Genomic DNA, 55623 nt, shown 5'->3' on the forward strand with positions numbered 1-55623 from the left:
GGCCCAGCCCGGAGCTCTTCGACCAGGCGCGCCAGCTCTACAGCGATGAGCAGGTCAGCGTCCTGTGCATGGCGGCGATCGGGATCAACGCCTTCAACCGGCTGTCCATTCTGAGCGAGCACCCGGTCCGCGCTGCCAAGAAGTAAGTCCAACCGCTGAAAGGGCGTGCGGCAGCCACCTGCTTTGGCGGCGGGAGCTCGTCGACACACCCCGTGGCTGGCGTGTCGGGGAGGTTTGGACATCAAAGTGGGTGGTGGAGGCTCGCCTGGCGTGGGCTCCTGACCCTGTTTGAGACGAGATCAGCCCCTGGGCAACCGGGAAAGGTTGCACAAGGGCTGATCTGCATCCACAGAAGGTCAGGAAGCCGCAGAGCCACTCACTGCTTTCTTGAGCGAACGCCGTCGCCCGTATTTGAAGTAGAAGATGGCGTAGCAAGCCCCCACGAACGGGACGCCAAACAAGAGTGCCGCCACCTGGTTGGGATCGAACGCGATGCCGATCAGCGACACCACACAGAGTGCGAACGCGAAGATGGGCACCAACGGGAACAATGGGGCCTTGTAGGGGAGCGTTGAGAGGTCTCCACCGTTTTTGATGAAGGTCCGGCGGTAGATGAAGTGTGAAGCCACAATGGACATCCACACACCAACAGTGGCGAAACCGGCCACGGAGACCAGCACCAGGTAGACGGTGGCCGGGGCAACGACGCTGCTGATCAGCGAAGCCAGTCCACCCAGCATGCTGACGCAGAGGGCCACCATGGGAATCCCGCGTTTGGTCAACTTACGGAAGGCCTTGGGTGCGTGGCCTTCGTCGGCCAGCGAGAAGAGCATGCGGGCGCAGGAGAAGAGCCCGCAGTTGCCGGCCGAAAGAAGTGCTGTGATGATCACGAAGTTCATGATGTCCGCGGCGAACGGGATGCCGAGCATGGAGAAGACCGTGACGAACGGGCTCTCGTCCACGCTGACCTGCTCATAGGGAATGGTGGCTGCGATGACCACGATCGCACCAACAAAAAAGATCATCAGCCGGATGACCGTGGTCCGCATGGCTTTGGGGATGTTTGCCCCGGGGTTGGCGGTCTCGCCAGCGGCAACGCCGATCAGTTCGGAGCCGGAGAAAGCATAGAACACTGCCAGGCAGGTGACGAAGACGCCGGTGAAGCCGTTCGGGAAGAGCCCGTCCGGTGTGCTGAAGTTCTCGCCAAAGGAGGGGAAATCGCCAGCTGCGAGGGGGTGGAACCCGGCCAGCGCGGCCCCGCCCAGGATGATCAGGCCGACGACGGCGGCGACCTTGATGAGCGCGAACCAGAACTCTGACTCACCAAAGACGCGCGATGAAATGGCGTTCAGTGTGAACAGGACGGTGGCGAAGACGAAGCACCAGATCCAGACGTCCACACCCGGGAACCAGCGTTGCATGAGTAGGCCCGCTGCCGTGAACTCGGAACCTAGAGCCACAGCCCAGCAGAGCCAGTACAGCCATGCGGTGGCAAAACCAGTTGCCGGGCCGATGGTGCGGGCAGCGTAAATGTGGAAGGCGCCGGAGACGGGGAACGCGACAGCGAGCTCCCCGAGGCATGCCATCACCAGATAGACCACCACGGCGCCGATGAGGAATGCGATGACCGCGCCCAGGGGCCCGGCCGTGGAGATGGTGTATCCGGAACTTACGAACAGGCCGGAGCCGATGACGCCGCCCATGGCGATCATCACCAGGTGCCGGGCCTCCATGGACCGGCGGAGGCCTGTGGGTGAGGCGTCAGTCCGGGACTGCGCCTCGTGTGCCGATGCTTCGGCTTCTGTGGGGGAGCTGAGTCCCATATTCCCTCCGGGAAGTTAGCCAGCAAAGTCTGAAGTAGTACCAGCCGGACGTGATCCAACTAACACGAGAACAAGATTCATCACATGACGAATGGCCATTTCAAGGAGCCTAAGAAACGCGATTGAACGCGCGGACCACTCACAGTCGAGGGCAAGAAGTTCTAATCATTGAGTCATGCGAGCGATTACTCTACTTGCCATCTGCTAGGTTCCTAGCGGAGCTCCGTCAACGAAAACTCTCGAAGTCCGGGGACTTACTCGATGCCCGCAAACAACGCGTTGAGCTCGGCAGTGAGTTGCTTCCGAACAGCCGGTGTACCGATTTCCTTGCCGTTGATGTGATTCACGGGAGCAATCAGGCGGATGCTCGAGATGAGCCACACGGCGTCGGCGTCGAACAGGTCCTGGGGGACAAGCGGCCCGTAGCCGAGCTCCCATCCGGCGGCCTTCGCGGCGGCAAACAGCGCACCCTGCGAGGTGCCTGGAAGTATGCCACTGTCATGCTGAGGCGTGATGAGCCGGCGAACAGTCCTGACGGAACCGTCGTCGTCGACCGTTTCCACGTGGGCCAACAGAACCGTGGACGTCGGACCCTCCAGGACGCGGCCGTCAGTTGAAGTAAAAATGGCGTCGTCTGCGCCTTGTTTGTGGGCGAAGCGCAGCGCAGCCATGTTGACCGCGTAGGAGAGCGTCTTGGCGCCCAGCAACAGCCACGGCGCACGCTCACCGGCTTCGGTGTCGAAGCCACGGTCCAAAAGTACGACGTCGATGCCCGTCTCACGCTGCCGGCGGCTGCCCGCGGGCGAGGGCGAAGCCTGCACCCAGCAGGTAGGGCTGGCTGCGCCTTCAACACCACGGGTGACGATCAACTTGACCACAACTTCGTCCTCCTCCGGAGTGGGGGCGGGGTGGACATCGCGGAACTCGTTGATGGCGGTATCAATCGCCTTGCGCCAGGCTTCCTGCTCCGGAAGCACCAGGTCCAATGCTGCCGCGGAACTGCTCAAGCGGTTCAGGTGGGCCTGCACCTTGCGGGGACGTCCTTGAACGGCAAGAAGTGATTCGAACACGCCGTCGCCACGCGTGGCGCCAAGGTCCGTGGCCATGATCTGGGGCTGGCTGGAGTCGGCAACACGTCCGTTTTCAAAGGCTGGGTCCAGGAAAACCAGGACCGTGGGAGCAGGTGAAGTCATGGTCCCAGCTTAGTGCGGTGCCGTTGCCTGTGACTTTGCCGGATAGGCTGAGGTCACTGTTGTTCTTGGAGCGTGGGGGTTTGCAGGTGCTCTTTCCTTTTCCTTTTGGCCAGGAGTGGACCTGGTTACTGGGTGCGTGGGCCATCGCGGAAGTGGTCATGCGGATCGTCCTTCTGGGCATCATTCCCGGTAACAGGCGCCCCACCACGGCCATGGCCTGGCTTTTGGCTGTGTTCCTCATCCCATCCGTAGGGTTTGTTCTCTTCCTCCTTTTCGGCAATTTCAAGCTGTCCAAGCGGCGGCGTGAGCAGCAGGAAGAGGTAAATCGGCGCGTCCGGGCCGTCACCTCCGATCTTGCCGATCCTGTGAGCGTCTACTCCGGGCCGGAATGGGTGAAGTCAGCGGGTGAGCTGAACCATCGCCTCGGTTCGCTGCCCATGGTTGACGGCAACAAGGTTGAGCTGATCCCCGGCTACCACGAATCCATCAAAGCCATGGCCGAAGCGGTCAAGGGTGCCAAGAGCTACATCAACGCCGAGTTCTACATCATGAGCAGCGACTCCGTGACGGACGAACTGCTCACCGAGCTTGAGAACGCTGCTGAGCGGGGTGTCACCGTCAGGCTGCTCTTCGACCACATCGGAACGCTGCGGGTCAAGGGATACCGTCGCCTGATCCGCCGGCTCAAAGCAGGCAAGATCCAATGGAAGCGGATGCTTCCGCTCCTTCCCATCCATGGTCAATGGCGGCGTCCCGACCTCCGGAACCACCGCAAGATCATGGTGATCGACGGCGAGATCGCCTTCACCGGCTCCCAGAACCTGATCGAGCCCTCGTACAACAACCCGAAACACCACAAGGTTGGCCGTAAATGGGTCGAGCTCATGTCGCGGCTCGAAGGTCCCATCGTGGCAACCCTCAACGTCGTCTTCGCCACGGACTGGCTCAGCGAAACGGACGAATCCCTTGAGGACCAGCTCCGACTACCCAACCAGCCCTCTCCGGGCCACGTCACAGCGCAAGTAGTGCCGAGTGGTCCCGGCTTCGCCACCGAGAACAACCTCCGCTTGTTCAACACCCTGATCTATTCGGCGCAGCACAGGATCTCCATCTGCAGCCCCTACTTTGTGCCGGATGACTCCCTCCTCTACGCCATCACCACCGCCGCGCAGCGAGGCGTCGATGTGGAGCTCTTCGTGTCCGAAAAGGGCGATCAATTCCTGGTTCACCACGCCCAGCGCTCCTACTATGAAGCGTTGCTGGGTGCTGGCGTGCGCATCTACCTGTACCGGGCGCCATATGTTCTCCACGCCAAGCACTTCACCATCGACGACGAAGTGGCCGTTCTTGGTTCCAGCAACATGGACATGCGCTCCTTCTCCCTGAACATGGAGGTTTCGGTGATGCTTTTGGGCGCCGAAACCGTGGACCTCATGCGCGCCGTTGAATCCACGTATCGCGAGGTGTCCCGTGAGCTTATGCTGGACGACTGGATGGATAGACCCCCGCTGGCCAAGTATGTGGATAACGTGGCCAGATTGACCGCCACGCTCCAGTAGTTTGTGTACAGCTAACGCCCTTTTGAGACGTTCTTGAGGGCATTAGCTGCAAAAAAAACTCAGTCCGGGAAGTCAGCACCCAGCGTGGACAAGACACCGAAAGCCTTGGTCCGGATTTCCTGGTACTCGTCGTCGGCCACGGAATCCGCGGTGATGGCCCCACCCACGCCGAGCGACAGCGTTCGTCCGCCAGCGCCATCCGGGTTCACCACCAGCGTGCGGATCACCACGGCAAGGTCCGTGGCGGCATTCAACGAGAAGTAGCCGATCGCGCCGGAATAGATCCCCCTGGGCCCGGACTCGAGCTGGTCCAGGATGCCCATGGTGCTGATCTTCGGTGCTCCTGTCATGGACCCGGCGGGAAAGGCCGCGGCCAAGGCTTCCGCACGTGGAGCACCCGGCCGAAGGTGAGCGTCTATGGTGCTCACCATTTGGTGGACAGTGGCATAACTCTCGATCGCGCACAACCTGCTGACTGTCACGGAGCCCGGGATGGCGAAGTGGCTGAGGTCGTTGCGCAGCAGGTCCACAATCATGATGTTCTCCGCGCGGTCCTTCAGCGACGTCTCAAGGTCGTGCCGCAAAGCAGCGTCCTCAGAAGCGTCAGCAGACCGGCCGCGGGTGCCCTTGATCGGCTCGGCGCGCATACCGCCGTCGGACATGATGCGCAGGAACCGCTCAGGTGACGTACTCGCCACCACCAGTTCGCCGAACCGAAGGTAACTGGCGAAGGGTGCAGGGTTCCTGCGCCTCAGCGCCAGGTAGCTTGCCCACGGATCCAACGTCCCGGCGGGGGATTCCAACGTGGTGGTCAGGCAGATCTCGTAGGAGTTACCTTCGTTGATTTGATGCTGGGAGTGTGCGATCTTCTGCTTGTACTCCGTGGCTGAGTCCCGGCTAACGAATTCGGGAACCGTCCCGGGGGCACCGGCCATGGGGACGGCAACCCCGGCGGTAGCAGCCTCAACGGCGGCGCGGGCCGCACGCAACCATTCCTCGGCGTCGGGCGCTTCCAAGGCGAGCAGCCAGACAGTCTGCTCGCGATGATCCACCACCACGGCCCGGCCGGCGAAGAGCAAGGCGGCGTCCGGGGTGTGGGAGGGGACGTCATTCCCGCCTGTTTCGCGCTTGAGTTCGTAGCCGAGGTAGCCGAGCCAGCCGAGCGTGAACTGTCCGTCGTAACCTCGGGGCGCGCGGACGGCCCGGCGGCCCCAGACGGAATCGAGCCAGCGGAAGAACGGCCCGGAGGTCCTGACGGAGGCGGAACCGGCAGTCACTTGGGTGGTTCCGGAGCGGTGCAGTACCGACTGGCCGAACGTGCCGCCGTCGTCAGCCAGGATGCTGAAGCGGCTGCGCGCTGCCGCTTGGGAACGGCCGGCGACGGCGGAGGCATTGGAAGAATCCAGCCACACGGCGTTCGTGGACTTGCCGTAGAGGGACTCGAAGAGCAGCGCAGCGTCGGGGGTTGCCTCCAGACGCTCCGAGCGCAATTGCAGTCCCCGCCGCGCACTGATTTCCGGCGACAAAACCGAAGCAACCGAAGGCAGGTACATGAGGGCCTGCAGGACATGGTCCGGCGCACTGCCGTCGGCGAGGTTTTGCACGCGGACGTCGGCGGCGCTGATCACCTGATCGGTGGCAAGCCACTCGTCTTCCTGGGCTGCCCAGCTGTCCCAGTACGGTTCGTAGGTGCTTCCGTCGCGGGTCAAAGCACGACGACGGCGATCGTCGCCGGGGGATTCCACCCACACCACGGCGTCCAGCATGGAACGGGCTGCGTCTGCTGCCGCTCCTACCCCCTCAACAATCACGATCTCGGCGGGCAGCGTGACGTTCAGGCCGCCGTCGTAATGCTTGTCCCAATCCCAGCTGGTCCACTCTGCCGCCAGGCCTTCGCTAAGAGGCTTCAGAACCGTACCGACGTAGCGCTCAATGCCTGGCATGAGGCCGTTCCAGCCGGGGTAGATGTCCTCCAGGTGGAACAGCGAAACCTTGTGGTGTTGCCGCAACCGGGCCGCCAGTTCAACGGCCAGTGTGGTTTTTCCTGCGCCGGACCTGCCGTCAACAGCGATGATCACAGGTGCAGGGGTCATGTCATAGAGGTTACCTGCTGGGGCTCGTGGGTTTTCGCGTCCTGCGACGCGGCGATGGCTGCCCTGACATGCTGCACGATCCCGGGTAGGGCGGCCTTGATGAGCGTCCAGGTGTTGTCGAAGTCGGTGTGGCCGCCGTACCAAGGGTCTTCGATGCCGAGGTCCAAGGAGCTGCGGCCCGCCATGTGGGGATCGAAGCTGCGGAACATCCGGACTTTTTCGAGGGAGGCGTGATTCGGGGCGCCTGCTTGGAGCCAACCGAAATGATCAACGTCAAGAGCGAGGATCAGGTCCCTTTCGGCGTACCATTCAGGCCGCCATTCGCGGGCAACATGGTCTTCGGAAGCCAGGTGATGGGCCGTCAAAACCCGCGCGGCGCGGGGGTCGATTGGATGTCCAACCTCGTACCCCGTGGTGCCCGCGGAGTCCACCACTACGAGCCCGCCGAGCCCTTCCGCGTCGAAGGCTTCGGTCAGCATGAGCGCTGCCATGGGCGAGCGGCAGATGTTTCCGGTGCAGACCGTGATGATGCGGTATGGGCTCGTCGTTGAGTACATGCAGCAAGCATGGTTCATGGCGCCCCCTCTTGGCTAGGGGCAACTTCACAAGTGAGTCACTTTTCCTGTCAAAGCTGTCACGCGGGTGCTTCGGGCCAGCGAGCTGCGGTCAGGCTGAGGCAGGTTCCTGAGCCTCGGCGGCCAGTGCTGCGGCTGCCAGATAGACGGTGCGTACGACGGCGGCGCGTCGCCTTTCGGCGCGGTCCGGACCGCCGCCGGCCATCAGTCCGTCGAGCGCGGGCAGCACGGGGGCGGCGTCGCACAAGCTCACAATGGTGATGAGGAGATCTCCCGCGTCTTCCCGGGAGACGCCGGGCAGGGCTGCGATGGTGCTGTTGACCTTTGAAGCGCAGTTGGCCATCCGCTTGGGCAGCCCAACAACTTCCGTGCCCCGTTCCAGTCCTTCCCAGAAGAGGAGGCGTGGTGCCGTGGCATCCTTCTGGTGGTGGTCGAAAAGCCGCCCGGCGTAGTCCGCCATGGCTTCAGGTCCGCTGCCTTCGATGGGGACTTCGTCCATGAGGGAGCTGAGGGCGGCAACGATCACGGCGTCGAAGAGCGCGTTCTTATTGCCGAAGTACTGGTAGATCCGTTCCTTGTTGACGCCCGCTTCTGCCGCGATGCGGTCGATGCGGGCGCCGGCGAGTCCACGCGTGCAGAACTCGCTGGTGGCAGCCGCGAGAAGCAGCGCCTTGGTTCGTTCTGTGTCCCATGCCATATGGGTCATATTACCAGTTTCCAACTAGGTGGTTGTAATTTCTTGCGGGCTTGGTTATGGTGATTTCAAGCCAAAAGCAACCGTTTAGTTGGAGAATGCCATGACAGCCCAAGCTACGTCTGAAGTCACCGCTGCGTCACCCGCGGCCACTGCTCGTCCGCAAGCGCCGTCCGTCCACATGAGGGCCCTCATTACCTGGCTCGCCATCTTCCCGCTCGTGTCCATTGGGATGCTGCTGCTCGGCCCCATCATGGAGCCGTGGCACCCGGTCCTCCGAGCGCTGGTCCTGACAGCGTTCGTGGTCCCCACGGCGGTCTATTTCGTTGTTCCCCGCCTGTTCGCCGGCCACGGTGCCCTGAGCCGCAAGGCCGTGGAGCGCGCCGCCCAACGCGCAGCCCGCAAGTCCGCTTAACCCAAGTAGGTCGCAGATCAGGCCGTTCTCAACGCTCAGAACGGCCTGATCTGCGACCCAGTTGGGTGCAGCCCTGGGACTAAGCGTCCCGCAGCTTCTCGACGTCGGCGATGGTTGGGTACGCGGCCTGCGTGCCCTTCTTTGTTGCAGCCAACGCAGCCGCTACCGAGGCAAACGCTGCGGCGTCGGCAAGGGATTCCCCGGCGGCAAGCCGCGCAGCCACAGCACCAGTGAATGCATCGCCCGCCCCCGTGGTGTCAACGGCTGAAACCCGGGTTGGGGCAATGCGGGTGATCTGGTCTTCGGTACCGCCGGCCAAGGAATCGAGCACTACGGAACCCTGCGCGCCGAGGGTCACCAGTACACGCTGCAAACCGCGGTCGGCGAACTGGCTCCGGACAGGTTCCCAGGCCTCGGCCTCTGCGTCGGCGTCGGGTACATCCGCTTCCGAGCCCAGGAACAGCGAGGCCTCGTGGGCGTTCACCAGGAGCACATCGCTCAAGTCGGCCAAAATCTCAGGCACCTCCGCGTAAGGCGAGAGGTTCAGCAGGACTGTGGCTCCGGCGTCGTGCCCTGCTTGGGCGGCGGCAATCACGGTATCGGTCTCCACCTCCAGGCAGAGGCACACCACGGCCGCATCCTGGAAGGCGTCGGGCGTAACGTCCGCAGGCCTGAGCGTGCCATTGGCGCCGGCCGAGATGATGATGCTGTTCTCGCCGCTGGAATCCACCGAAATGACTGCGACGCCGGTAGCGACGTCGGAGCGTCGGACGCGGGAAACGTCCACACCGGCGCTGGCCGTCGAGTCCAGGAGCATGGTGCCGTTGGAGTCCTCACCCACCGCGCCGATCAGGCTGACCTGACCGCCGAGCTTGCTCGCAGCCACCGCCTGGTTGGCACTCTTGCCGCCCGGATTGACGGCGAAACCATTGCCATGGACCGTCTCGCCGGGGTGGGGGAGCCGGTCGCAGTAGATGGTGAGGTCTGCGTTGAGGGAGCCTACGACGACGATTCCCGCCTTGGGTGCGCTGGTCATGCGGTCACCTTTTCGGTTTCGGTCACTTCTGCGTCCACCGGTTTGGGGATCAGGAGCGAGGCTGCGAAGGCCGCGAGGGTGATGGCCAGACCAACCACAACCACCGTCAGATAAGAGGCCTTGGCATCATTGAGCGAAGCCGTGGCCACGAGGACTGCCGGAAGAACCAGGAAGCTCAGCCCGGCGCCAAGGTTGAAGGCACCCGCGTTCATGCCGGGGAGGAAGCCCGGGTTGCCTTGGGGCGAGAGAACCACGCCGAGTCCGTTCAGCATGATGTTGACGGTACCGGCGTACATGATGCCCAGCAAGGCCGTGCCCACAATCATCATGGGCAGGTTGTTGAGGCCGAAGAACGCAATGATGGCCAAGGCCACGAGGCTCCCGAGCAGGCCGATGCGCAGCACCTTGGTGTAGCCGAGCACTGGTGCCAGGCGGCCGCTGATGGGACCGAACAGCCAGCCGAGGAGGGCGTACGGGGTGAGGATGATGAGCGACATCTCCGTGGGGCCCACACCGAAGCCGGGATCTGCAGCCTGAACGTACGCGGGGACTATGCCGTTGATGACCGCGAAGATGCCGGTCATGGTCAAGGTGGTGGTCAACAGCGGGGCCCAGGTGGAGCGCTGGCGCAGGTGCACGGTTTCCACCATGGGCTGCTTCGCGCGCTTCTCCACGGTCCAGAACGCAAAGAACGCGACGGCGGCAGCCACCGTGAGCGCGATCGCCAGGGTCAAGGTGCCGGCGTCGAAAGCCGTGGCAAGTTTGGCGCCTTCGTTCAGGGCAGTCAGCAGGGCGCCCACTGCGATGACGATGAAGAACACGCCCAGCCAGTCCATGGTGGTGCCGGCGGCGGGCTTGCTCTCGCCGGCCAGAACAGCGATGAGGACTGTGGCTACGAGGGCAAGCGCGACCATGAGCCAGAAGATGCTGCGGAATCCGAAGTTCTCAGCGAAGTAGCCGCCCACGAAGGAGTCGACGCCGGCCACGCCGCCGTTGACTGCCGTGATGAGGCCCATCAGGGTGCCGTACTTGCGCGGGTTAGTGACCGCTGACCGGAGCATGATCAGGCAGAGCGGAACGGTAGGGCCGCTGACGCCCTGGATGATGCGGCCCACGAAGAGCCACGTGACGTCCGGCGCCATGGCTGCGATGACGGAGCCGACAGCCATGAGGAGCATCATGCCGACGAGGATCTTTTTCCTGCCCACGATGTCGCTCAGGCGGGGGAGGAAGAGGGAGAACAGGGCGGCAGCGGTGAAGAACCAGGTCTGGGACAGGCCGATGGTGGCTTGATCCGTGTTGAGTTCGTTGCCCATGGTCACCAGGGCCGGGCTGAGCATGGAGGCGTTGAGCTGGAAGGCCACGCAGGCTGCCAACAGGGCAACCATGAGGGCGGTGACGTTGCCGCGGGAGGACTTGGTTTCTGGGAGGGCGGACATTACTTTGCCTCTCCAGCCAGGATGGCCTCTGCGGTGGCACTGACTTCAGCCTCAGCAACAGAGGCGGCGTCAGCGCCGCCGTCGAGCGTTGGTTCGCCGATCCTGACGATCGCATCGGTGACCAGATCCCAGAACTTCTTGTGGTCCAGGTCCACAGCCACGGAGGTGTGGCAGTCCTCCGGCGCGGGCGCGCGGAAGTCGGCCACGGTCATGCCGAGAGTGAGCTTGCCCTGGAGTTCAATGTCCACGGGGACCTTGCGGGTGGTCATGACGGTGGGGTCGATGACGTAGGCAACAGCGCAGGGATCGTGCACCGGCGGGAAGTCGAAGCCCTGGGCGTCCTTGTACGTCTTCTGGAAGAAGTCCATGAGTTCCATGACGAACTTGGCCGGCTTGGTGCCGATTTCGGCTATTTTCCGGACGACTTCATCCGTGGCCAGCGCCTGGTGCGTCAGGTCCAGTCCCACCATGACAACGGGCCATTTTTCGTTGAAGACGATGTGCGCTGCTTCGGGGTCAATGATGATGTTGAACTCCGCAACGGCGCTCCAGTTGCCTACGTGGTATCCGCCGCCCATGAGGACAACTTCCTTGACGCGCTCAACGATGCGGGGTTCCTTGCGGGCAGCCATGGCGATGTTGGTGAGGCCCGCTGTGGGGACCAGAGTGACCGTGCCCGGCTCGTGTGCCATGACGGTTTCAATAATGAGGTCGACGGCGTGGCGCGGGTCCAGCTCGATAGCGGACTCGGGCTGCTCCGGGCCGTCCATCCCGGAATCACCGTGGATGCTGGGGGCTGTTTCGATGGTGCGGACCAAGGGGCGATCGCAACCTGCGGCGAAGGGGACGCCGGTGATGCCGGCAATCGTGGCCACTGATAGGGCGTTGCGGGTGACCTTTTCCAGGGTCTGATTACCCACCACAGTGGTCACTGCGAGCAGCTCGATGTCCGGGTTGCCGTGTGCCAGCAGCAACGCCACGGCGTCGTCATGGCCAGGGTCGCAGTCAAGAATGATCTTCTTGCGTGCCGGTGTCATGGTGTTGGGTTCCACGGTTCTCTCCACGTCATTGGGGCCTGCCAGGTACTTGCCCGGGGCAGGGCGCTAAGCATTCAGGGGAATTCTGGCACTGCTTTGTGGGTTACGTCAAACGCTTAACGTCGATCCGGCGCCGCAACTCGAGTCGCAACGTCAAGCGCTTGATGCCTTCTCGCAGGTCAGAGCGGTTCATGAACGCTACGATCGATGCATGGAATCCCTGGATCGGCGCCCTGCCCGCGCGCCACGTTCGCCGCGCGTGACGGCCGCGATGGTGGCCGCGCGAGCAGGAGTCTCGACGGCCACCGTCTCCCTGGTTGCGAACGGCAAAACCCAGGGGCGCGTGTCCGACGACAACATTTCCCGGGTCCGCACAGCCATTTCCGAGCTTGGCTACGTGGTGGACAGCATCGGCAGTTCCCTGGCCCGCGGGGTCAGCTCCATCGTCATTTTGGTAACTCCGGACGTGTCCAACCCGTTCTTCGCCAACGTGATCGCAGGGGTTCGGGAGTCGCTGGGCTCCCAGTACCAGTTGCTGCTGTCAGTGACCGACGCCGGTGAGTCACCGCAGGCTGATGACGTCCGCAAGTTGCTGGCACTCCGGCCCGCCGGCCTCCTGGTGGGCGCCCCCAGTGCGGAATTCCTGGAAGACCTGTCCGCTGCAGGACCCCTGGTGCTGTTGGACGCCCCGGGCCTCGAGTCATACGCGCCGTCCGTGAACCTCGATGTTGCCCAGGGCGCGCGGGAACTTGCCCGGCATTTGGCGTCGTCCGGGCATACCCGCGCCGCTTACGTGGACGGCGTGACAGGTACAACCACCTTCCAGCTGCGCCGCGAAGCCTTCTTGACTGAGGCAGCTGCGTGTGGTCTTTCAGTGGCAGACGGGCACGTCATCAGCACCCCGATCGACGTCGGTGCTGCCGCTGCCGCTTTCGCCGAAGCGTGGCCGGAGTGGCAGCGGCAAGGGGTTACCGCCGTCGTCTGCGGTACCGATACGCATGCCTATGGCGTGCTGCAGGAAGCCCGCGTTGAGGGTGTCCGGATTCCCGAGGAGTTGGCCGTGGCAGGCTTCGATGACCTGCCCTACTCGGCCACCAGCAACCCCAGCCTCACCAGTGTCCACCTGCCAGCAACGCCCCTGGGACGTAAAGCGGGTGAGCAATTGCGGGGACTCATGGAAGGCCTGCCGCTGGATGAACCGCACGTGACCCTCGAGAGCACGCTGGTGGTGCGCGGATCTACGTCGCTCAGTTAGTACTGGGCAATGTTACGGAGGAGCGGGGCTAGGGGAGGAGTGGGCGCAGCTGCTCTTCCGAGACGGGGTTCGGCACCGTGAAATAGATCTGGGGCGCCGTCATGTCGCCCCAATCTTCTTTCTTCACCCGCACCGCCGACGCAGTGACTTCCGCGATCCGCACACGCAGCCACGCGCCGTCGTCGAGCAGTAATTCGTGCGGGTCGGCAAGGTAGCGAAGCCCGAGCTCGTCAAGAGTTTCCTCCGCGCTTAGCCAGTCCACAACATCGGTCCGTGGACGTCCGAGCAGATCAATGGCCACGAATCCATCGTCAACAGGTTTCATCCAGCCCACGTGCTCACGGTCATCCGCTCGTCGGTGTACGATCCAGTCCGGTTCCATGGCTTCGACGGTAGCAGCCGCGTCTTGCTGCTGCGCTGCTGGGGCTAGTGGATGACGGCCAGCAGGATGCCCACGAGGACAAACAAGCAGCCAAAGATGCGGTTGAGGATGGTTTGGCCGCGCTGGTCGTGGGTAAACCGCTGGAAGGACCGGGCGGCAAGGGCGAAGAAGAACCACATCACCATGATGTCGATGAACAAGACCGTGGCTGTCAGCACAGCGTATTGCTGGAGCAGCGGCTGGTCCGGCCTGATGAACTGGGGCATGAACGCGAGGAAGAAGACGATTGCCTTGGGATTCAGCAGGTTCACCCAGATGCCGCGCTGGAACATGGAGAGGGCGGACTCGTTCTTCTTGTCCGCAACGTCTTCCTTGTCCAGGTCCGGCTTGTGCAGAAACTGCCGGATGCCGAGGTACACCAGATACGCCGCGCCGGCATAACGAATAACGTTGAAGATCACTGGCGAGTTGGACACCAGCACGCCGACGCCCAGGGCCACGATGACGATGTGGATGACCAGAGCCACCTGCTGTCCGAGAATGCCCCAGATGGAGCGCCGGAAGCCCGAATTGAGCGAGTTGCTCATGGTGAAGATGGCACCGGCGCCGGGAGTGAAACTGATCAAGGTGCCGGCACCAACCAGGGCCAGCCAAAGTGAAAACTGCACATCTCAGCTTATGCCCGTGAGGTGGGTGGTCCGGACGCGTTGCTTCCCCACCCTCTTTGGCGGCTGAACTGCTGGAATGCACCCGGAATGGGTTGATTATGGCGGCAACCCAGATCAAAGAGGGTCAGGAAGCAACGCCATGGGGCAAACTGGTGCCGTGAGCGGAATCCCGTGGGTCCTGCACGTTGATCTGGACCAGTTCATTGCTGCCGTCGAGGTCCTTCGACGGCCTGAACTTGCGGGCAAGCCGATCATCGTGGGTGGCAGGGGAGATCCCAGGGAAAGGGCCGTGGTGTCCACCGCGTCCTACGAAGCCCGGGCGTTCGGCGTCGGTTCCGGCATGCCCCTGAGGATCGCAGCCCGGAAGGTGCCCGACGCCATCATCCTGCCCGTCGATCAGGAGGCCTACCTTGCGGCCTCGGAGGTGGTGATGGCCACGCTTCGCGCGCAACCCGGGGCCACGGTTCAGGTCCTCGGTTGGGATGAGGCCTTCGTCGGCGTGACCACGGAGGACCCGGAAGCCTATGCCCGGCAGATACAAAAAGCTGTCCTGGAGGAAACCCACTTGCATTGCAGCGTGGGCATCGGCGACACGCTGGTCCGCGCCAAGAACGCGACGGATTTCGGCAAACCTGCCGGCACCTTTCGGCTCACCCAAGAGAACTGGCTGGAGGTTATGGGTGACAAGCCCACCAAGGAATTGTGGGGCGTGGGCCCCAAAGTGTCACAGCGTTTGGCGAAGCATCACATCACCACGGTGGCTGAGCTTGCAGCAATCGACCCGCAGGAACTGGTACCGGAGTTTGGGCCCAAGATGGGGCCCTGGTACGCGCAGCTGGGACGCGGGGAAGGCTCCAGCGAGGTGGATGACACTCCGTGGGTGGCTCGGGCACACGGCCGCGAAACAACCTTTCAACAGGACCTGACAGAACCCGCCCAGATCAGCGACGCCATCAAGGAGTTGACCGCTCGCGTCCTCGAGGACGTGGCGGCCGAGGGCCGGCCGGTGGTCGGGCTGACGCTCAAGGTGCGTTACAAGCCGTTCTTCACAAAAACCTACGCAAGGAAGATCCGCGAGTCATTCGACCGCGAGGAAGTCCTGGCGCAGGCTTTGGATCTCACCGCGAAGATCGAACCGGACCGTCCCATCAGGCTCCTCGGCCTGCGTGCAGAGATGTCCATGCCCGAGGAGGCCCGTAAGGGACACACGCCGACGCGCAGCGGCTGGTGACGCCGTCGAACGCTAACGCCCGACGGCGGCCCTGCAGCTACCAGCGCGGGTGAATCGCTTCGCGGAAGTAGCGGTCGTAGATGTCCCGAACCCCGTCAGCCAAGCCTTCGCCCACAGTCTGCAGCCCACCCGCTTCAACATTTGCCGCTGCTTGGGAAGAGGACCGTGCACCGGGAATAACTGATGTGACACCGTCCTGGGCGATGACCCAGGCGAGGGCCGCTTGCGCGGTGGTGACGCCGTCGGGAACCAACCCGCTGAAATCCTGGGCGGCCTTGATACCGGTGGCAAAATCGACGCCGGAGAACGTCTCACCAACATCGAAGGAAGACCCGTCGCGGTTGTAGTTGCGGTGATCGTTCTCCGGGAACTCGGTATCCGGCGTGTACTTCCCGGACAGCAAACCGGAGGCCAGCGGCACGCGGGCGATGATACCTACGCCAGCTTCCTTGGCCGCGGGCAGAACCTCATCCAAGGGCTTGAGGCGGAAGGCGTTGAGGATGATCTGCACGGATGCAGTGTTCCCGCGTTTGATGGCTTCGAGGGCTTCATCGGTCCGCTCGACGCTGACGCCGTAGTTGCGGATTGCACCCTCGCTGACCAAGGTGTCCAGTGCGTCGTAGACTTCGTCGCTGCTGTAGACGGACGTGGGAGGGCAGTGCAGTTGAACCAGATCCAGGGTGTCCTGTTGCAGGTTTCGGCGTGAGCGCTCGGTCCACGCCCGGAAGTTCTCCAGAGTGTAATTTTCGTGGAGCTGATCCACGCGGCGGCCCATCTTGGTGGCCACCGTAATGTTCAGGTCCGGGTGGGTGCGGAGGAAGCGTCCAATGAACTGTTCGCTGCGGCCGTCCCCGTAGACGTCTGCGGTGTCAAAGAAATTGACGCCGCTTTCCACCGAGGCTTCCAGGACTGCAAGGGCGTCCTCTTCCGTGACGGAACCCCAGTCGGCTCCGAGTTGCCATGTGCCCAGTCCGACGGTGGAGACGGCCCGGCCGGTCTTGCCAAGTATGCGTTGTTCCATGGATTCGACTATATGGGGTCACTGCTCGTCCATCCGCGCTACCTTTCCCATTAAGTACTTTCGTTCCGGCAGGCTTCCGGTTTTTTTGGCGGCGGAAAGGTACGCTGCGCGGGCTTCGGCGTAGGAGCCGGACATTTCCAGTAGATGGCCACGCACCACGTCCAACCGGTGCGTCCGGCCCAGCGCTGCATCCAGTCCTACCAGCAACTCCAGACCCGCGGCCGGTCCATGCACCATGGCCACGGCAACCGCGCGATTCAGCGTGACCACAGGACTGGGTGCCACGGCTTCAAGGACTGTGTACAGCGCGAGAATTTGGGGCCAGTCGGTCTCGGCAGCAGAGGGCGCTTCCGCATGCACGGCAGCGATGGCGGCTTGAAGTTGATACGGCCCAGCCGCCCCACGCCCGAGCACGGAGGACAACAGTGCGATGCCCTCCTCAACCTGCTCCCGATTCCACAGGCTTCGGTCCTGCTCCGCCAACGGCACCGGTGTTCCGTCCGGCAGAGCACGTGCCGCACGCCGGGAATCGGTCAGCAGCATCAATGCCAGTAGTCCGGTGGCCTCAAGCTCACGCGGCGCAACGGCCACCAGCAGGCGCGTCACGCGGATGGCCTCAGTGGTGAGCTCTTCGCGCTGCAGGGATGGACCCGAGCTTGCCGCGTAGCCTTCGTTGAAGATCAGGTACAGGACGTGAAGTACGACGCCGAGCCTCGCCTTGCGCTCGGAAGGCGGCGGCATGGTGAAGGTGGCTCCCGCCTTCTGGATCCCCTGTTTCGCGCGGCTGATTCGCTGCCCCATGGTCGCTTCGGGAACCAGGAAAGCCGAGGCGATTTCCGCCGTCGTGAGTCCTCCAACTGCCCGGAGCGTTAACGCGAGTTGTGATGGCGCGGAGAGCGCCGGATGGCAGCACAGGAACATCAGGGTGAGGGTGTCGTCCGCTTCTGAAACGGAGCTGTAGGAGAAGTCGACGTCCATGGCAGCAACGCGTTCCTCGCGGGCTCGTCGGGCGCTTTCGCTTCGATAAAAGTCCACCAAACGGCGGTTGGCGACGGCCAGCAACCATGCTCGTGGGTTGTCCGGCAACGCGGTTGGCCATCGTTGGGAGGCTTCGAGGAGTGCTTCCTGGACGGCATCCTCGCAAGCATCGAATTGGCCGTGATGGCGCGCCAGCACGCCGAGGACCTGCGGCGCCAAGGTGCGCAGCAGGTCCTCTAAACGTGCGTTAGGCGACGAATCCAGCTAAACCTCCGGAGGCGCTTCCTGAACTGCGCGAAGCTCAACCACCTGCGCGTACTTCACAATGCTGGAACAAATTTCCACCGCGCGTTCCTCACTGGCCACATCAACCACCCAGTAGCCCACCAGTGACTCCTTCGATTCGGCGTAGGGCCCGTCCGTGGTGATGACACCGTCGGGAGTCTGCTTGACCAGCTTCGCGGTGCTGCCGTCGGCCAGGCCTGCGTTGAACACCATTTCCCCGGACTCGGTGAGGTCCTTGTCGATCTGGATCATGAACCCGATCATTTCCTGGATCCATGCGGGGTCAGCGGTCTCCATCATGCCCTCGGCCGATCCGAACATCATGATCATGTATTTCATCTCAAACTCCTTGTGAGGAGCGCCCTTTGTGGGTGCTTTCACTCATGGGTCGGAACTGCGGCGGGCATTTCTACATGGTGGGGCAAACTTTTTTGAAAGAGTTCAGTCGCCCTTTTGGAAAGTTCAGGCCCGGGCGATGACTTCTCCGTTGGGAATGAGGAAATAGCCGTCTTCGGTGACTCCCCAGCGGTGCCAGCCCGCGGCGATCCGGGCGAGGTCGGCCTCGTTGGCGAAGCCGTATTCGAGGGCTTGTTCGGCGAAAGCTGAGTGCAGCACCCGTTCGCTCCAGACCCGGGATTGCCAGGAACGTTGCTGGGCGGTGGCGTAGAGCCAGTTGCTGCTTGTGGGTGCCACCTGGGTGAAACCTGCCTGTTGGGCCCAGGAAACCAGGCGACGGCCGGCGTCGGGTTCTGCTCCATTGCGTCGGGCGATCTTCTGGTAGAGCTCCATCCAGTCGTCCAACTCGGGGACTTCGGGATACCAGCTCATACCGTGGAAGTCAGCGTCGCGCACGGCAACGATCGCCCCGGGTTTCGCTACGCGGCGCATCTCGCGAAGGGCCGCGACGGGGTCGGTCAGGTGCTGGAGGACCTGGTGGGCGTGGACGAGGTCGAAGGTTTCGTCTTCAAAGTCAAGATCGTAGATGTTGCCGGTTTGGAACGTCACGTTGTCCACGCCACGGTCCGTAGCCAGTTCGGTGGCTTGGGCGACGATATCCGCGGACCGGTCCAATCCGATCACTTGCGCCGGCGCAACCAGCCCCGCGAAGTCGCACGTGATGCTGCCTGGTCCACACCCGACGTCCAGCACTGATGTGCCGGGGGTGAGGTGGGGAATCACGAACGCGGCCGAATTCTCCACCGTTCGTGAGGCATGGGCCCGGACAACCGACTCGTGGTGCCCGTGGGTATAGACATCTTCAGGCTGCTGCGCGTTCATAGGGAAACGCTACAACTTGGAAGGTGGAATTAGGTGGAACGCGTCGCGTCAGCTTGGGTCGCTTCTTCGCGTGCGGCGAGAGTGGCCTCCACCATGTCAGTCATGAACCTGGTCACAAGGTCCAGTTCCTCGGCACTGTAAGCGGACATTGCCTTACCCATGCGAATGGCGAGGGGCATGAACATGGCGCTTCCGTCCCGGTAAGCCTTGGGGGTCATCTGCAGCTGGACCTGCCGGCGGTCCGTGCCAAGACGCTCGCGCACCACATGCCCGGAAGCGTGCAGGCGATCAACCAATGCCGTGGTGGCAGGGGAACTGAGCCGGAGTTCAGCGCGCAGGACGCCGGGGGTGACCACCTTGCCCGCGGCGGAGTGGCGCATGATGACGGCAAGAGCGTTCAAGTCGGTCCGGTGCATGTCATTCCGGCCACCCGCTGCATCCACATAGTGGTTGGCTTCGAGGGTGAAGTCCTGAAGGAGCCGCACGAGTTCCTGTGGAGCCGCGTTCTCGGGGCGGCTCGCCTCGCGGCGCGGGACTGCTGGGTCCGACATGTCCGCCCTCCTGCCCGCGTTGTCTCGTGATTACTGCCTTCCGGATATTACTCCCAGGGATGCTGGAATCCGGCATTTCTGGCACTCCGGTATTGGAATAGTTCCATCATAGAGATAATCTATGATGGAATAAAGCCCTCAAGCACCCCCACAGAAGAAGGACACATGAACTCGCGGAAAGTACCGTTCTGGCTTCGCTGGCTGATACCGGTGGTGCTGGTTATCACGTGGCTGGGCATCGCAGGAATCGGCGGCCCAACCTTCGGTCGGTTGGAAGAGGTCTCCTCCAACGACCAAGCCTCCTTCCTTCCCGCCGGCGCTGAAGCCACGGAAGCCGGTGACTGGCAGGCCAAATTCCGGGACTCCGAAGAGATCCCGGCAATAGTCATCGTCAAGAGCGATGCGTCCTTCACCCCGGCTCAACTTGGAGAAGCAGCCCAGCTGAAAGCCGACATCGAGGCACTTAAGCTGGGGAGCGCCGTCGTCGGGCCCATCCCGTCACAGGACGGCAAAGCCGTTCAGTTCGTTGTTCCCATGGCGTCCTCCGATGAGCTGCGCGAGAAAGTCCAGGAGCTGCGAGACGTGGTGCAGCCCGGCGCTCCCGACGGCATGAAGGCGTTCGTTACTGGTCCGGCAGGCTTGACCGCGGACCTTGTCAACGCTTTCGGCGGGATTGACGGCATTCTGTTGCTGGTTGCCCTTGGTGCCGTTTTCGTGATTCTGCTGCTGGTTTACCGTTCAGTGGTGTTGCCTATCGCAGTGCTGTTCACCTCGGTCTTTGCACTGTGCGCCGCGATTCTGCTGGTGTTTGGAATGGCCAAGGCCGACTGGATCCAATTGAACGGCCAAAGCCAAGGCATTCTGTCCATCCTGGTCATTGGCGCTGCCACCGACTACGCGCTGTTGTTCGTGGCGCGGTTCCGGGAGGCCCTGACGCACACCACCAACCGCACGCAGGCCGTGATCACGGCGTGGAAGGCCTCGTTCGAGCCGATCCTCGCCTCTGGTGCCACCGTCATCATCGCCCTGCTCTGCCTGCTGTTCTCCGATCTGAATTCCAACAAGGCGCTGGGACCTGTAGCTGCCGCCGGAATCCTCTGCTCCCTCTTCGCTGCGCTCACGCTCCTGCCCGCGCTCATGGCGTTGCTTGGCCGTGCGGCCTTCTGGCCCTTCCGCCCCAAGCTGCTGCCCGACGACGAACGCGAACCGGAGATCGTCACCGGCCTTGAGGGGCAGAAGGGTCTGTGGCGCGCCACGGGTCGTCTGGTCTCCAAGCGGCCGCGCGTGGTGTGGGTGGCTTCGGTCCTGCTTCTCCTGGTCGCCTCCACCGGGCTCATGCAGTTGAAAGCCAACGGCGTTCCGCAGACGGACGTTATTCTTTCCGCATCCGACGCCGTGGACGGTCAGGAGGCGCTGGCGCGCCACTTCGACGCCGGCAGCGGCAGCCCCGCCGTCGTGGTCGCCTCACAAGCTTCCGCGCAGCAGGTCCTGGACAAGGTCAAAGCGGCCGACGGCGTGGGTGACGCTTACTTGCTGGCTGACGGTTCCGTTCCCATCACCGGTGCCCCCGGCGCTCCCGCTGAGCCCGCAGTACGCGACAGCAGGGTCCTCATCAATGCCACCTTGAACTCTGCGGCAGACTCGATTGAGGCCGAAGAGGCCGTGAAGTCGTTGCGCTCTGCCGTTCGCGAAGTTGATTCCGCAGCGTTGGTGGGCGGCGTGACAGCAACCGCGCTGGACACCAACACCACGGCCCAACGGGACCTGGTGGTCATCATCCCGATCGTGCTGGTGGTCATCCTCTTCATCCTGATGCTCCTGCTGCGCTCCGTGGTGGCACCCGTGCTGCTGGTCCTATCCGTGGTCCTGTCCTACGGTGCCGCGATGGGTGTCTCCGCATGGGTGTTCAACGGCGTCTTCGGATTCTCCGGGGCCGACGCCACGGTGCCTCTGTTCGGCTTCGTGTTCCTGGTGGCCCTCGGGGTGGACTACAACATCTTCCTGATGAGTCGAGTCCGCGAAGAATCGCTGAAGCACGGGACGCGTCCGGGGATCCTACGGGGTCTGGCCGTTACCGGTGGCGTGATCACCTCAGCCGGCGTGGTCCTGGCGGCCACGTTCGCAGCCCTGGGCGTCATCCCCATCATGTTCCTGGTCCAGCTGGCGTTCATCGTGGCGTTCGGTGTGCTGCTGGATACCGTGCTGGTCCGATCCCTGCTGGTTCCCGCGCTGGCGTACGACATCGGCAGCAAGATCTGGTGGCCCGGCAAGCTGGGTAGGGAGTCTTCCGCAGCTTCGGTGACGCCGCGCGAGGAGGAAGAGGCGCCGGTAGGACGGTAGCCGTCAGTCCTGGGTGGATTCCTGTGCCGAAGCGAGGATCTACAATACGGAGGATCTGCGCTCAATCAGGACGGTGTCCCGCCACTGCCCGGCGAGGGGTCCGTGCGGCATGCGGGCGATTCGATGCCGCCGGCCCACAACGCTGAACCCGTGGGCTTCGTGGAGCCTGAGGCTGGCTGCATTCTCGGGGAAATCGCTGGCTTGGATCGTCCAAATACCCCCGTCCTCGGTGGACGCAATGAGTGCCCGGAGGAGGCGCTTCCCGACACCCAGGCCCCGGGCTTCTCCGGCGACGTAGATGGAATGCTCCACAACGCCCGAGTAAGCGGCCCGCGAGGACACTGGGGAAGCGGCGGTCCAGCCCAGAACCTGGCCCTCCCTCTCGGCGACGAGGCGGTGTTCCTTGAGCCGGGTTGCATCGAATTGCTCCCACTCCGGGGCGGCGGCTTCAAAAGTGGCGTGCCCGGACGCGATGCCTGCGGTGAAGATCTCCCTGACGCGTGGCCAGTCATCCGCTGTCATGGGCCGGATGGGGACTTCTTTGGGGCGCAGGCCGGTGGTCGCTTGACTGGTCACAGGCTTTCCAGCAGGCCGGTGGTCCGTTCAATGGACCCGGGGACCAGCGAGTAGTACGCCCACGTCCCACGCTTCTCGCGGTGGAGGAGGCCGGCATCCACCAGAATCTTCAGGTGGTGGGACACTGTGGGCTGCCCCAGGTTCAGGGGCTCCGTGAGATCGCAGACGCACGCCTCGCCGCCCTCTGAACTCTTGACGATGGACAAGAGGCGCAGCCTGTTGGGGTCTGCGAGGGCCTTGAACACTGATGCCCTCAGCTGTGCCTCGTAGTCGTCGATGGACGGGTGCCCTGACGGCTCGCAGCACGCGTCTGCATCCACTGGTGACAGCTCAAGCGTTTCCCCGGGGTTCATGCATCCATTATGCACACACATTGACAATCATCGATATAGGCGGACATACTCATATCGAAGTTCATCAATCTATGGTCTTCGATCACACCACAACACCGTCTGGAGTTCAGTGAGCACCCCAACGCAAACCCCGGCCCGGCAGAGTGCCGCCGGCCCCGACGCCGCTGGTAACCTCTCGGCCATGGACCGGTTACTGCCGGTGTGGATCGTCGCAGCCATGGCGCTGGGCCTTCTGCTGGGGAGCCTGATTCCAGGCTTGAATACCGCGCTGGAGGCCGTGAAGATCGGTGAGGTCTCCTTGCCTATCGCCATAGGCCTCTTGGTGATGATGTACCCGGTCCTTGCCAAGGTGCGCTATGACCAAGCGCACCGTGTGCTGGCTGATCGAAAGCTGCTGGTCACATCCTTGGTGATCAACTGGGTGCTGGCTCCAGCTTTCATGTTTGCCCTTGCCTGGGTGTTCATCCCGGACCTGCCGGAGTACCGGACCGGGTTGATCATTGTCGGTTTGGCCCGCTGCATAGCCATGGTTATGATCTGGAACGACCTCGCCTGTGGGAACCGTGAATCTGCCGCCGTTCTGGTGTTTATTAATTCCGTCTTCCAAGTGATCGCCTTCGGGGCTTTGGGCTGGTTCTACCTCCAGTGGCTCCCCTCCCTCCTGGGACTTCCCACCACGGCCGCCGACTTCTCCTTCTGGGCCATAACGCTCTCCGTGCTGATCTTCCTGGGCATTCCGTTGCTCGCGGGCCTGCTCACCCGCGTCATCGGTGAGAAAGCCAAAGGTCGCCCATGGTACGAGAAGAACTTCCTGCCAAGGATTGGTCCTTGGGCGCTCTACGGACTCCTTTTCACCATCACGCTCCTGTTTGCGCTCCAAGGCGGGACCATCATGTCCAAGCCGATGGACGTTCTTCGCATCGCTTTGCCGTTGTTGGTCTACTTCGTTGTGGTCTTCACTGCCGGAATGGTCATTGGCCGCTTGCTGAATCTGGGGTACGCCAAGACCATCACGCTGGCGTTTACCGCTGCGGGCAACAACTTCGAGCTTGCCATCGCTGTAGCGATCGGAACCTTCGGCGTCACTTCAGGTCAGGCCCTGGCTGGTGTTGTTGGACCCTTGATTGAAGTACCCGTCCTTGTTGCACTTGTGTATGTAGCCCTCTGGGCACGCAAGCGCTATTTCACCCCCACCCATATAGCTGCCTGACCGTCGAGGAAATTCATGACCACCGATTCCGTAAAGAAGCCTTCCGTCCTTTTCGTCTGCGTCCACAACGCAGGGCGCTCGCAAATGGCCGCTGCGTTCCTTACCACTCTCTCCCGGGGATCCATCGAGGTTCGGTCTGCTGGCTCCCAGCCCGCGGACAAGGTCAATCCGGCTGCCGTTGAAGCCATGGCTGAACTGGGTATCGATATGTCGGCCGAGATCCCCAAAGTCCTCACGACAGAGGCCGTCAAGGAGTCGGACGTTGTCATCACCATGGGCTGCGGCGACGAATGCCCCTACTTCCCCGGCAAGCGCTACGAGGACTGGGTCCTTAAAGATCCCGCCGGACAGGGAGTGGACGCTGTCAGGCCCATTCGCGACGACATCAAAGCCCGCATTGAGAAACTGATCACCTCGTTGACCCCAGCGGCAAAATAATCCAACCACCAGGAGCGAGTCCCATGAGCAATGAACAACTGATCATCATCGGGTCCGGCCCTGCCGGCTACACCGCGGCCATCTATGCCGCCCGTGCCGGGCTGAATCCGTTGGTACTGGCCGGTTCTGTTACTGCCGGCGGCGCCCTCATGAACACCACGGAAGTGGAGAACTTTCCCGGGTTCCCTGGCGGGATACAAGGCCCGGAGCTGATGGACGGGCTCCAGGAGCAAGCTGAGAAGTTCGGTGCCCGCATAGTGTTCGACGACGTCACTGAGGTTAATCTGAAGGGTCATCTCAAACGGGTGGTCACCGGAGCGGGGGAGAGTCACGAGGCGCCTGCGGTCATCCTCGCCACGGGCTCCGCGTACAAGGAGCTCGGGCTGCCGGAAGAGAAGAAACTGAGCGGGCACGGGGTGTCATGGTGTGCCACCTGCGACGGCTTCTTCTTCCGCGAGCAGGACATCATTGTGGTGGGCGGCGGCGACTCCGCCATGGAAGAAGCAACGTTCCTGACACGCTTCGGAAAGTCCGTCACCGTGGTGGTCCGGAAGGGTGAGCTGCGCGCGTCACGGATCATGGCGCAGCGTGCCAAGGACAATCCCAAGATCACCTTTGCCTGGAACTCGGCTATTACGGCCATTCATGGGGATACGAAGGTCACTGGCGTGACACTCAAGGACACGCGTACCGGTGAAACCCGAGAGCAGGCTGCCACAGGAATCTTCGTAGCCATCGGTCATCTGCCGCGGACAGAACTGGTGGAAGGACAAGTGGACCTCGATGCCGAGGGCTATATCAAGGTGGCCTCGCCAACCACTTTGACCAACCTCTCCGGTGTCTTCGCGTGCGGCGACGCCGTGGATCACCGCTACCGCCAGGCCATTACAGCGGCGGGCACAGGATGCTCGGCTGCCCTGGACGCCGAGCGGTATCTGGCTGCCTTGGACGATGCAGACAGCATTGCAACCGCATTGGTCGAAGAGCCCACACACTTCTGAGCTAAGCGCACCAACTTCCAGGAATTTTCCCAGCGGAGGAACGACTAACCATGAATGACAACCTTCCCGTGGCCATCATCGGCGCGGGCCCTATCGGATTAGCCGCAGCGGCCCATCTGCTCGAACGCGGGCTGGAGCCGGTGATCTTCGAAGCCGGCCCCACCGCGGGTGCCGCCATGGAGCAGTGGCGCCACATCCGGTTGTTCTCTCCGTGGCGCTTCAACCTCGACGCCGCAGCAGTCCGATTGCTCACGCCGACAGGCTGGGAGTCGCCTCGGCTGACGGCTTTGCCTTACGGCGGGGAAATCATCGATCACTATCTGGCTCCCTTGGCAGCAACACCGGAGCTAGCTTCCCGGCTCCACACGAACGCCCGGGTCCTGGCCGTCACCCGTCAGGGCATGGATAAGACCCATGTGCGCCACAGGGATACAACACCCTTTATTGTTCGCGTTGAGCAATCTACCGGGGAATTGCGCGATTACACGGTGTCAGCAGTCATCGACGCCTCCGGCACGTGGTCTACCCGAAATCCCCTGGGAACGTCCGGTCTGCCGGCAATTGGAGAAGAACAGGCAGCGCGCAGGATCTCCTCACCCTTGCCGGACGTTGCCGGGCGTGACCGCGCTACCTTCGCTGGCCGGCGCGTCTTGGTGGTCGGAGCAGGGCACTCTGCGGCCAACACGTTGATCAGTCTTTCGGAGCTGGCGAAGCAGGAACCGGATACGCGCATCCTCTGGGCTGTGCGGGGAGTTGCTCCGGACAAGGTCTACGGGGGTGGCGATGCGGACGGTCTGCCTGCACGCGGACAGCTCGGATCCAGGCTTCGCCGGCTGGTGGACGCGGGGCGGATAGAACTGCACACGGGTTTCGGTATCAGCAAGCTGACAGACTCCGAGCGAGGCGTCACCGTAACCTCCGGCGACGGCCGCACAGTGGTGACGGACATCGTCGTACCTTGTACGGGCTTCCGTCCTGATCTCACCATGCTCAGGGAGCTCCGGCTTAGTCTTGACTCCGCCGTCGAAGCCCCCACGGAGCTGGCGCCGCTCATTGATCCGGAGTTCCACTCCTGCGGCACTGTCCCGCCCCATGGGGCAAAGGTGCTCGCCCATCCGGAGAAGGATTTCTACATTGTGGGCATGAAGTCCTACGGCCGGGCGCCAACCTTCTTGCTGGCAACGGGGTACGAGCAGGTCCGGTCGGTGGCTGCCGCGCTCGCAGGGGACCATGCGGCCGCGGACATTGTTCATTTGGAGCTTCCGGAAACCGGCGTGTGCTCAGCCGACGCCGGCACCAGCTGTGACGTACCGGCGTTGGCGCCGCCGGCAGCGGAGGCAGCGGACGGGTGCTGCTCAACTCCAGAACCGGTGCTGATCGGGATTCCCACGGGGTTGGCACATGGCCGCTCCGACGAAAATTAGCCCAGGTCAAACAGGCGGCCCAATGCGTCCCTCGTCGGGCTGCCTAAGATCTACTTTTCGGTACGCCTAAATTTCCGCTATCCTCATATCAGAATGCCCCGATGATGAGGATGACCATGGCTGCGCCAACACTCGAAACACGTCGTGAGCCGCGCAAGGCGTGGTCACGGCTCTTGCTGCTGGGCCCGGCATTCGTTGCCGCCATCGCCTATGTGGATCCCGGGAACGTAGCGGCGAACCTGACTGCCGGCGCCAACTACGGGTACCTGCTGGTCTGGGTGTTGGTGGTAGCCAATGCCATGGCTGTCCTGGTGCAGTATCAGTCGGCCAAATTGGGCCTGGCGACGGGAATGAGCCTTCCCGAAATCCTTGGCAAGCGGCTGGGAAACAAGCGCCGGCGCCTTTACTGGGCACAGGCTGAGATCGTCGCCGGTGCCACGGACATGGCCGAGGTTATTGGTGGGGCGGTGGCGTTAAACCTGCTTTTCGGGCTTCCGCTGCTTGCCGGGGGAGTCATCATCGGCGTGGCGTCCATGCTGCTCCTGGCGCTGCAGTCACGCCGGGGACAGCGGTCCTTCGAGTACGCCATCCTGGTGTTGCTGGGTGTCATCGCGGTCGGATTTGTGTCGGGATTGTTCGTCAATCCGCCGGATGCCGGAAGCGCCTTGGCTGGGCTGGTGCCCCGCTTCGAGGGTACGGACACTGTGCTGCTGGCCGCGAGCATGCTCGGAGCCACCGTGATGCCCCATGCGATATACCTCCACTCGGCCCTGGCCCGGGATCGTCATGGTTTTTCGGAGGACCCGGCCGTTCGGACCCGGCTGATCCGCGCAACACGATTCGACGTCGCGGGCGCCCTGTTGTTGGCCGGCGTGGTGAATATTTCGATGCTGTTGCTTGCCGCCTCCAGCCTGCGCGGCATCGAGGGAACGGACACGATCGCGGGTGCACACGCAGCAGTGACGTCGGCGCTGGGACCGGCCATAGGCGTCATCTTCGCCGTCGGGTTGCTTGCCTCCGGCCTGGCCTCAACCTCGGTTGGCTGCTACGCCGGAGCCACCATCATGGGTGGGTTGCTAAAAGTCCGCATCCCGCTGCTCACTCGTCGGGTTATTACGCTCATTCCAGCATTGGTGATCTTGGGCGCAGGCATCGAGCCGACCCTTGCGCTGGTCCTGAGCCAAGTGCTCTTAAGCTTCGGCATCCCCTTCGCCCTGATCCCACTGATCCGTCTCACCGGCAAACGGGAAGTGATGGGTATTCACACAGATTCCAAGGCCCTAAAAATCGCAGGCTGGACCAGCGCCACGTTGATTGTGGGACTCAATATCGTGCTCATTACCCTGACGCTTTCCGGCCAGTCCTGATCTGCCGGGTCGCCGGTTCTATTTAGCGGCTTCGTCCAGCAGCTGGCGGAACTGCTCCTCTGTGTCCAGGGTGAGTTTTTGGCCGTCGAGGAAGAACGTGGGGGTGCCGGTGACGCCCAGAGCGTTGCCGTCACTGGCATCTTTCCGGATTCGCGCTTGGGTTTTTTCGTCCAAGACACTCGCGTCGTATTTCGCCATGTCGAGGCCGAGATCCTCTGCGTAGCTGCGGAACGCAGCGGCCTGAGAGTCCGACTTTTCGCCCCACTGCGGCTGCGTTTCGAACAACTTGGCCACCATCGCCTCGTATTTGCCTTGCTGTGCCGCGGCTTCAACGGCCAACGCAGCAGTTCCGGAGTTTCGGTGTCCGGGGAGGGGGAAATAGCGCTGGACGAACGTGATCCGATCGCCGTATTCCTTTTTCAGTTCCTCGACCAACGGGTAGGCGGCGCGGCAGGATTCGCATTCGAAGTCCAGGAACTCCACCAGTTGCGCCTTCTCAGTGGCAGGATTGGTGATCCGGTGGCTGTCTTCTCGGACCAGCTGCGCCCCGCCCGCCGGCGCAACGGGGGCTGGCTTAGTGGCCATGAAAACGGCGAACCAGATGACCCCCGCCGCAACAACAGCCGCGATCAGGATCCACAGGATGGTGCGAACCCTCTTGGCGGTGTCCGCGGGCTGGGGTTTTGGTGGTGCTTGTGTCATCAGGGCTGGTTACTTTCGTGGTCGCTGTGGGCGGCTGCTTTGAAGTGACGGGATGGGGGATCGATCGACTGGCAGCAGCCGTCGGTTGCCGAATCATGGGGTGTGGTGTCCGCGCCGGGTACGTTGCAGCAAACGTCGCCGCGCCAGGCGTTTACGCCTTCACGGACGGCGATGGCGGCTATCACCAGGGCTGCGCCGGCATCTGCCCACCACCAACCCAGGGTGCTGTTCAGTACCAGGCCGATCAGCAGCACGCCGGAGAGGTACGTGCAGAGTAACGTCTGCTTGGAATCCGCCACTGCGGTTCTGGAGCCTAGTTCCCGCCCGGCCCGGCGCTGGTAGTAGGAAAGGGCCGGCATGATCGCAAGGCTCAAGGCTGCGATCACAATACCTGGAGTGGAATGCTGGGCCTCGCCCCCGCCTGTGAGGGACCGGATGGCGTCCACAGCAACAAACGCCGCGAGAGCGAAAAACGAGACGGCGATGATGCGCAGCGTCAGGTGTTCACGTCGTTCGGGATCCTTGGAGGAGAACTGCCAGGACAAGGCCGCTGCGGAGGCGACTTCCACAACAGAGTCCAGCCCAAAACCAATCAGGGCAGACGAATCGGCAATGCCACCAGCCCAGAGTGCTGCGACGGCTTCCAGGACATTGTAGGTAATGGTCGCGGCGGCAAATAACCGGATTCGGCGCACGAGAACAATCCGGCGATCCGCTGTGAGGAGGAGCAGAGGGGCGCTCATGCCAGGCAGGTCCCGTCCGGCGCGCAGCAGGCAGGATCCACAGCCAGCACCACGCCCAGCAAGTCCTTGATGGCGTGACCCAAACGGGCGTCAGCCAATTCGTAGCGCGTCCGCCGACCGTCAGGAACGGCAACCACCAAACCACAGCCTCGCAGGCAGGTCAGATGATTGGACATGCTTTGGCGGGATACTCCCACCGAGTCCGCCAAGTCGGATGGATACGACGGCGACTCCGCGAGGGCAAGCAGAACTTGAGCCCGGGTGGGGTCTGAGACGGCGTAGCCAAAGCGAGCCAGCACTGGCGCATGCGTGAGTGTCTCCATATATCCAAAGTACAGATTTGGATGTATTCACGCAATCCTGTACTCAGAGACGCGCCACAGGGTGGCGGGAGACTGAAGCGTCAGGCGCTGACGGTGTTCCGCTCGCGATACCCATCCGCGGCGTAAACACCGAGGACCCGCACCGCGGTGGTGAAGAACTCGAGTTCCTCCAGTGCCCGGCGGAGTCGTGCGTCCTCAGGATGGCCTTCGACGTCAGAGAGGAACATCGTGGCGGCAAACTCGTCGCCCACCATGTAGCTCTCCAACCTGGTCATGTTAAGTCCGTTGGTCGCAAAACCCCCGAGGGCCTTGTAGAGGGCGGACGGGACGTTGCGAACCCGGAAGACGAAGCTGGTGATCGCCGGACCCGGAAGTTCTTCCTTTGTGGGAAGCTCACGTTCACGGGCCAGGACAACAAAGCGCGTGGTGTTGGTGGGGTCGTCTTCGACGCCGGAGGCCAGGACATCCAAGCCGTACAGTTGGGCGGCAAGCGGGGGAGCGAGTGATAGCTTGCGGGGATCGTTCCAATCCCGGACTTCACGGGCTGATCCGGCCGTGTCGCCGGCGATGACGGGTTTGAGACCGGCTTCGCGGATGATCCTGCGGCACTGACCCAGTGCGTGGATGTGGCTGTGAACCTCGGCGGCACCCTCAATGGTGCTTCCCGGAATGCCCAGCAGGTCAAAACGGATAGGTAGGAAGTACTCGCCCACGATCTGCAGCTTCGACTGGGGAAGCAGGACGTGGATGTCGGCGACGCGTCCGGCGATGGAGTTCTCGATCGGGATCATGGCCAGATCCACTTCGCCGGTTGATACCAACTCAAACGCGTCCTCAAAGCTCGCGCACGGAACGCTTTCGAGCTCGGGGAACATTTCCTTACACGCGAGATCCGAATTGGCTCCCGGCTCACCTTGGTACGCAATCTTCTGGGACATGCTGCTCATGCTTACACGCGGAGCCCCCGGCAACCCAACCGCGTCCATCCTTTGACTGGACAAGCAGGCACCGCCTTCTCTACGTTCAGGGCAAGGATGGGGGACCGGCGATGACCACCAGTAACGTGCTCGGGGAGCACACGACGGCTTTCAACGAGCAGCGGGTTGCAAGGTTCGTCGGCACAATCATGGGATTGACCACCCTGCTTTGGGCGTTCCTGCTTTCAGGCGCAGTGGGCGACCTCGGGCAGGCGCCGTTGCCATGGCAGATCGCGGTGCATGCGCTGAGCCTGCTGTCAGCCCTGGCCGTCTACGTCTACTGCCGGCAGCTGGCGCACAGGACCAGCGCTGCCGGACTCATGTGCTTTGTGGCCGTAGCGTTCTTCCTCGCAGATGTCTCCTTGGGCTTTCAGTACAGCCCGTACTTCGGCGTCGCTCTCATGGCATGGGCTGCCAGCACGAGGCGACCCCTCCTGGCCGGGGCGGGAGTCCTGGCCATGGGTGCAGCCATTCTCGCCAGGTTTGAGGGTGGTCTCGACGCCGTCGTGATATCCGCATCCGGCGTCATTATCCTCGCAACAGCACTCGCCATACGTCCCGGAGACGCCCGTAAGCCCAAGTAGGTCGCAGTTCAGGTCGTTCTCAGCGCTCAAAACGACCTGAACTGCGACTCAGTTGGGAAGGGGGCTAGCCGTTGATGATCTGCGGGACGCCCAACGCCTTGAGGCCTTCGGCGCCGAACTCGAGGCCGTAGCCGGATTGCTTGGCGCCGCCGAACGGGATGCGTGGATCCACGGCTCCGTGCTTGTTGATCCATACTGTTCCGGCCTGGATGCGGGAGGCGACCTCGCGCGCGGCACTGAGGTCGGAGGACCAGACTGAGGCGCCTAGTCCGACGTCGAGCGCGTTTGCCTTGGCCACTGCCTCGTCAACGGTGCTGTATTTGATGATCGGCAGGGCCGGGCCGAACTGTTCCTCGGCCACCAACGGGTTGTCGTTGTCGATGTCGGCCACCAGCGTGGTGGGGTAGAAGTTGCCGGGCTGATCGGCGTCCGGGTTCCCGCCGATCAGGATCCGGGCGCCGGAATCGCGAGCGGCTTCAACCAGCCGGGCCACGATGTCGTACTGCTGGCGGTTTTGAAGCGGGCCGAGCACGTTGTTCTCATCCAGTCCGTTGCCCATGGGCATGGTTGCAGCGACGGCAGTCAGTTCCGAGATCACGGCCTCGTACTGGGACTCGTGGACGTACAGGCGCTTGAGGGCGGCGCAGGTCTGGCCGGTGTTGATGAACGCGCCCCAGAACAAGCCCTCGGCAATCGCCTTGGGGTCGGAGTCGGGCAGGACAATTCCGGCGTCGTTGCCACCGAGTTCAAGGGTGAGCCGTTTGACGGTGTCCGCCGAGGATCGAATGATCGCCTTGCCCGTGGCGGTGGAGCCGGTGAACATGACCTTGCCAATGGCGTGGTGCGAGGCCAGCGCTTCGCCGACGTCGCGCCCACCGGAGACCACGGACAACAGGCCTTCAGGCAGCTCTTCATTGATGATCGCAGCAAGTGCCAGCACAGACAGCGGGGTGTATTCGGAGGGCTTGACCACCACGGCGTTGCCCATGCGCAGTGCCGGGGCGATCTGCCAGACGGTGATCATCATGGGCCAGTTCCATGGACCAATGGCACCCACCACACCGATGGGCCGGTAATGCAGCTCGGCGCGGGTTTCGCCGTCGTCCACCACGGTTTCAGGATCAAGCGGCGTGGCGGCGGTGGCGCGGAGCCAGGCGGCGCAGGCGCCTACTTCGAAGCGGGCGTTGGGGCCGTTCAGCGGCTTGCCTTGCTCGCGGGAGAGCAGGTGGGCCAGCTCCTCTGCGGAACGTTCGACGGCGTCGGCGGCCTTCATGAGCGCGGCGGACCGGGCGTCGTGGCCCAAGGCAGCCCACGCAGCTTGGGCGGCAGTGGCGGCTGCGATGGCGGACTCGAGGTCTTCGACAGTGTGAACGGGGGCCTGGCCTACAGCCTCGCCGGTGGCGGGGTCGAGGATGGTGCGGCTGTTCTGGCCGTCGGCTGGGGTGATCGAGGCCAGCAGGGCGTCGTAAGTCTCCATTGGTACTCCGCTCGGGTAGTAATTCTTGGCGGCCAGTGAGGCGCGCGGCGATGTTTCCAGTGTGGTCGCCGTCACCCCGGACGGCCTTGTCATTGAACGAACAGCCCTTGACGGGAAGCGAACGCTTTCCGTTCCGGACGTCCTGCCTGATAATCGACCTTGTGACTCTTGCCTCCCTCGCTGCCTTTGCTGGCCTCTGCTTGGTCCTGTCCGTTACGCCCGGCCCGGACACCTTCCTCGTTTTGCGCATCGCCCTGAATCGGCCGAGCGCCGGAATCGCTGCTGCGGCAGGTTCCGCGGCGGGCGCGATTATGTGGGCAGCGCTGGTGGGCGTTGGTTTGGCCGCGATCCTGGAACAGTCTGCCGAGCTGTTCCGATGGGTCAAGATCGCCGGTGGCCTTTACCTGCTGTACTTGGGAGTTTCCTCGTTCATCAAGTCCCGGAAGGCGGCCAAAGCGGGCGCGGACGGTTCCGCCGCGGAAGCGCCCCTCCCGTACAGCCGGCTCTCTGCTTTGGGTGCGGGCGCGCTGTCAACGCTGCTCAACCCCAAGGTGGGACTTTTTTACCTGGCCGTGGTTCCGCAGTTCATCCCGCACGGTGGGGACACCATGGGCACGTCCTTGATTCTGGGCGTGGTCGTGGCTGTCATCGCTTTCGCGTATCTCTCGATGATCGCCGTCGTCGCGTTCAAAGCGATGCGGTGGCTTAAGCGTCCCAAGGTGAGCACCGCCGTCGAACGTGTTAGCAGCGGTGTGATCGCAGGCCTGGGCGTGGGCGTGGTGGCGTCGGGCGCCACGAGTTAGTTAGCCCGCCAGCAGCGCCAGGTAGTTATCCAGCTGCCCCGCGAGGTCCTGTGAGAAATGCTCGGCGGGGGACAATGCCACAACTATCTGCGCACCGAGCATCATGTTCAGCAGGTGATCGGCGACGGCGGCGTCCCCGATGGGGGCTTTGATCTCGCCTGCCGTGCGGGCTGCTGCGCTATGCGCCGCAATGGTGGAGTGCCACTGCCGCATGGACTCACTGTGAAGTGCAGCCATGTGGGCGTCGTTGAGCGCTTTCTGCCAGAACGGAATCACAATCCGCGCCTCATTGACACGTTCCTCATCCAGCGGCAGGACTTCGGCGCAGAACGCGCGGAGGGCCGCGACGCCTGACAGCCCCTCAGTCACCGTGGCGATGCGCTGGTTGGTGCGGTTGAAGACGTGCCCGAACGCCGAGGTCAGCAGTAGATCCTTGGTGGGGAAGTATGGCTTGAGGGCACCGTTGGCGAAGCCGGCTTCTTCGGCGATTTCCCGCATGGTGGCGCCCTCCATGCCGAGCTTCGCGATGATCCGCCAGGTTGCGTCCACCAGTTCGAGGCGTCGTTGATCGTGGTCCACAATCTTTGGCACTGGATGGGCTCCCGAAAAAATAAATGGCGGACAGGTCTTGTGACCCATCTTACGTTTTGGTTATTCTCTACACCTATAGAAAATAAATTCCTGACCCATCATAGGTCCCGGACAAGAGGCAGCCATGACGCCCACAGCAACTGAGACAGCAACCGACGCCACCGCCATTGAGGAAGCACAGTACGCCCTGGCAACGGGCGCCGAAATCTCCCAGGTGCAGGGAATCCTGCAGGCCGCCGGCCACCTTGGCGCCGAGAAACGCATCGCCTACTTGGGGCTGGTGGACCCGGCCCGTGGCCAGTCAGAGCAGGACCGCCGTTTCCGAGTCTTCCTCCACGACATCTCCGGCGGCGCACCCACCGATGTCCTTGTCTCGGTGACCCGCGGCGAGATCCTCTCCGCAACAGAACTGGACACCAAAGTCTCCGGTGAACTCCCGGTGTTGGAAGAAGAATTCGAGGTTGTGGAGACACTCCTTGCCACCGATGAGCGTTGGCTCGCCGCGCTCGCGGCCCGGGAGTTGGACGTCACCAAAGTCCGCGTTGCTCCGCTGTCCGCCGGCGTCTTTGAATATGAAGAAGAAAGGGGCCGGCGCATCCTCCGTGGGCTCGCGTTTGTGCAGGATTTCCCCGAGGACAGCGCCTGGGCGCACCCCGTGGATGGACTCGTAGCCTACGTGGACGTGGTCAACAAGGAAGTCACCCAGGTCATCGACCTGGGCGTCATGCCGATTCCGGCTGAGCACGGAAACTACACGGACGCTGAACTCACCGGCCCGCTCCGCACCACCCAGAAGCCCATCAGCATCACGCAGCCAGAAGGCCCCAGCTTCACCGTCACGGGTGGCAACCACGTCGAGTGGGAAAAGTGGAGTGTAGACGTGGGCTTCGACGTCCGCGAAGGAGTTGTCCTCCACAACCTGGCCTTCCAGGACGGCGACCGGCTCAGGCCCATCATCAACCGCGCCTCCATCGCCGAAATGGTGGTGCCCTACGGTGACCCTTCGCCCATCCGGTCCTGGCAGAACTACTTCGACACCGGCGAATACTTGGTGGGTCAGTACGCCAACTCACTGGAACTGGGCTGCGACTGCCTGGGTGACATCACCTACCTCAGCCCGGTCATCAGCGACGCTTTCGGCAACCCCCGCGAAATCCGCAACGGCATCTGCATGCACGAGGAAGACTGGGGCATCCTGTCCAAGCACTCCGACCTCTGGACCGGCATCACCTACACCCGCCGCAACCGCCGCCTGGTGATCTCCTTCTTCACCACCATCGGCAACTACGATTACGGCTTTTACTGGTACCTCTACCTGGACGGCACCATCGAATTCGAAGCAAAGGCAACCGGCGTCGTGTTCACCAGTGCGTTCCCGGAAGGCGGCTCGGACAACATCTCCCAGCTCGCCCCGGGCCTCGGCGCGCCCTTCCACCAGCACCTCTTCAGTGCTCGCCTGGACATGGCCATTGACGGCTTCGCCAACCGCGTGGAGGAAGAAGACGTGGTCCGCCAGGCCATGGGCGAAGGCAACGAGCGCGGCAATGCGTTCTCCCGCAAGCGCACACTCCTGTCCAAGGAGTCGGAGGCAGTCCGTGAGGCAGACGCCCGCGCGGGCAGGACGTGGATCATTTCCAACCCGCAATCGAAGAACCGTCTCGGCGAGCCCGTTGGCTACAAACTCCATTCCGAGAACCAGCCCACGCTGCTGGCCGATCCCGGCTCGTCCATCGCGAAGCGCGCGGCTTTCGCCACCAAGGACGTCTGGGTCACCCGCTACGCCGACGAGGAGCGCTACCCCACGGGCGACTTCGTGAACCAACACTCCGGCGGTGCCGGGCTGCCCGCCTACATTGCCCAAGACCGCGACATTGACGGCCAGGACATCGTCCTCTGGCACACCTTCGGCCTCACGCACTTCCCGCGCGTGGAGGACTGGCCGATCATGCCCGTAGACACCGTTGGCTTCAAGCTCCGCCCCGAAGGCTTCTTCGATCGCAGCCCGGTTCTGGATGTGCCGGCCAATGCCTCGGGTTCGAGCTGCCACAGCGCCGCTGCCGGTGAACACGGTGAGCACGGCGAGCACGGCGAACCCGCCGGGCACTGCCACTAGAACCGCTCCGGGACACACCATGACCACCACGGCGGGACGGGGCCGGTTGGCCGGGCCCGTCCTCCATCCCCGGATCTGCGCGGCCCTCACCGCAGTCTCTTGCCTGGTGCACCTGTGGCTCGCCGCTTCAGGACACCACGACGCCTGGCTTGGAATCCTCATGATCGCCTTGGCCGCCGTCTGCGTCCCCTGCACGGTCCACATTTGGCGCCACAGTCGCGTGGGCGCACTCCATCAGGTGACTATCTCAGCCCTGGCAATGGTGGGACTTCATGCCGTCCTGCTGCTGGGAGCAGGCGGTTCCGGACACGCCCACGGCGGGGGACCGGCGTCGAGCGCTGTTGATACGTCCGGGGCAGCGCAACTGCTGCTGGTGATCGGACTGGAAATCACGACGGCGTTACTCGCCGCCACGCTGGTGGCCCGCCTCCGGCGTGGGCGGCCTGGGCGAGTTCGCGGGAATCCTTCCACGTCGTAGGGAAATATCCAGCGACTTGGCAGGTTTCCCGCTACTTCGCGCCGGCGGATAACGAAACCCGTGTCAGTTTGTCCGGGTTGGACACTTGGCGCAGTTCCCGGATGCTCCCATCCGGGCCGGTGTTGATCACCAGGATGTCGGAGCGGCCATGATGCCTGAGCACCATGGCCGCCTCGCCATTGACCCCGATGACCCCAACGCTCACCGGCTGCACAGGATCGAAAACCACCGCTTTGCCGAGGATGCCCGCGAAGAAGCGCGCAATCCTGGCTGCCCCGAACAAGGGGTTCATGGCGCTCTTGACCTTGCCGCCGCCATCGGCCCACAGAACAGCATCGCGGTCCAGCATGGCTACAACCGTGTCAATGTCTCCCTGTTCGATGGCCCGCACCAGCTTCTCCAAAGCCGCGCGGTCCTTGGCCCGGGGTGCGGGCGCGTCCGGGTCGATCTCCAAACGACGCTCGGCCCGTGAAATCATCTGGCGCACGGCAGCGGGGGTCTTTTCCAGGATTTCCGCTATTTCCGGGGCGGACATCGCAAAGGCGCGGTGCAACACGAGCGCTGCCCTGGCTTCTGGAGCCAGTTGCTCGGCCAAGTGCAGAAGCGTCAAGGACAGGAGCTCGCGGTTGGCCAGTGTTTCTTCCGGGAGCGTGGCCGCATCCACTGGTTCGGGCAGCCATGGACCGGTGTAGTCCTCGCGCACGGCGGCGAGCTGGCGTACCCGGTCAACGGAGCGGCGGACGCAAACCGTTGTCAGCCACGCGGGCCAGGAATCCACGCCGCCCACGTCGGGTTTCCGTTCCCGCTGCACAGCATCGATCGCAACCTCAGAGACCACATCCTCGGCATGCCCAAAGTCGCCCAACATTCTGTAAGCGATGCCCAAGAGGCGATTCCGTTCGCTCTGCCACGCCGAAGTGGCCGACACCGCAAGACTCATGCTGCCAACGCTACCTTTCAGACGATCGGGTTCTTCTCATCCACGGGCGGTTCCATTTGCGTGCTGATGGCGATCCTGTTCCACACGTTGATGGTGGAGATGGCCATGATGAGTCCACCCATTTGGCTGTCATCGAAATGGGTGGCTGCAGCGTTCCAGATTTCGTCCGTGACAGTCTCCGGACCGAGCTGGGTTATGGCATCCGTCAGGGCGAGCACTGCCTGCTCGCGGGCATCGAAGAACACCTTCGAGTGCTGCCACGCCGCTACCGCGTGGAGCTTCCTCTCCGGAATGCCGCGCTTCCGGCCGTCAGTGGCGTGCATGTCGACGCAAAATCCGCAGCCGTTGAGGATGGAAGCCCGGAGTTTGATGAGTTCATACAGGTCAGGATCCACGGATTTGCGTGCATAACCTTCCAGGCCAATGACGGCGGCGTAGCCCAGTTTGTTGCTGCGGCCGATGTTGATGCGGGGCATGATGTTTTCCCTTCAGTGATGGTGCTTTACATGAGAGATGTCGGATACGACGCCGGAAGTGTGACAGCGGTGGCCAATTGTTAGAGTCAGTCGATGCGCGCAGTAGTTTTTGATGAGGTCCGGACACAGCCCGACGTGAGGGAAGTCGCCAAACCCCAGGCTCCCGCGGGAGGTGTGGTGGTGAAAGTGTTGGCAACAGGCATGTGCCGCAGCGACTGGCATGCCTGGGCAGGCCACGATGACATCACCATGCCCCATGTGCCTGGCCATGAGCTCGCCGGTGTGATCGACGCCGTCGGCGAAGACGTTCAGCGCTGGAAGGTTGGCGACCGCGTCACCGTCCCCTTCGTCTGCGGGTGCGGCACCTGCGAATGGTGCCTGGCCGGAGAAGCGCAGGTCTGCCCGGACCAACAGCAGCCCGGCTTCACCCACTGGGGATCGTTCGCCGAATTCGTGGCCCTGCACGCTGCCGACAGCAACTTGGTGGCCATACCTGACGGTGTTGAATATACGACGGCGGCAAGCCTCGGCTGCCGCTTCGCCACGGCATACCGTGCCTTGGCTGCCCGTGCGCAGGTTAAGGCCGGCGAGTGGGTGACGGTGGTGGGCGCCGGCGGAGTGGGGCTCAGCGCTGTGATGATTGCCAAGGCCATGGGGGCAAAGGTCATTGCCGTGGACCGGAACCCCGAGGCTCTGGCCGTGGCCGCACGATTGGGCGCCGACCATACAGTGCTCGCTGATGGCGCGGACATCCCGGCCGCAGTCAACGCCCTTTCCGGCGGAGGCACCCATGTGGCGGTAGACGCCGTCGGAAGTGAACAGACTTGCGCCGATGCGATCTTGAGCCTTCGACGGCGCGGCAGGCACGTCCAGATCGGTTTGCTGCCGTCCATCGACGGTAACCCGCAGGTACCCATGGCACGTGTAATCGGCTGGGAACTGGACCTCTTGGGCAGTCACGGTATGGCCGCTGTGGACTATCCGGGCATGATGGCGCTCATTGAACAGGGTGCGCTCAAGCCACAGCTGCTGATCGAACGCACCATTGGCTTGGAAGACGCTGCAGCACTCCTGCCCGCCTTCGACCAGGCCAACCCTGCTGGCATGACCATGGTGGACCCTGCGCTATAACTGCCTCCCCCGCCCAACTGGGTAGCAGTTCAGGTCGTTCTCAGCGCTGGGAACGACCTGATCTGCGACTTAGTTGGGTGCGTCCGCCGGGCGGTTCCGGTACGCAGCAAGGTAGGTGGAAATCCGGCGCACCGCTTCCTCAATGTCCTCCACAGCCGGCAGGATCACGAACCGGAAGTGGTCCGGCGTGGGCCAGTTGAACGCCGTCCCGTGCGAGACCAGGATTTTTTGTTCCTGCAGCAGCTGGAGGACAAACTTCTCATCCGAGGCAATGGGGTAGATCTCCGGGTCCAGGCGCGGGAACAGATACATGGCTCCCGCCGCGGGGACACAGCTGACGCCGGGGATAGCTGTCAGCAACTTCCACGCCAAGTCGCGCTGCTCACGGAGGCGGCCGCCGGGGCTGATCAGCGCATCGATGCTTTGGTACCCACCCAGACAGGTCTGGATGGCGTGCTGGGCCGGAACGTTGGCACACAATCGCAGGGAGGCCAGCAGTTCCAAGGATTCCCGGTAGGCAGCGGTTGCGGTCCGGGGTCCGGTGACAGCAACCCAACCCGCCCGGTATCCGGGCATGCGGTACGCCTTGGACAATCCGCTGAACGTCAGCACGCAAACGTCATCGGCCACGGCTGCGGTGTGAATGTGCGGGGCGTCAACGTAGCGGATCTTTTCGTAGATTTCATCCGAGAAGAGGACGAGGTCATGCTTCCTGGCCAACGCTGCGAACTGCTCCAGAATGTGCCGGGGGTAGACGGCGCCGGTGGGGTTGTTCGGGTTGATGATCACAATGCCCTTGGTGCGCGGGGTGATCTTGGCTTCGACGTCGGACATGTCCGGCCACCAGTTCTCCTCCTCATGGCACAGGTAGTGAACGGGGTTGCCGCCCGTCAGGGTCACTGCCGCAGTCCACAACGGGTAATCGGGTGCCGGGATGAGGATTTCGTCGCCGTTTTCCATGAATGCCTGCAGGGTCATGGAGATGAGCTCGCTGACGCCGTTGCCAACAAAGACATCCTCGACGCCGATGGTCATCAGTCCGCGCGTTTGGTAGTACTGCGAGATGGCGGTGCGGGCGGAGAAAATGCCTTTGGAATCGCTGTAGCCCTGCGCGCCGCGAAGGTGATGGATCATGTCCACCACCACGGATTCCGGTGCCTCCAGTCCAAACGGTGCCGTGTCGCCAAGATTCATCTTGAGAATACGGTGCCCTTCGGCCTCCATGGCCTTGGCCGCTTGGAGGATGGGCCCACGGAGTTCGTAGCGGACATTCTGAAGTTTGCTGGAGTGCTGCATCGGACGCATGGTTGATCTTTTCACGGCAGCGGCCCGTGCGAGCAAACTGTTCCGGAATCAGACCCAGCGAATGACCACGGGCAGGCTCTTGGTGCTGGCCGAAACTTCCCGTTCAGTGCCGTCAACCGCAACAGCGAAGTGCTGAACTTCGTCCGCGGACGCGAGGACCTCAAAATGCCCGGTCGCGTCACTGACAACGGCGGTAGCTGATGAATGCGCGTGGATGTAGGCGTCGGAAATGCCTTTGTTGTGCCCATCTACCAGCCGTCCTCGGATCCGGCGGGCGGCAACGGCGGCACCCACGGCAGCTTGGCTAGGCGGATCGGAGGGTTCCTCGAAGCGGAGGGATACAGGGACGCGGACCAAGAACCCCAGCCCCTGCCCGATTGCACCGGAATACTCCTCAGGCCGGAACTCGCCATTGGATACTACGGAGTACTGGCTGTGGCGTTCGACGGCCAAGAGTAATTGCTCCATGTTGTCCAGCTGCCCGGGTCCGTGGCATTCCACGGCAACCCTTAATTCGAGGTCCAAGGTAGGGCCCTCGCTGCGGGACCTTCCAATCCTGGTGAGGGTGGCCGCCCGCACGGTGACCGGAGCGTCCGGTGGAGGAACGACGGCGGTGGGGGACCCGTCGTCGAACCTTACGTGCTGCGGGGCGACGGCGTCCGAAAGTACCCCTAGGAGGTCGGACAGCGACGATTGCACATGGCCCACGGTAGAACCCCAGCCGGACAGAGATCCACTACATCAACTGGAACTAGGCTACTCCCGGAGATGCCCGTAGCGCACGGCGAATGGCCGGGTTTTTGTACAGATAATGCCCCTAAAGCCGCTTCAGGAGGGCATTATCTGTACAAAAACTCAGGCGAGGCCGGGGACGCGATCGTTGATAGTGAACGACTTCTTGGTGCTGACCGGAGCGCCCGGCGTGGTGACGTAGTCCAGCACACGGAAGTCGGCGGTCATGGAGTCCTTGGTGATCCGCGTGTTCACGTAGCCGCGGTTGTCGTTGTAGAACTTCAGGTGCGGGTTCCACGCCATGGTGGGGTCGGTGGTGGAGCCGGTTCCGTCGCCGGTGGAGGTAATGGACGAGCACACCAGTTCCGAACCGACCACAGCCGCCGCCGGGTCTTTGTAGTCCACCTTGAGGTCGGTGGCCCAGTGCCGGTGAACGTCGCCGGTGAGTACGACGGCGTTGCGCACCTTGGCGTCCACCCAACCTTGGGTGATGCGGCGGCGGGAGGAAGCGTAACCGTCCCAGCCGTCCATGGAGACGTCGTCGATGTCCGGCGCCTTGTCACGGTCCCGCTCGGCGAAGAAGACCTGCTGGCCCAGGATGTCCCAGCGCTGCGTGGAGTTCTTGAAGCCGTCCAGCAGCCACTTCTCCTGCTCGGCGCCGGTGATGGTGCGGTTCTCGGCCAAGCGCTCGGCCACATTCTTCCGCCAGCCGTCACCTGCGAGCTGATCGTCCCGGTACTGCCGGGTGTCCATCATGTGGAAGTTGGCCAGCTGGCCCCACTGGATGGTCCGGTAGATCTTCATGTCGAACCCGGCGGGAACGGATGACCGGCGTAGCGGCATGTTCTCGTAGTACGCCTGGAAGGCCGCCGAACGGCGCTGCCGGAAATGCTCCGTGGTGTCGTTGAGCTGAGCGGGATCGTTGTTCTCGGGGATTTCGTCCGCCCAGTTGTTGTCCACCTCGTGGTCATCCCACACCACCAACCACGGTGCGATCGCGTGCGCTGCCTGCAGATCGGCGTCGGCCTTGTACTGGGCGTGCCGTTGACGGTAGCCCGCCAAACTGACGGTTTCCGGTCCTTCGTGGTCGCGGGGGTTGCCGCCGCTGATCACGTAGCTGTCCTTCTTGTATTCGTAGAGGTAGTCGCCCAGGTGCAGCACCAGGTCCGGGTGGTCCTCGGCCAGCCGCTTGTACGCAGTGAAGTAGCCGTGCTCGTACTGGGCGCAGCTGGCGAACGCCATGGCCAAGGCAGCGGGAGTCTCACCAGGGGCCGGGCTCGTCAGCGTGCGGCCAACCTCGCTCAGGTGCCGCCCGGTGCGGAAACGGTAGAAGTATTCGCGGCCAGGCCTGAGCCCTCTCAGTTCGACGTGCACTGAGTGGGCGGTTTCGATCCTGGCATGTTCGACGCCGCGGGCTACTACCCGGCGCATCGCGGGGTCTTCTGCCACTTCCCAGGCGACGGCGACGTTGCGCGAGGGCATGCTGCCCAGGCCATCCTCGGCCACGGGGTTCACGGCCAGCCTGGTCCAGATGACAAAGCCGTCAGGCCATGGTTCGCCCGACGCGATGCCCAGCGTGAACGGATCGGTGCGGAGACCGGCGTCGTCCGCTGTTGAGGTGGCGACGGCGGGACTGGCGACGGCGGTGCCAGGCAACGCGGCGACGAGTCCGGCCCCGATGCCGGCTGAGATGAGGGATCTACGGGAGATGTTTTCCATAGCTTCGACCCTAGGAAGCGCGGGTTGACTGGGCTCAAGGACGGTGTGAATCAGTGGTTAATTGTGTGACAAAAGTTGTTATCTCGCGAGGGGTCGGTGCCGGCCATGAGGAGGGCTCGTCTATGCTCAGTTCATGACGACGGGGGAGAGCCCTAAGCGGCCTGGTGCGGTGACATTCTCAGTGGTGCTGATGTACATCGGTGGCATCGCTCAAATCATTCTGGGAATCCTGACCATTTTCCTGCGCTACACCCCGGAGGCGCAGTCCGGTGGCATCGCCCTGCCCATCACGTTGCTGGGTGCAGGGATGATCCTGTTCGGCCTGATGGTGATCGGGCTGGCCTCCGGGGTTGCACGGGGAAGCGAGGCAGCCCGTCGCGGCGCAACAGCGGTCATGCTGCTGGGCCTGGCCTTTGCCGTGCTGGACCTCATCATTGCCGCCGACGGAGATTGGTCTGCCGTCATTTCCCAGTCCATCGCTACGGTGGCAGTGCTGGTGCCGCTGTGGGTTGGGCGGGGCCGCCGCTATTTCGAGACGCGCTGATGTAGTGCTTCCTGGGCGTCCCGGTACGCCACCCGGCGGTGAACGAAGCGGACTACCTCGATCAGTGCGATGCACGCTACCGACGTTCCCAGGACGAGCAGTGCCGTGGGCAGCGTCGGATCCGTGAACTGCAGGAAGTCCCGGGCAATCGGTACCGAATACACCAGAATCAGCCCCACCATCATTGCCCCGATGACCATTCCCTTGAAACGAGTGACCGGTCGCGAGAGCACCACCAGGATCCAGATGCCGATAATCGTCAGGATCAAGGTGGAGCCGGTCCGAATCTCCGGCTCGGGAATCTGCAGGTTCGCTGCCAGGCGGGCGTAGGCGGCCAGACCCAACGTCACCGAAACACCCGCAGGCACAGCGAAGGTGAGCGACCGCCGCAGGAAACCCGGAATGTAGCGCTGAGCATTGGGCAGCAAGGCCAGGAAGAACGCGGGAATACCGATGGTCAAGCCGTCCGTGACCGAGAGCTGCCGTGGAAGGAACGGGAAGGGCAGCAGGAGGATGCCGAACGAGATGGCAAGGAACGTGGCGTAGGCGGTCTTGGTAAGGAAAAGCATGGAGACGCGCTCGATGTTGGCAATGACCTGCCGGCCTTCTGCCACCACGCTGGGCAGGTGGGAGAACTTCCCGTCCAGGAGCACCAACCTGGCCACAGCCTTGGTAGCGGCCGCACCAGAGTTCATGGCGACGCCGATGTCGGCTTCCTTGATGGCCAGGGCATCGTTAACCCCGTCGCCGGTCATGGCTACTGTGTGGCCCGCCGACTTCAACGCCACCACGATGCGCTTCTTCTGGTCCGGCGTCACCCGGCCAAAAACCACGTTGTTATTGATGGCTTCCAGGAATTCCTGGTCGTCTTCCGGCAGCTCGCGGGCATCAAAACCGTGCGGTGCGTCCAGGCCGACTTCCCGGGCAATGGCAGCCACGGTCTGTGGGTTGTCACCGGAAATGATCCGGACGTCAACATCCTGGGCGGCGAAGTAGGAGAGCGTCTCGGCTGCGTCGGGGCGGATGTTCTCCTTGAACGTCAGGAGTGCAACGGGGACCGCATCTGCCGGAACTGTCTCATCGCCCGTGGGTGTGCCGTGGGCGAGGACCAGCGTACGGCGGCCGGTGGTGGCCAGATCTGCGGCCTGTGTTGCGAGTTGCTGAAGCACGGGGTCCGGGGAGTTCTGAGCAGGGAAGACCATTTCCGGACCGCCGAGGATCCACATTCCATCCTCAAAGACCACCGCGCTCCACTTGCGGGCCGAGGAGAAGGGGACCCGATCGGCAGGAAGATCAGAGGGCTGCTCGTTGAAATGTCCGGCGAGGCTGCGCGCTGTGGCGTTGGCGTCTTTCTGCACGCCGTACCAGGCGAGCACGGACTCCCACCCGGGCCGGACCGTGAGGGGATGGGCGGCGTCGAAAACAATGTCGCCCTGGGTGAGGGTTCCGGTCTTGTCGAGGCAAATAATGTCTACCCGGGCCAGGCCCTCCACCGCCGGAAGCTCCTGCACCAAGACCTGTTGCCTGGCCAGCTTCACCGCACCCACTGCGAAGGTAATGCTGGTCATCAACACCAGACCCAAGGGAACCATGGCGACGACGGAGGCAATAGTCGCGGTCGCTGCCTCGCGCCATGCGCCACTTGCGGAGGCTTCGGCCCACCCGCCTTGGGCAATCATCTGCGCATTCAACACCAACAACGCCACCGGACCCACGAACCAGGTGACCCATTTCAGTACCCGGTCGATCGAGGACCGGAGCTCAGAGGCCACCAAGGAGAATCTCTTGGCCTCCGCCGCGAGCGAGTTCGCGAATGAGTCCGCGCCCACCCGGTCCACTACGGCTGAGCCCTCGCCTGCCACCACCACGGATCCGGAGAGCACGCGGTCGCCGTCGGTCTTTTCCACAGCATCGGATTCGCCGGTGAGCATGGACTCGTCCACTTGGAGGCCCCGTGACCCGGACACCAGACCGTCGGCCGGCACCTGGTCTCCAGCCCTCAGGACAAGGGTGTCGTCCAGCACAACATCGTCCAAGGCGATCTCTGCCTCTGATCCATCACGCATCACCCGTGCATGCGGGGCGTTCAACAGGGCCAGACGGTCCAAAGCCCGCTTTGCCCGGTATTCCTGGACGCTGCCGATGACCGCGTTCGCGATGGCGCTGAAGCCGAAGAGCGCATCCTGCCAGCGGCCGATCGCGAACAGAACAATGAAGCAGGCAAGGATGATGCCGTTGAACAGGGTGAGCACATTGGCGCGGACGATGCTCCACACGCTGCGGCTGGTGTCCTGGACGAAGGCGTTGGTCTGCCCGGCTGCCACCCTCTCGGCAACCTCGGCGGTACTCAGTCCTTGCGTGGAGGCCGTCTTGTGCCGGACGGCTTCCCCTGCTTGATCCTTCTCGAGTTCCACTCATTCCCCCGTTGTTTGGGTCGCTTCAGGGATTGTCATCGGACAGGCCGTGCGATGGGAATGAGTATGCCAGCCGAGCGGCATTAAGTCGCTGTCGTCGTCGGCTGTCACTGTCCGGCTGGCGTGGCCGTTAAGCCGTAAAGGCGAGGTCTTTGGCGTTGAGCCTGTGGAGGAGAAGTTCGCCGCGGGAGATCCGGCGCGCTTCCTCAATGGTGCTGACCGCCATGCGCTCCAGTTCCATGCCCAGTGAACCAGCCAGGTGCGGTGTGAGAAGCACGTTGGGATGGGTATAGAAGCCTGAGTCCGCGGGCAGCACCCACGGCGTAGTGACGTCCAGGACTGCGTAGAGGTCTCCTTGTTCGATGCGCCCGAATAGCGCATCCTGATCAACCAGTTCGCCGCGGGCGGTGTTGATGAAGGTGGCTCCCGGTTTGAAGCTCGCCACCAGCGCCCGGTGGATCAGGTTGTAGGTGGACGGGAGCGACGGCGCGTGGAGGCTGACCACATCGCACGTGGCCACCAGCTCTTCCAGACTAAGACGTTCGACGCCGAGCGCGGCCGCCGCGGCCTGGTCCAGGAAGGGATCGGAGACAAAGACCTTCACGTCGTAGGACTTCAGGAGGCGGATGACGTGCTTGCCGATCCTTGAGGCGCCAATGATGCCCACCCGCTTGCCGAAGTTGCCCATGTCCGGAAACACCTGGTCCGGCTCGATTTCCGCCCTCTCTGTGTGGAGCTTACGGGCGATCTGCAGGACTCTCTTGTTGGCCAGCAGGATCATGGCCACCGTGTATTCGGCAACCGGAATGGAGTTGGCATCGGCAGCCGTGCTGATTTCAATGCCCCTTTCCCAGCATTCCTCGCCCACGTGATGCCTTACTGTGCCTCCGGCATGGAGGACATGGGTCAAGCGCGGGGCCGCGGCCAGGGCAACGGCGTCCAGTTTCGGGCATCCCCAGCCGGTGATCAAAATGTCCGTCTCCGCAAGGAGTTCCAGCGAACGCGGCGCGGTGAAGTCTTCCATGGGCGTCGGGCTGAGCAGCCGAAGCCCCGGACCCAGGGCCTCCAGCCTGCGGGACGGAAAGACCCGGTCTACGACGCCGGGACCCATGGCCAGTGCGACGTTCAGTGATGGTGTGGTCATTTGACGCTCCCTGCAGTGAGGCCGGACTTCCAGAAACGCTGCAGCATGATGAAGGCCACCAGCAGCGGAATGATGGACAACAGAGAACCCGTGATGACCATTGGTGTGAATTCAGGCTGCGGTACCGAGTAGCCCTGCCAGATGGAGATGCCGACGCTGACGGGCAGCAATTGCTGGTCCTGGAGCATCACCAGGGGAAGCATGAAGTTGTTCCACACCCCCACGAACTGGAACAGGGCAATGGTGATGTAGCCCGGCATCATCATGGGCAGGCCCAGGGAGAAGAAGGACCGGATGGGTCCGGCGCCGTCCATGCGTGCGGCTTCAAGGGTTTCGGCAGGAACGTAGCTGGCGGAGTAAACCCGCGCCAGGTACACACCGAAGGGGTTGCACAGAACCGGGATGAGGACAGCCCAGATGGTGTTGGTCATGCCCACCAGGGAGGCCAGAAGGTACATGGGCAGCACCGTGGCCGTGTTGGGAATCAGGACGCCCACCAGGACGAAACCGAAGAGCGAGTCTTTCCACCGGAATTGGAACTTGTCGAACGCATAGCCGGCCATCACCGAAATCAGGCTGCCCAGCACGGCGCCAACACCGGCATACATCACGGAGTTACCCAGCCAGCGGAAGAACAGGCCGCCGTCCTGCTTGGCCACGTTGGCGATGTTCTCGAACAAGGAGAAGTTCCCCAAGGCGTAGGCGCTGGTGCCGTACAGGTCTGCAGCGTTCTTGGTGGAGGCGAACACCAGCCACAGGACCGGTACCACCATGTAAGCGGAGCCGATGATCAGGAGCCCGTTGACGGTGAGCTTGCTGGCGAAGCCACCGCCGCGGTTGGAGCTGGATCCGGTGCGGTTCGAACGGGATCCGGCGCGGCGGGGAGTTGCTGTGTCCGGGGTGGTGCGGGGGCGGGGGAGAGTTGAGGCGCTCATGATTTGTTCATCCTGGAGCTAAGGCGGGTGACGGCCAGGGACAGGACTGCGGCCAGTCCGGCGATGATGATGGAGGCAGCCGCGGCCTGGTTGAGGTTGTGACGGATGAAGGCCGCGTCGTAGGCCCAGAGGTTGGGAACCCAGGTACTGGTGACCGATGCTGTGGCCTTGGAGATGATGGACGGTTCCGTGAACAGTTGCAGGGTGCCGATGATGGTGAAGAGCATGATCACGCTCAGCGCCGGAAGGATCAGCGGAAACTTGATGCTGATGGCCGCGCGGATTTCGCCGGCACCGTCCACGCGGGCGGCTTCCAGGATTTCCTGGGGAACAGCCTGCAAAGCGGTGAACAGAATGATGACGTTGTAACCGGTCCACTCCCAGACGCCGATGTTCACGATGGACGGAAGAACCAAGTGCGCGTCGAGGAAGTTGAGCTGGATCCCGCCGCCTTGGAGAGCCTGGACAAGCGGGCTGATACCCGGGGTGTAGAGGTAGGCCCAAATGAGGGCGGCGATGACGCCGGGTACTGCGTGGGGAAGGAACACCAGGAGCTGGAAGAGCTTGCGCGCCTTGGCCACCGTTGCATCCAGGAGGAGGGCGAAGACCACTGCGCCGCCCACCATGCAGGGAATGTAGATCAGGCAGTACAAGCCAAGGCGGGCGATGCCTTCCACAAACGTTTCGGACTGGAAGACCTGCACATAGTTCTCAAGTCCAACGAAGACCGTTTTGGCTTCCCCGAAGCCCAGCCCGGACTTCTGCTGCGAGTGGAAACTCAGCACCAGGGAGTAGATCACCGGTGCGATCATGGCGATCGCGAAGACCGCGAAGAAGGGAACCAGGAACAGCGCGGCAGTCCTTCCGCCGGTTCCCGCCAGTGCGCGGCCTCGGCGGCGCACTGTGGTGGTGAGGGCCTGGGTGGCCATGGGATTCTCCTAGCTTGGAGGGGGCCTCATCCTGAGGCCCCCTGCCTGTGTGGCTATTCGGTGACGGAGTTACTCTTTGACGGAAAGGCCGGCCTGCTTCAGGCTTGCCACGGTGGCGTCCTGGGCGGTATCCACGGCGTCATGGATGGTGCCGCCGGTGGTCAACTTGCCGTAGGCGTCCTTGAGCGCAGTGTTGGTGATGTCCCAGTTGGGACCCCACTGCCAGCCCGGGGTGATGGTGCAGTACGCCTTGGTGAAGACCTCGTAGATGTCGTTGCCGAAGTAGCTGGCGTCATACGCCTTCTGCGCCACCGGCGTCAGGCCCGGGAAGGCAAGGAAAGCGGAGCCCGTGTTGCCGCGGGCCTTGATGGCTTCCTGGCTGGTGGTGAGGAACTCGACGAACTTGGCGGCCGCGGCCGGATTCTTGCTGCTCTTGGTCACGTTGAAGCTGGATCCGCCATAGAAGGCGCCGGACTCGTTGCCCCACGTCGGCAGTTCCGCAGCGATCCACTGGCCCTTCTGGCCGCTGGCCTCGGTGCGCTTCTGGATGCCCGTGGCGCTCCAGTTGGCACCCAGCACGCCAACTACGTTGCTGTTGGCCAGGTCCAGGCTCCACTCGTCACTGTAGGCCTGGCTGACCTTGACGATCTTCTGGTCAATGAGCTTCTGCCAGTAAGAGGCAACCTTCTGCGTGGCCTCGTCATTGACGCCCACCTTCCAGCTGTCACCCTCGGTACCGAACCACTTGGCACCTGCCTGCCAGGCCAAGCCGGCGCTCGCCGCCACCTCGTTGGGGTTGAAGCTGGCAAGGTAGGAGTCAGGCGCTACGGCCTTGAGCTTTTTGCCGGCCTGTTCAAATTCATCCCAGGTTTTGGGGACCTCGACGCCGGCCTTCGCCAGCATGTCTTGGCGGTACCACATGAGCATGGGGGCTGCGTCGTACGGAAGTGCGTAGGTTTTCTCACCGAACTGGACCAAAGCCTTGGTCTCGTCCGTGAGCTTGTCCACGGTCTCGGCCTTGTTGATCAGGCCATCGAGCGGGATCACCTGGCTGTTGCTGACGAACTGCGGCAGCTGCGGGTATTCGATGGTGGCTACGTCCGGGCCGTTGCCTGCCGTGATGGCGGTGGAGAGTTTTGCGTAGCCACCGTTGGCGCCGTTGGGGATGGTTTCGAAGCTGACCTTGATTTTGTCCTGGCTGGCGTTGAACGCTTCAGCCACTTTGTCCATGCCTGCCAACGAGGACCAGAAGGTGATGGATCCTGTGGGATCCTCCGTGGGGGTGGGCGCTGCCGCTGGAGTGGGGCCAGTACCGCAGGCGGCCAGCAACAGAGTGCTGGCGGCCAAGCCAGCTACTCCGGCAAAGAGATGACGACGCTTCATGGTGTTCTCCTTTGAAGACTTGCGATGCGAAGAAGGTTTGTGTGGTTGGGGCCACATGAGGTGAATCCATGTAACCGCGCTGCTTCGAACATCTACAAGATTTCAAACATTTTCAAACATTGCCGAGTAACTAACACGACGGTCTTTGGGGACTCTACTGTGAAACTTTGCTGCCAGTTCTGTTTGAACGAACAGAAATGCTGGACGCTGTCAGTTCCACGCTGCTATGAATTCTGGACACCCGAAACGGCGACTACTGAAAAGCCATTACCTAAGAACAGGGATTCCAATGGAGAAATCGAACATCAGCAGACGGTCAGTCCTACAAGTTGGCGGAGCAGCGTCGCTCGCCGCGGCCATCGGGCTGGCAGCCGGCCAACCGGCGTCGGCGTCCGCCCTCCTGGGGTCCAAGCCAAAGGCGACGGAAATCCTGGATCTGGGTCCCGCCGTCGTACAGTTCTCCCTGATGAGCGGCCTGCTGGTTGGCGATGTTCTGTACATCGGTTCCCGCAACCTGGAGCCGGTCCGGATCATTGCCTTCCACGTCCCCACGGGCAAGGTCATCGGCCAAACCGAACTCAGCAACGGCCACTCCATCCAGACGCTGGCCGCCGATCCTTCAGGCCGGTACCTGTACGCCGGTGTCCTCCAGAAGTCCACCGGCACACTGCCGAACCTGTTCCGCTGGGACCTCAACAGTCTCGGCACCAAGGCTACGGCGATCGGCTACATCGGAGACCGTGATGTCCGGGACATCAGCGTTGCACCCAATGGCCGGCTTTATGCAGTTGGCGGCGGAAGCAGCACCGCGCCAGCACTCTGGGAATACAACCCCGCCACAGGCCAGGTAGCGAGCCTTGGCATCCCGGACGCGGGAGCAACCTTGGCCCGCGCCGTAGCCGCGACGGACGCCACGGTGTTCTTCGGTGCGGGCAGCACGCTCAACGGCGGAAGTGGCGCCAGCCGGGCCTGCCTCTACGCCTACGACACATCATCCAAGAAGTTCACCAACGTGACTCCGTCCGAAATCCTGCCAGATCCCAGCATCCGCGACCTCGCAGTGGTGGGGGACAAGCTTGTGGTCAGCTCCGCAGGATCGTTGGAGAACGCCAAGATGGCCGCTCTCAGCCTGGCCAACCACTCGTCGTACGCGCTGACGGTCTCGGAAGGCAAGGTGGCCAAGAGTTTCGCGGTGATGGGGGACAACGTCTATTTCGCCAACGAGACCGGACTTCTCGCCTACTCGCTGGCATCGAACACGATCGCTGCCGTGCCGTTTGAGGGCCCCTCCCTCGGGGAAGTCTGGGGCGTCGATTCCAGGGATGGCAAGTTGCTGGTCACCTCTGGTTATGGCTTCATCGCCGAGATCGACCCCGTAAGCGGCGCCACCAAGACCACCGACCTCGGCGAAGCTGGCGCACCCTCTGATCCTCAATCGGTGATGGGGATCGCGGCAGGCGCAGGTTATGTCTATGTGGGAGGCAACGGCGTCATTGCACGCCGCTCGCTGAAGGATGGCCACGTCACGAACATGAGCGCTCCGGGTGAGGCGAAGGACGCGATCGTTGTGGATGGTGCCCTTTATACAGGCCAGTACAGCGGTCAGGGCATCTGGAGCTACGACCCCCGGAACGGAAAGCCGATCACGCAGGTGGCCGACTTTCCCAAGGAGCAAAACCGGCCCCTGGACGTCTGCTGGGACGAAAGCAACAAGCTTGTCCTGGTAGTCACTCAAGCGGACACCGAGGGCGGAGGTTCGCTGTGGACCTATGACCCGCGCACCGGCAAGAAGGGCTTCTTCGTGAACCCGGTGGATGAGACCCAGTTGGTTCGTGCCGTTGCAAGCCGCGACGGCGTGGCCTACTTGGGCGGCGGCCTTCCGGACGTTGGCGGGGCGGGGACCGTGGTTGCCTTCGACCCAGTGAAGGGCAAGGAACTGTGGAGGATCGATCCCGGACAGAATTCCGGAGTCAGTGCCCTGGCAGTGCAGGGAAAGTACCTCTATGGTGTGTCCCGCAAGGGCACTGTGTTCGTTATCGACCTTCCCAAGCGCAAGCTCGTGCACCAAGCCGATATCACCTCGGTGAGCTACGGCTTCGCAGCCCTGGTGACCAACCGCGGCGCGGTGTATGGCGTTTCCAACACCCACGTCTTCCGCTTCGACCCGAAGACCTTCGAGGTTGCCACCGTGGTGGCCGACATCGACGGCGCTTGGTACAGCGGCTCGCACATTAACAACGATGAGGACGGCTACCTCTACACCATGCGGGGCCGGAACCTCGTGCGGATCAACGACCACCCCCGGCGGTAGGTGCCCGGCGTTGCGGGGCCTGTTTTGCGCTCTCTGGCGAGTATTTACCGCGCAGAGCGGGCCCCGCAACGCACGTGCATACGGTCACCTATGCTTGTTTGAACATCTGGACTCCGGAGAGGGTGGGCATGCTTAGCGGCGAACGCCACGAGAAGATTCTGCGCGAGCTTGAAATGCGGGGATCCCTGACCGTCAATGGGTTCGCGGAGAAGACCGGACTGTCCACCATGACCATCCGCCGGGACCTGACACAGCTTGCTGCCCAAGGGCTGCTGCGCCGGGTCCACGGCGGCGCCGTTCCCGTCCCCTCCGAACGGCCAGGCGACACCGTTCACAGGAGATCCCGCCAGCCGCTCGCAACCCTGGGCCTCATTGTCCCGACCACGGGCTACTACTTTCCGGAGGTCATCCGCGGCGCGGAATCAGCCGCCAGGGAACTGAACGCCCGGCTGATTCTGGGGGTCAGCAACTACTCCGCGGAGGACGAACACCGGCAGCTCCAACGCATGGTGGCCAACTCCGTGGACGGGATACTGTTGGCAACCGCCGGATCCCTTGAACCCGGATCTCCAACGTTCGAGCTGCTGTCCGGGCTGCGAATCCCCGTAGTGCTCGTGGAACGTTCAAGCCGCGTGTTCGAATCCGTGATGTCCGATCACAGCTATGGTGCCGAGCTTGCCCTTGAGCACCTCGTATCCTTGGGCCACCGCAGGATAGGGCTTGCCATCGCCACCAGCCCCACAGCGCCGTGGCTCCGTGAAAGCCACGAGCGCATGGTAGCCAAGCTGGGGCTCGAAACTGATGCGCCCATCATGGAATACGTTCGTTCAGTGGTGGGCGCAGGCAACAACCAAAAAGAGTTCGCGAAATTCCTCAGAGACTGCCGTCGCACTGAGACGCACGCGGCCCTGGTGCTCCCGGACGAGGAAGCCATCACGTTGATTAACCTCGCCGAGGAATCAGGGCTGGACGTCCCGGAGGACCTGGCGATCGTGGCCTACGACGACGAGGTGGCGGACCTCGCCCCCGTGCCCCTGACCTCCATCGCCCCACCGAAGCGGGACGTAGGCCACGCCGCCGTCGCCATGTGCATGGAACGTCTTGCCGGAAAGACCGGATCTGCGGTTTCGCCGGCCCTCCGCCGGGTGAGCCTGGCCCCGAAACTGATCATCCGGGAGTCCACCGTGCCTGGGGAGGATGTGGAGTAGGGGGAGCCGCTCCAAATGTCAGTGGCCGCAAATAGGTTTGTGACCATGACTGATTCGAGTGCCCTAGCCTTGCCCGCAGACTACTCTGATCTCTTAGACGCGCTCAAGGAACGGGTGCGCCGCGCTCGCCAGACCGCCCTTCGAACCGTCAACACCCAGTTAATCGAATTGTATTGGTCCATCGGCAAGACAGTGATGGAACGCCAACAGGTGGAGCGATGGGGGAGCGGGGTCATGGGACGCCTGGCCGAGGACCTCCGTGCGGAGTTCCCGGAGATGAAGGGCCTTTCTCGACGGAACCTCTTTTACATGCGGGCCTTTGCCACCGCATGGCCGGACCCAATTGTGCAACAAGCTGTTGCACAATTGCCGTGGGGTCATATCACCGTTCTTTTGGACAAGGCAAACACTCGACAGCATCGGGATTGGTATGCCGGTGCCGCAGTTGAGTACGGATGGTCCCGCAATGTCCTGCTGAACATGATCATGAACCGGACGTTGGAAAGGACAGGCGCGGCGCCATCGAACTTTGTCCAACGGCTTGTTGGACAAGATTCCGAACTGGCCCAGCAGGTGGCCAAGGACCCCTACAGCTTCGAATTTCTCGGCCTGTCGGGGGAAGTCGCCGAACGCGACCTTGAACTGGCCCTTACCAGCCGAATCACTGAAACCCTCAGGGAACTCGGGCCGGGATTCTCGTTCGTTGGCCGGCAGGTCCACTTCGATGTCGACGGCGACGACTACTACGTCGACATGCTGTTCTTCCACATGGACCAGAACCGGTACGTCGTCGTAGAGCTCAAGACAGGAAAGTTCCAGCCTGAGTACGCCGGCAAGCTGAACTTTTACGTTGCCCTTGTGGATGACATACTTCGCCGGGAGCATCACAACGAAACGATTGGCATCCTGATCTGCGGCACCAAGAACGACCGCAGCGTCAGGTACAGCCTCGGGCGGTCAACCTCACCCATGGCAGTCGCCGCCTATACATACGACAAGCTCCCGGCCTCCGAACAGCAAGCCCTGCCCAACGAAGGGCACCTGGTCGCTGCGCTCGAATGGGCAGAACCTGACGAGGGACAGGCCGAGCCCACTTAGGCGGTACGGCAACGAGTGCGATTACCCCCGCCACGGCGTGAACCGCGGCCACCAGCCCGGGACATTGCGTTGGTAGTTCAGGTATTGCTCGCCGTAGGTCTCGGTGAGGGTTGGTTCCTCGTAGCCCTTCACGAACGCGACTACCGCGGCGAGGACAATCACTGCATAGATCACCAGCCCCCAACTTCCGAATAGCAGCGCCTGGCCCAGAATGATGCTCAGCACCGCGAGGTACATCGGATTGCGTACGAAGCGGTAGGCGCCCGTCACCACCAGCGTTTCAGTGGGAGCCACCGGAGCGGGCGTTCCCCGGTGCAGGGCGAACAACGCGAAGGCGTGCA

The 55623-nt window shown here is 62.9% G+C and carries 54 protein-coding genes (2 of these 54 cut by a window edge); 20 read left to right on the top strand and 34 right to left on the bottom strand.

Going from position 1 to position 55623, the window contains the following annotated elements; genetic code table 11:
• A protein-coding gene (locus tag ACIQH5_RS15580) for a carboxymuconolactone decarboxylase family protein (protein ID WP_400404944.1) crosses the window boundary here: on the top strand, window positions 1-146 show its final stretch. 337 nt of this gene lie to the left of the window's left edge; 146 of the gene's 483 nt are visible here — the last part of the coding sequence; the start codon falls outside the window, past its left edge; it ends in the stop codon at window positions 144-146.
• A 210-nt stretch (window positions 147-356) separates the two neighbouring features.
• On the opposite strand, the gene ACIQH5_RS15585 is transcribed toward ACIQH5_RS15580, so the two are convergent.
• Window positions 357-1823: an amino acid permease gene (locus ACIQH5_RS15585; protein WP_400404947.1), complete on the bottom strand. Its 1467-nt coding sequence runs from the start codon at window positions 1821-1823 to the stop codon at window positions 357-359.
• A 254-nt stretch (window positions 1824-2077) separates the two neighbouring features.
• On the bottom strand, window positions 2078-3016 hold the full coding sequence (locus ACIQH5_RS15590; protein ID WP_400404950.1) for an aminodeoxychorismate lyase: 939 nt from the start codon (window positions 3014-3016) through the stop codon (window positions 2078-2080).
• Between the two features lie 86 nt (window positions 3017-3102).
• Here ACIQH5_RS15590 and cls point away from each other — a divergent pair, with 86 nt between their 5' ends.
• Window positions 3103-4575: a cardiolipin synthase gene (gene cls, locus ACIQH5_RS15595; RefSeq protein WP_400404953.1), complete on the top strand. Its 1473-nt coding sequence runs from the start codon at window positions 3103-3105 to the stop codon at window positions 4573-4575.
• A gap of 59 nt (window positions 4576-4634) precedes the next feature.
• Here cls and pabB read toward each other — a convergent pair whose 3' ends face one another.
• From pabB to ACIQH5_RS15610, 3 genes are all read right to left on the bottom strand, one after another.
• Complete coding sequence (gene pabB, locus ACIQH5_RS15600; protein ID WP_400404955.1) at window positions 4635-6668, bottom strand: aminodeoxychorismate synthase component I; 2034 nt, start codon at window positions 6666-6668, stop codon at window positions 4635-4637.
• A complete protein-coding gene (locus tag ACIQH5_RS15605; RefSeq protein ID WP_400404958.1) occupies window positions 6665-7225 on the bottom strand; it encodes a low molecular weight protein-tyrosine-phosphatase in 561 nt (186 codons plus the stop codon). Before ACIQH5_RS15605 ends, pabB begins: the two co-directional genes overlap by 4 nt.
• 109 nt (window positions 7226-7334) lie before the next feature.
• On the bottom strand, window positions 7335-7940 hold the full coding sequence (locus tag ACIQH5_RS15610; protein WP_400404960.1) for a TetR/AcrR family transcriptional regulator: 606 nt from the start codon (window positions 7938-7940) through the stop codon (window positions 7335-7337).
• 100 nt (window positions 7941-8040) lie between these two features.
• Between ACIQH5_RS15610 and ACIQH5_RS15615 the strand changes: the two genes are divergently transcribed.
• A complete protein-coding gene (locus ACIQH5_RS15615) occupies window positions 8041-8352 on the top strand; it encodes a hypothetical protein (RefSeq protein WP_062068354.1) in 312 nt (103 codons plus the stop codon).
• Between the two features lie 79 nt (window positions 8353-8431).
• Here ACIQH5_RS15615 and ACIQH5_RS15620 read toward each other — a convergent pair whose 3' ends face one another.
• From ACIQH5_RS15620 to ACIQH5_RS15630, 3 genes are read right to left on the bottom strand one after another with little or no spacing between them, the layout of a single operon-like run.
• Window positions 8432-9388 (bottom strand): ribokinase, encoded by a 957-nt coding sequence (locus ACIQH5_RS15620; RefSeq protein WP_400404963.1) that lies wholly within the window; start codon window positions 9386-9388, stop codon window positions 8432-8434.
• Complete coding sequence (locus ACIQH5_RS15625) at window positions 9385-10827, bottom strand: MFS transporter (protein WP_400404966.1); 1443 nt, start codon at window positions 10825-10827, stop codon at window positions 9385-9387. The genes ACIQH5_RS15620 and ACIQH5_RS15625 overlap by 4 nt, the downstream gene beginning before the upstream one ends.
• Window positions 10827-11864 carry a nucleoside hydrolase gene (locus ACIQH5_RS15630; protein ID WP_400405066.1) on the bottom strand — a complete coding sequence of 346 codons (1038 nt, stop codon included), beginning with the start codon at window positions 11862-11864 and terminating at the stop codon, window positions 10827-10829. Before ACIQH5_RS15630 ends, ACIQH5_RS15625 begins: the two co-directional genes overlap by 1 nt.
• Before the next feature lie 211 nt (window positions 11865-12075).
• Here ACIQH5_RS15630 and ACIQH5_RS15635 point away from each other — a divergent pair, with 211 nt between their 5' ends.
• On the top strand, window positions 12076-13119 hold the full coding sequence (locus ACIQH5_RS15635; RefSeq protein ID WP_400404969.1) for a LacI family DNA-binding transcriptional regulator: 1044 nt from the start codon (window positions 12076-12078) through the stop codon (window positions 13117-13119).
• Between the two features lie 28 nt (window positions 13120-13147).
• Here the strand turns inward: ACIQH5_RS15635 and ACIQH5_RS15640 are convergent, their stop codons facing one another.
• Both ACIQH5_RS15640 and ACIQH5_RS15645 read right to left on the bottom strand, forming a co-directional pair.
• Window positions 13148-13501: a hypothetical protein gene (locus tag ACIQH5_RS15640; protein WP_400404972.1), complete on the bottom strand. Its 354-nt coding sequence runs from the start codon at window positions 13499-13501 to the stop codon at window positions 13148-13150.
• A 44-nt stretch (window positions 13502-13545) separates the two neighbouring features.
• Window positions 13546-14169 carry a LysE family transporter gene (locus ACIQH5_RS15645; RefSeq protein ID WP_400404974.1) on the bottom strand — a complete coding sequence of 208 codons (624 nt, stop codon included), beginning with the start codon at window positions 14167-14169 and terminating at the stop codon, window positions 13546-13548.
• A 139-nt stretch (window positions 14170-14308) separates the two neighbouring features.
• Here ACIQH5_RS15645 and ACIQH5_RS15650 point away from each other — a divergent pair, with 139 nt between their 5' ends.
• Window positions 14309-15400 carry a DNA polymerase IV gene (locus tag ACIQH5_RS15650; protein ID WP_400404977.1) on the top strand — a complete coding sequence of 364 codons (1092 nt, stop codon included), beginning with the start codon at window positions 14309-14311 and terminating at the stop codon, window positions 15398-15400.
• A gap of 37 nt (window positions 15401-15437) precedes the next feature.
• Here ACIQH5_RS15650 and ACIQH5_RS15655 read toward each other — a convergent pair whose 3' ends face one another.
• From ACIQH5_RS15655 to ACIQH5_RS15675, 5 genes are all read right to left on the bottom strand, one after another.
• Window positions 15438-16421, bottom strand: a complete 984-nt coding sequence (locus ACIQH5_RS15655; RefSeq protein ID WP_400404979.1) for an aldo/keto reductase — start codon at window positions 16419-16421, stop codon at window positions 15438-15440.
• A gap of 18 nt (window positions 16422-16439) precedes the next feature.
• Window positions 16440-17663 (bottom strand): RNA polymerase sigma factor, encoded by a 1224-nt coding sequence (locus tag ACIQH5_RS15660; RefSeq protein WP_400405068.1) that lies wholly within the window; start codon window positions 17661-17663, stop codon window positions 16440-16442.
• Window positions 17664-18023 (bottom strand): YciI family protein, encoded by a 360-nt coding sequence (locus tag ACIQH5_RS15665; protein WP_062068338.1) that lies wholly within the window; start codon window positions 18021-18023, stop codon window positions 17664-17666.
• A 123-nt stretch (window positions 18024-18146) separates the two neighbouring features.
• On the bottom strand, window positions 18147-18962 hold the full coding sequence (locus ACIQH5_RS15670) for a methyltransferase domain-containing protein (protein WP_400404982.1): 816 nt from the start codon (window positions 18960-18962) through the stop codon (window positions 18147-18149).
• A 29-nt stretch (window positions 18963-18991) separates the two neighbouring features.
• Window positions 18992-19513, bottom strand: coding sequence for a MarR family winged helix-turn-helix transcriptional regulator (locus ACIQH5_RS15675; protein WP_400404985.1), 522 nt, complete (start codon window positions 19511-19513; stop codon window positions 18992-18994).
• Window positions 19514-19678: 165 nt separating this feature from the next.
• Between ACIQH5_RS15675 and ACIQH5_RS15680 the strand changes: the two genes are divergently transcribed.
• Window positions 19679-21853, top strand: coding sequence for an MMPL family transporter (locus ACIQH5_RS15680; RefSeq protein ID WP_400404987.1), 2175 nt, complete (start codon window positions 19679-19681; stop codon window positions 21851-21853).
• Window positions 21854-21892: 39 nt separating this feature from the next.
• On the opposite strand, the gene ACIQH5_RS15685 is transcribed toward ACIQH5_RS15680, so the two are convergent.
• Both ACIQH5_RS15685 and ACIQH5_RS15690 read right to left on the bottom strand, forming a co-directional pair.
• Window positions 21893-22375 (bottom strand): GNAT family N-acetyltransferase, encoded by a 483-nt coding sequence (locus tag ACIQH5_RS15685; protein WP_400405069.1) that lies wholly within the window; start codon window positions 22373-22375, stop codon window positions 21893-21895.
• Window positions 22376-22425: 50 nt separating this feature from the next.
• On the bottom strand, window positions 22426-22782 hold the full coding sequence (locus tag ACIQH5_RS15690) for an ArsR/SmtB family transcription factor (RefSeq protein ID WP_400404989.1): 357 nt from the start codon (window positions 22780-22782) through the stop codon (window positions 22426-22428).
• Between the two features lie 109 nt (window positions 22783-22891).
• Between ACIQH5_RS15690 and arsB the strand changes: the two genes are divergently transcribed.
• The 5 genes from arsB (at window position 22892) to ACIQH5_RS15715 (ending at window position 28222) form a co-directional block, all read left to right on the top strand.
• A complete protein-coding gene (gene arsB, locus ACIQH5_RS15695; protein ID WP_400404992.1) occupies window positions 22892-23992 on the top strand; it encodes an ACR3 family arsenite efflux transporter in 1101 nt (366 codons plus the stop codon).
• 15 nt (window positions 23993-24007) lie between these two features.
• Window positions 24008-24430 (top strand): arsenate reductase ArsC, encoded by a 423-nt coding sequence (locus tag ACIQH5_RS15700; RefSeq protein WP_400404994.1) that lies wholly within the window; start codon window positions 24008-24010, stop codon window positions 24428-24430.
• Between the two features lie 23 nt (window positions 24431-24453).
• The gene (trxB, locus tag ACIQH5_RS15705; RefSeq protein WP_400404997.1) at window positions 24454-25431 is read left to right on the top strand and encodes a thioredoxin-disulfide reductase; all 978 of its coding nucleotides are present in this window, start codon (window positions 24454-24456) and stop codon (window positions 25429-25431) included.
• Window positions 25432-25481: 50 nt separating this feature from the next.
• Entirely contained in the window at window positions 25482-26855 is a 1374-nt protein-coding gene (locus ACIQH5_RS15710; RefSeq protein WP_400404999.1) for an FAD-dependent oxidoreductase, read from the top strand.
• Between the two features lie 116 nt (window positions 26856-26971).
• Window positions 26972-28222: an Nramp family divalent metal transporter gene (locus tag ACIQH5_RS15715; RefSeq protein WP_400405001.1), complete on the top strand. Its 1251-nt coding sequence runs from the start codon at window positions 26972-26974 to the stop codon at window positions 28220-28222.
• Between the two features lie 18 nt (window positions 28223-28240).
• Here the strand turns inward: ACIQH5_RS15715 and ACIQH5_RS15720 are convergent, their stop codons facing one another.
• The 4 genes from ACIQH5_RS15720 to ACIQH5_RS15735 all read right to left on the bottom strand — a co-directional run bounded on the left by ACIQH5_RS15720 (window position 28241) and on the right by ACIQH5_RS15735 (window position 30928).
• Window positions 28241-28924 carry a DsbA family protein gene (locus ACIQH5_RS15720; RefSeq protein WP_400405003.1) on the bottom strand — a complete coding sequence of 228 codons (684 nt, stop codon included), beginning with the start codon at window positions 28922-28924 and terminating at the stop codon, window positions 28241-28243.
• Window positions 28924-29667, bottom strand: a complete 744-nt coding sequence (locus ACIQH5_RS15725; RefSeq protein ID WP_400405005.1) for a cation diffusion facilitator family transporter — start codon at window positions 29665-29667, stop codon at window positions 28924-28926. Before ACIQH5_RS15725 ends, ACIQH5_RS15720 begins: the two co-directional genes overlap by 1 nt.
• Window positions 29664-29990: a helix-turn-helix transcriptional regulator gene (locus ACIQH5_RS15730; protein ID WP_062068324.1), complete on the bottom strand. Its 327-nt coding sequence runs from the start codon at window positions 29988-29990 to the stop codon at window positions 29664-29666. Before ACIQH5_RS15730 ends, ACIQH5_RS15725 begins: the two co-directional genes overlap by 4 nt.
• Before the next feature lie 80 nt (window positions 29991-30070).
• Window positions 30071-30928 carry a prephenate dehydratase gene (locus ACIQH5_RS15735; protein ID WP_400405007.1) on the bottom strand — a complete coding sequence of 286 codons (858 nt, stop codon included), beginning with the start codon at window positions 30926-30928 and terminating at the stop codon, window positions 30071-30073.
• Between the two features lie 110 nt (window positions 30929-31038).
• Between ACIQH5_RS15735 and ACIQH5_RS15740 the strand changes: the two genes are divergently transcribed.
• Window positions 31039-31551: a hypothetical protein gene (locus ACIQH5_RS15740; protein ID WP_400405009.1), complete on the top strand. Its 513-nt coding sequence runs from the start codon at window positions 31039-31041 to the stop codon at window positions 31549-31551.
• A 64-nt stretch (window positions 31552-31615) separates the two neighbouring features.
• On the opposite strand, the gene ACIQH5_RS15745 is transcribed toward ACIQH5_RS15740, so the two are convergent.
• Entirely contained in the window at window positions 31616-33028 is a 1413-nt protein-coding gene (locus ACIQH5_RS15745; protein ID WP_400405070.1) for an aldehyde dehydrogenase family protein, read from the bottom strand.
• A 161-nt stretch (window positions 33029-33189) separates the two neighbouring features.
• On the opposite strand from ACIQH5_RS15745, the gene ACIQH5_RS15750 reads away from it, so the two are divergent.
• Window positions 33190-33831: a LysE family translocator gene (locus tag ACIQH5_RS15750; protein ID WP_062068663.1), complete on the top strand. Its 642-nt coding sequence runs from the start codon at window positions 33190-33192 to the stop codon at window positions 33829-33831.
• Here ACIQH5_RS15750 and ACIQH5_RS15755 read toward each other — a convergent pair whose 3' ends face one another.
• Entirely contained in the window at window positions 33832-34422 is a 591-nt protein-coding gene (locus tag ACIQH5_RS15755) for a TetR/AcrR family transcriptional regulator (RefSeq protein ID WP_400405013.1), read from the bottom strand.
• A 124-nt stretch (window positions 34423-34546) separates the two neighbouring features.
• On the opposite strand from ACIQH5_RS15755, the gene ACIQH5_RS15760 reads away from it, so the two are divergent.
• The gene (locus tag ACIQH5_RS15760; protein ID WP_400405016.1) at window positions 34547-36535 is read left to right on the top strand and encodes a primary-amine oxidase; all 1989 of its coding nucleotides are present in this window, start codon (window positions 34547-34549) and stop codon (window positions 36533-36535) included.
• A gap of 19 nt (window positions 36536-36554) precedes the next feature.
• A complete protein-coding gene (locus ACIQH5_RS15765; RefSeq protein ID WP_400405019.1) occupies window positions 36555-37013 on the top strand; it encodes a hypothetical protein in 459 nt (152 codons plus the stop codon).
• Window positions 37014-37044: 31 nt separating this feature from the next.
• On the opposite strand, the gene ACIQH5_RS15770 is transcribed toward ACIQH5_RS15765, so the two are convergent.
• Window positions 37045-37953: a sigma-70 family RNA polymerase sigma factor gene (locus tag ACIQH5_RS15770; RefSeq protein ID WP_400405021.1), complete on the bottom strand. Its 909-nt coding sequence runs from the start codon at window positions 37951-37953 to the stop codon at window positions 37045-37047.
• Window positions 37954-37970: 17 nt separating this feature from the next.
• Window positions 37971-38429: a carboxymuconolactone decarboxylase family protein gene (locus ACIQH5_RS15775; protein WP_400405023.1), complete on the bottom strand. Its 459-nt coding sequence runs from the start codon at window positions 38427-38429 to the stop codon at window positions 37971-37973.
• A 93-nt stretch (window positions 38430-38522) separates the two neighbouring features.
• Here ACIQH5_RS15775 and ACIQH5_RS15780 point away from each other — a divergent pair, with 93 nt between their 5' ends.
• Window positions 38523-39560: a zinc-dependent alcohol dehydrogenase family protein gene (locus tag ACIQH5_RS15780; protein ID WP_400405026.1), complete on the top strand. Its 1038-nt coding sequence runs from the start codon at window positions 38523-38525 to the stop codon at window positions 39558-39560.
• 69 nt (window positions 39561-39629) lie between these two features.
• On the opposite strand, the gene ACIQH5_RS15785 is transcribed toward ACIQH5_RS15780, so the two are convergent.
• The 3 genes from ACIQH5_RS15785 to ACIQH5_RS15795 all read right to left on the bottom strand — a co-directional run bounded on the left by ACIQH5_RS15785 (window position 39630) and on the right by ACIQH5_RS15795 (window position 43316).
• Entirely contained in the window at window positions 39630-40865 is a 1236-nt protein-coding gene (locus ACIQH5_RS15785; protein ID WP_400405029.1) for a pyridoxal phosphate-dependent aminotransferase, read from the bottom strand.
• Between the two features lie 48 nt (window positions 40866-40913).
• Window positions 40914-41564, bottom strand: a complete 651-nt coding sequence (locus ACIQH5_RS15790; RefSeq protein WP_400405032.1) for a hypothetical protein — start codon at window positions 41562-41564, stop codon at window positions 40914-40916.
• 156 nt (window positions 41565-41720) lie between these two features.
• A complete protein-coding gene (locus ACIQH5_RS15795; RefSeq protein WP_400405035.1) occupies window positions 41721-43316 on the bottom strand; it encodes an alkaline phosphatase D family protein in 1596 nt (531 codons plus the stop codon).
• Between the two features lie 133 nt (window positions 43317-43449).
• On the opposite strand from ACIQH5_RS15795, the gene ACIQH5_RS15800 reads away from it, so the two are divergent.
• Window positions 43450-43860, top strand: coding sequence for a hypothetical protein (locus ACIQH5_RS15800; RefSeq protein WP_400405038.1), 411 nt, complete (start codon window positions 43450-43452; stop codon window positions 43858-43860).
• Here ACIQH5_RS15800 and ACIQH5_RS15805 read toward each other — a convergent pair.
• The 5 genes from ACIQH5_RS15805 to ACIQH5_RS15825 all read right to left on the bottom strand — a co-directional run bounded on the left by ACIQH5_RS15805 (window position 43842) and on the right by ACIQH5_RS15825 (window position 50665).
• Window positions 43842-46274, bottom strand: coding sequence for an HAD-IC family P-type ATPase (locus ACIQH5_RS15805; RefSeq protein ID WP_400405041.1), 2433 nt, complete (start codon window positions 46272-46274; stop codon window positions 43842-43844). The genes ACIQH5_RS15800 and ACIQH5_RS15805 overlap by 19 nt on opposite strands.
• A gap of 130 nt (window positions 46275-46404) precedes the next feature.
• On the bottom strand, window positions 46405-47418 hold the full coding sequence (locus ACIQH5_RS15810; RefSeq protein ID WP_400405043.1) for a hydroxyacid dehydrogenase: 1014 nt from the start codon (window positions 47416-47418) through the stop codon (window positions 46405-46407).
• Window positions 47415-48353: a carbohydrate ABC transporter permease gene (locus ACIQH5_RS15815; RefSeq protein ID WP_014922889.1), complete on the bottom strand. Its 939-nt coding sequence runs from the start codon at window positions 48351-48353 to the stop codon at window positions 47415-47417. Before ACIQH5_RS15815 ends, ACIQH5_RS15810 begins: the two co-directional genes overlap by 4 nt.
• Window positions 48350-49282: a carbohydrate ABC transporter permease gene (locus tag ACIQH5_RS15820; protein ID WP_400405047.1), complete on the bottom strand. Its 933-nt coding sequence runs from the start codon at window positions 49280-49282 to the stop codon at window positions 48350-48352. The genes ACIQH5_RS15815 and ACIQH5_RS15820 overlap by 4 nt, the downstream gene beginning before the upstream one ends.
• A gap of 69 nt (window positions 49283-49351) precedes the next feature.
• The gene (locus ACIQH5_RS15825; protein WP_400405050.1) at window positions 49352-50665 is read right to left on the bottom strand and encodes an ABC transporter substrate-binding protein; all 1314 of its coding nucleotides are present in this window, start codon (window positions 50663-50665) and stop codon (window positions 49352-49354) included.
• Window positions 50666-50954: 289 nt separating this feature from the next.
• Here ACIQH5_RS15825 and ACIQH5_RS15830 point away from each other — a divergent pair, with 289 nt between their 5' ends.
• The 3 genes from ACIQH5_RS15830 (at window position 50955) to ACIQH5_RS15840 (ending at window position 55282) form a co-directional block, all read left to right on the top strand.
• Window positions 50955-52976 (top strand): PQQ-binding-like beta-propeller repeat protein, encoded by a 2022-nt coding sequence (locus ACIQH5_RS15830; protein WP_400405053.1) that lies wholly within the window; start codon window positions 50955-50957, stop codon window positions 52974-52976.
• A 98-nt stretch (window positions 52977-53074) separates the two neighbouring features.
• Window positions 53075-54184, top strand: a complete 1110-nt coding sequence (locus ACIQH5_RS15835) for a substrate-binding domain-containing protein (RefSeq protein WP_400405056.1) — start codon at window positions 53075-53077, stop codon at window positions 54182-54184.
• A 45-nt stretch (window positions 54185-54229) separates the two neighbouring features.
• Window positions 54230-55282 (top strand): YhcG family protein, encoded by a 1053-nt coding sequence (locus ACIQH5_RS15840; protein WP_400405058.1) that lies wholly within the window; start codon window positions 54230-54232, stop codon window positions 55280-55282.
• A 21-nt stretch (window positions 55283-55303) separates the two neighbouring features.
• On the opposite strand, the gene ACIQH5_RS15845 is transcribed toward ACIQH5_RS15840, so the two are convergent.
• Window positions 55304-55623 carry the 3' portion of a methyltransferase family protein gene (locus ACIQH5_RS15845; protein ID WP_400405060.1) on the bottom strand. 187 nt of this gene lie beyond the right edge of the window, so the window shows 320 of its 507 coding nt (coding positions 188-507); its start codon lies beyond the right edge, outside the window; its stop codon occupies window positions 55304-55306.

This window comes from Paenarthrobacter sp. NPDC091711, assembly GCF_044756605.1.
GTDB lineage: Bacteria > Actinomycetota > Actinomycetes > Actinomycetales > Micrococcaceae > Arthrobacter.

Coding starts and splice junctions, on each gene's coding strand:
- ACIQH5_RS15585 (WP_400404947.1), bottom strand. CDS start 1,823: ATGGGACTCAGCTCCCCCACAGAAGCCGAAGCATCGGCACACGAGGCG.
- ACIQH5_RS15590 (WP_400404950.1), bottom strand. CDS start 3,016: ATGACTTCACCTGCTCCCACGGTCCTGGTTTTCCTGGACCCAGCCTTT.
- pabB (WP_400404955.1), bottom strand. CDS start 6,668: ATGACCCCTGCACCTGTGATCATCGCTGTTGACGGCAGGTCCGGCGCA.
- ACIQH5_RS15605 (WP_400404958.1), bottom strand. CDS start 7,225: ATGTACTCAACGACGAGCCCATACCGCATCATCACGGTCTGCACCGGA.
- ACIQH5_RS15610 (WP_400404960.1), bottom strand. CDS start 7,940: ATGGCATGGGACACAGAACGAACCAAGGCGCTGCTTCTCGCGGCTGCC.
- ACIQH5_RS15615 (WP_062068354.1), top strand. CDS start 8,041: ATGACAGCCCAAGCTACGTCTGAAGTCACCGCTGCGTCACCCGCGGCC.
- ACIQH5_RS15620 (WP_400404963.1), bottom strand. CDS start 9,388: ATGACCAGCGCACCCAAGGCGGGAATCGTCGTCGTAGGCTCCCTCAAC.
- ACIQH5_RS15625 (WP_400404966.1), bottom strand. CDS start 10,827: ATGTCCGCCCTCCCAGAAACCAAGTCCTCCCGCGGCAACGTCACCGCC.
- ACIQH5_RS15630 (WP_400405066.1), bottom strand. CDS start 11,864: ATGACACCGGCACGCAAGAAGATCATTCTTGACTGCGACCCTGGCCAT.
- ACIQH5_RS15635 (WP_400404969.1), top strand. CDS start 12,076: ATGGAATCCCTGGATCGGCGCCCTGCCCGCGCGCCACGTTCGCCGCGC.
- ACIQH5_RS15640 (WP_400404972.1), bottom strand. CDS start 13,501: ATGGAACCGGACTGGATCGTACACCGACGAGCGGATGACCGTGAGCAC.
- ACIQH5_RS15650 (WP_400404977.1), top strand. CDS start 14,309: ATGGGGCAAACTGGTGCCGTGAGCGGAATCCCGTGGGTCCTGCACGTT.
- ACIQH5_RS15655 (WP_400404979.1), bottom strand. CDS start 16,421: ATGGAACAACGCATACTTGGCAAGACCGGCCGGGCCGTCTCCACCGTC.
- ACIQH5_RS15665 (WP_062068338.1), bottom strand. CDS start 18,023: ATGAAATACATGATCATGATGTTCGGATCGGCCGAGGGCATGATGGAG.
- ACIQH5_RS15670 (WP_400404982.1), bottom strand. CDS start 18,962: ATGAACGCGCAGCAGCCTGAAGATGTCTATACCCACGGGCACCACGAG.
- ACIQH5_RS15675 (WP_400404985.1), bottom strand. CDS start 19,513: ATGTCGGACCCAGCAGTCCCGCGCCGCGAGGCGAGCCGCCCCGAGAAC.
- ACIQH5_RS15680 (WP_400404987.1), top strand. CDS start 19,679: ATGAACTCGCGGAAAGTACCGTTCTGGCTTCGCTGGCTGATACCGGTG.
- ACIQH5_RS15685 (WP_400405069.1), bottom strand. CDS start 22,375: ATGACAGCGGATGACTGGCCACGCGTCAGGGAGATCTTCACCGCAGGC.
- ACIQH5_RS15690 (WP_400404989.1), bottom strand. CDS start 22,782: ATGAACCCCGGGGAAACGCTTGAGCTGTCACCAGTGGATGCAGACGCG.
- ACIQH5_RS15700 (WP_400404994.1), top strand. CDS start 24,008: ATGACCACCGATTCCGTAAAGAAGCCTTCCGTCCTTTTCGTCTGCGTC.
- trxB (WP_400404997.1), top strand. CDS start 24,454: ATGAGCAATGAACAACTGATCATCATCGGGTCCGGCCCTGCCGGCTAC.
- ACIQH5_RS15710 (WP_400404999.1), top strand. CDS start 25,482: ATGAATGACAACCTTCCCGTGGCCATCATCGGCGCGGGCCCTATCGGA.
- ACIQH5_RS15715 (WP_400405001.1), top strand. CDS start 26,972: ATGGCTGCGCCAACACTCGAAACACGTCGTGAGCCGCGCAAGGCGTGG.
- ACIQH5_RS15720 (WP_400405003.1), bottom strand. CDS start 28,924: ATGACACAAGCACCACCAAAACCCCAGCCCGCGGACACCGCCAAGAGG.
- ACIQH5_RS15725 (WP_400405005.1), bottom strand. CDS start 29,667: ATGAGCGCCCCTCTGCTCCTCCTCACAGCGGATCGCCGGATTGTTCTC.
- ACIQH5_RS15730 (WP_062068324.1), bottom strand. CDS start 29,990: ATGGAGACACTCACGCATGCGCCAGTGCTGGCTCGCTTTGGCTACGCC.
- ACIQH5_RS15735 (WP_400405007.1), bottom strand. CDS start 30,928: ATGTCCCAGAAGATTGCGTACCAAGGTGAGCCGGGAGCCAATTCGGAT.
- ACIQH5_RS15740 (WP_400405009.1), top strand. CDS start 31,039: ATGACCACCAGTAACGTGCTCGGGGAGCACACGACGGCTTTCAACGAG.
- ACIQH5_RS15745 (WP_400405070.1), bottom strand. CDS start 33,028: ATGGAGACTTACGACGCCCTGCTGGCCTCGATCACCCCAGCCGACGGC.
- ACIQH5_RS15760 (WP_400405016.1), top strand. CDS start 34,547: ATGACGCCCACAGCAACTGAGACAGCAACCGACGCCACCGCCATTGAG.
- ACIQH5_RS15765 (WP_400405019.1), top strand. CDS start 36,555: ATGACCACCACGGCGGGACGGGGCCGGTTGGCCGGGCCCGTCCTCCAT.
- ACIQH5_RS15770 (WP_400405021.1), bottom strand. CDS start 37,953: ATGAGTCTTGCGGTGTCGGCCACTTCGGCGTGGCAGAGCGAACGGAAT.
- ACIQH5_RS15775 (WP_400405023.1), bottom strand. CDS start 38,429: ATGCCCCGCATCAACATCGGCCGCAGCAACAAACTGGGCTACGCCGCC.
- ACIQH5_RS15780 (WP_400405026.1), top strand. CDS start 38,523: ATGCGCGCAGTAGTTTTTGATGAGGTCCGGACACAGCCCGACGTGAGG.
- ACIQH5_RS15785 (WP_400405029.1), bottom strand. CDS start 40,865: ATGCGTCCGATGCAGCACTCCAGCAAACTTCAGAATGTCCGCTACGAA.
- ACIQH5_RS15795 (WP_400405035.1), bottom strand. CDS start 43,316: ATGGAAAACATCTCCCGTAGATCCCTCATCTCAGCCGGCATCGGGGCC.
- ACIQH5_RS15800 (WP_400405038.1), top strand. CDS start 43,450: ATGACGACGGGGGAGAGCCCTAAGCGGCCTGGTGCGGTGACATTCTCA.
- ACIQH5_RS15810 (WP_400405043.1), bottom strand. CDS start 47,418: ATGACCACACCATCACTGAACGTCGCACTGGCCATGGGTCCCGGCGTC.
- ACIQH5_RS15815 (WP_014922889.1), bottom strand. CDS start 48,353: ATGAGCGCCTCAACTCTCCCCCGCCCCCGCACCACCCCGGACACAGCA.
- ACIQH5_RS15820 (WP_400405047.1), bottom strand. CDS start 49,282: ATGGCCACCCAGGCCCTCACCACCACAGTGCGCCGCCGAGGCCGCGCA.
- ACIQH5_RS15825 (WP_400405050.1), bottom strand. CDS start 50,665: ATGAAGCGTCGTCATCTCTTTGCCGGAGTAGCTGGCTTGGCCGCCAGC.
- ACIQH5_RS15830 (WP_400405053.1), top strand. CDS start 50,955: ATGGAGAAATCGAACATCAGCAGACGGTCAGTCCTACAAGTTGGCGGA.
- ACIQH5_RS15840 (WP_400405058.1), top strand. CDS start 54,230: ATGACTGATTCGAGTGCCCTAGCCTTGCCCGCAGACTACTCTGATCTC.